The organism is Streptomyces sp. WMMC940 (assembly GCF_027460265.1).
Lineage (GTDB): Bacteria > Actinomycetota > Actinomycetes > Streptomycetales > Streptomycetaceae > Streptomyces.
Map to the genome: position 1 here is coordinate 342,841 of NZ_JAPZBC010000001.1, position 57,671 is coordinate 400,511.

A 57,671-nucleotide genomic window follows, 5' to 3' on the forward strand; every position below is an offset into this window, starting at 1 on the left:
AGCGAGACGGAGGCCTGGGTCGACGCCTACTCCGACCTCGGCCGGCTCTGCGAGAAGCGCGACCCGGAGTTGCTGAGGCACGTCTCCACCACCGACACGGCACGCGACCTGGACCGGCTCCGGCACGCCGTGGGCGACGAGAAGCTCAGCTTCCTCGGGGTGTCGTACGGCACGTTCCTCGGTGCCACGTACGCCAATCTCTTCCCCGACAGGGTCCGGGCGATGGTCCTGGACAGCAACATCGACCCGCGGGCCTGGGTGGACGGGGGTGCCGGTGCGGACCCGCGGCTGACGACGTTCCTTCGGGAGGACGTCGACCTGGGGTCGGCCGCGACCCTGCGTCAGTTCCTCGACCACTGCGGGCGCGCCGGTGCCGACCGGTGCGCCTTCTCCGCCGGGGGCCCCGAGGCGACCCGTGCGAAGTTCGAACGGCTCATGCTGCGCCTCCAGGAGCGCGCACAGGGGTCGTGGACGTACGCCAGGACCGTCACCACGGTGCTCAGCAGCCTCTACGCCATCGACCCCGGCTGGTACGACCTGGCCTGGACGCTGGAGGACCTGTGGGTGCGGCGGCCCCCGCAGGAACCCGTCGCGCCGGAGGGCACCCTGCCGTACCCGGCGTTCGAACAGATCGAGGCGATACGGTGTTCCGAGAGCCCCAATCCGCGCGATCCACGGCGCTTCCCCGAACTGGCGGAGTTCGCCTACGGGCGGGCCGGTGACCTCGGTCGGGCCGTCGCCTGGGCGAGCGAGCCGTGTGCCACCTGGCCGGCGACGGCCGCCTCCTCCTACGCGGGCCCGTGGAACCGTCCCACGGTGAACCCCGTGCTCGTGGTGAACACCCTCTACGACCCTGCGACCCCCTACCAGGGCGCGCTCGCGATGACCCGGCAGCTCGCGAACGCGCGCCTGCTGACCGTCGAGGGGTACGGGCACTCGTCCGTCGTCAACCCGAGTCTGTGCGTGGACGACTACGAGCGCCGCTACCTCGTCGACGGCGTCCTCCCCCCGCCGGGGGCCACCTGCCGGCAGGACGTGCGTCCGTTCGGCGAATCACGGCCCCGGGGCGGCGTCGGCACCGGCGGCGGCGGAACGGCCGGCGGAACGAACGCGGTCGCGCCCGGCGGGAACCGAGTTGACGGGCCGTGGACCGGACGGCTTCCATCGACGTGCTCCGGCCCTACGGCCGGAGCCGCCGCCCGCGGGGCCCGTGTCCCCGACTCGACCGGCGGTGAAGGCCCCTGCGAGGAGAGGAAGGCATGTCCGTCAGGACGACGCGGGACGGAGCGGCGCTGATCGACGAGGCTCTGGTGCGACGGCTCCTGCGCCGCCGGTTCCCGCGGTGGGCGGACCTGCCGGTCACCGCCGTCTCCTCCGCCGGTACGGCCAACGCCATGTTCCGCCTCGGCCGGGACATGGTCGTGCGGCTGCCCTGCACCCCCGGGTCCGCCGACGACGTGGACAAGGAGCACCAGTGGCTCCCGCGGCTCGCCCCGAGCCTCCCGGCGGCCGTACCGGCACCCCTCGGCAAGGGCGTGCCGGGGGGTGGATTCCCGTGGCCGTGGTCGGTCTACGGCTGGCTGGACGGTGAGAACCCGGTGCCCGGCCGGCTCGCCGAGCCCCTGGCGCTCGCCGGGGACCTGGCGGGCTTCGTCGGCGCGCTGCACGGGATCGACCCGGCGGACGGCCCCGCCTCGTACCGCGCCGAACCACTCCGCGCGCGGGACGCCGGCACCCGCGCCGCGATCGGGGCCCTGGAGGGGATCGTCGACGCGGGCGCGGCGGTCGCAGCGTGGGAGGCATCGCTGCGGGTCCCCGGCCGGGACGGGCCGCGCGTCTGGGTCCACGCGGATCTACAGCCGGGGAATCTGCTGCTCGTGGGGGGACGGCTCGGCGCCGTCATCGACTTCGGCTGTCTGGGGCTGGGCGATCCGGCGGTCGATCTGATCGTGGCGTGGTACGTCCTGACCGCCGAAGCGCGCCGCCCGTTCCGCGCTGCCCTGGGCGTCGACGAGGCGGCGTGGCTGAGGGGGCGGGGATGGGCGTTGTCGATCGCGCTGGCGGAGCTGCGGCACTACCGGGACACGAATCCGAGGATGGCTGCCGTCGCCCGGCACGTCGTCCATGAGGTCCTCAGGGACCACGGTGCGCACCGGCCCGCCGGGCGGGCGTGAACGGGACCCGCTCGGGTTGCGGTCCGGGCGGGAGCCGCCCCTCCCGGCAGTGGCTCGGGCGGGAGCCGGAGCCTCCCCTCCCTCCGTTCGGCTCCGGACTGAACGGAGGGGCGGGGTCATGGGAGACGGGGAGGACCGGGCCCCGGCCCGGCCCTCCCCTGGTGGACGACGCGGCGGCCGCGTCCGGGCGTCGCGGTGCGGCCGCTGTGGTGGGCCGGTGCCGCGGCCGGCGACGGCTGCCCGTCGAGGGTGCGTCCGGTGCCTACGGTCGCAAGGCGGCCGGATGCCCTTGTGGCGGAGCTGCCAGGGCTGCCGGCCCGCACTGCGAGGGCTGCGTGCCGGACGGCTCGACAGGGCGGGCCCTGCGGGAGGGGCGCTAGCGGCGGGGGAAGCCGCGCCCCCAGGACTCGAAGTCGACGACGCGGCCGCGGCTGTCGCGCAGCGTGGCCGTGTCCCGGCTGTCCCAGACGTGGTTCCGGCGGCCCTGGTAGACGTCGCGGCGGGTGTCGAAGCCGCGGCCCGTGTGGACACGGACGCTTGAACGGGCGGGCAGGCGCAGGTCGTCGAAGCGGTAGCGGTTGCCGTCGCCGTCCGACAGGGTCCATCCGTCGAGGTCGACGGCGCGGCGGCCGTTGTTCGTCACCTCGACCCATTCCGCGTTCAGGCTGCGGTTGGAGCGGAAGTCACGACGCGGGCCGTTGTGCTGGACCTGGCCGATGACGACCGAGGAACGCCGGTCCCGGCCGAACCGGTCACCGCCGAACCGGTCACCGTCGAATCTGTCGCGGTCGAAGCGGTTCCGGTCGTCGTGGTGGCGGCTGTGGCCGGCGTGACGGTCGCGCCCGTCGCGGCGGTCGTGCCCGTTGTCCGCGGAAGCCGGCACGGCCATCGCGCCGACGATCGCGCCGGATGCCAGGGCCGCCGCCACGAGACGACGGACGTTGCGGGAAGCAGACATGTGGATGCCCTTCACTTCAGTGCCCACCGGCCTGCGGGCCGGCGGGCGGACCATGCTCTCGGCCTGTGCCGAGGGCGCACACACTCGCCGGACATCAACGTGCATAAGATCCCAAACCACCCCGTGTTACGAAATGCGGATATTTCCGTAACTCTCAGCTGTATACGACATGGACAAAGGCAACATGACCTGACAAACCTCCTGCACCGTACAGCGACCCGTACAAACCTCAACAACAAGCGGTTGCCCTCCACGCCCACCACCCCGTACGCCACCCCGTGCGCCGGACGGCACGGCCCCGGCGGCGTGTAACAGCCGGGGCCGTGGCGCGGGCGCTCCGGACCGCCGCGGCCGGCGGCCCCGTCTCGCTGGTCGAGTCCGACGGGCGGTGGCACTCTGAGAGGGGGTCGGGCCCGAGGAGATACGGGAGGGCCGATGGGACGAGACGTCCCGGCGCTGGTGTTCACCCGTGACGACCGCCGTCGGTACCGGAACAAGATGCAGGACTGTCTCGACACCTTCGCGCTGATGCTGCGCGAGTCACGGTTCGAGTCCGAGCGGCCGCAGGTCGGCCTGGAGATCGAGCTGAACCTCGTGGACGGCGCGGCCGAACCGGCGATGCGGAGCACCGACGTGCTCGAGGCGATCGCCGATCCCGCCTGGTCCAGCGAGCTGGGCCGGTTCAACCTGGAGATCAACATTCCACCGCGCCGGCTGACCGCCGGCGGCCCCGACGCCTGGGAGCAGGAGATCAGGGACGCGCTCAACCACGCCGAGGACCGTGCCGCGCCGGTCGGTGCGCACCTCGCCATGGTGGGGATCCTGCCGACGCTGCAGCAGAAGGACGTGGGCGAGGCCGCGCTGTCGGAGAACCCTCGCTACCGGCTGCTGAACGAGCAGGTGTTCGCCGCCCGTGGCGAGGACCTGCGGATCGCCGTGGACGGTGTGGACCGGCTGCGGACGTACGCGGACACGATCACGCCCGAGGCCGCCTGCACGAGTACCCAGTTCCATCTGCAGGTCTCGCCCGACGAGTTCGCGGGGTACTGGAACGCGGCGCAGGCCGTCGCGGGCGTGCAGATCGCCCTGGCCGCGAACTCCCCCTTCCTGTTCGGCAAGGAGCTGTGGCGGGAGACCCGTATCCCGCTCTTCGAGCAGGCGACCGACACCCGCCCCGAGGAGATCAAGGTCCAGGGCGTGCGGCCGCGAGTGTGGTTCGGCGAGCGCTGGATCACGAGCGTCTTCGACCTCTTCGAGGAGAACCTGCGCTACTTCCCCGCGCTGCTGCCCCTGTGCGACGACCAGGACCCGGGGGAGACCCTGGAGGGAGGCGACATCCCGGAACTCGCCGAACTCACGCTGCACAACGGGACGATCTACCGCTGGAACCGCCCGGTGTACGCGGTGGCCAACGACCGACCCCATCTCCGGGTCGAGAACCGGGTACTGCCCGCCGGGCCGACGGTCGCCGACATCCTGGCCAACGGCGCGTTCTACTACGGACTCACCCGCGCGCTGGTCGAGGAGGAGCGCCCGGTGTGGTCACGCATGTCGTTCTCGGCAGCCGAGGACAATCTGCACACGGCCGCCCGGCACGGGATCGACGCCCGGCTGTACTGGCCGGGTATGGGCGAGGTGCCGGCTGCCGAACTGGTGCTGCGGCGGCTGCTGCCGCTGGCCCACCGGGGCCTGGAGCTGTCCGGCATGGACGCCCAGTGGCGGGAGCCGTTGCTGGGGATCATCGAGCAGCGTTGCGTCACGGGCCGCAACGGCGCGGTCTGGCAGGCGGAGATGTTCCATCGCATCGACAGCACCGCCCATGTGACCCGCCACGAGGCACTGCGGCGGATGACCCGGCAGTACATCGACTTCATGCACCTCAACGCGCCCGCGCACACCTGGCCCGTCGACTGAGCGCCGTCGCGCGCGCGGGGGCGGATCCGGCACGGCGGGGCGGCAGCGGCACCGACGGCGGCGCACGGGGGGACGGCACGGGAGCAGGCCATCGGTTACCGTCGTGGGGACGGCCATGGCCCGCAGTCCCGTGGCCCCCGCCTCCCCACCACGGATCCGAATGCCGCCCATGCACGCTTCCCGCGCCGTTCCCACCGCTCTCGCCGGAGCCCTCGTCGCCGTGCTGGCGGCCGGCTGCTCCCCCGCGGCCGGCGGTGCCCGGACGTCCGACAAGCCCGCGGCCGCCCCGAGGACCTCGTCCGCCGCCGCCGAGGCCCAAGAGTCGCGTCCGTCCGCCCCGACCCCGCCGCCGAAGCCCTTCGCCCCCGCGGCCGCCCCGACCCCGAGCGCGACCCCGGAGCCGCCGGGCAGCGCACGCACCCGGCCGGCCGCGCTGAGCATCCCGTCGATCGGCGTGGCGGACCTGCGCGTCGTCCCGTACGAGGGGACCACCGACGACTGGCCGGGGACGCGCATCCAGGACCGCGGGGTGGCTGCCAGCCCGTTCGGCGAGCGGGGCGGGGTCGGGCCGGGAGAGGTCGGCAACTACCTCGTCACCGCTCATCGGCTGTCCGCCGGAGGGCCCCTGCGGGACCTGCCGTCGCTGGGCGTGGGCGATCCGGTCCTGGTCGTCTCGGGAGGCAGGATCTACGAGTACCGGATCACGGAGCACCGGACGACGTCCTTCCGGTCGGCCCGGTCACTGGCCGAGCAGCGGGCCGCGGTGCCCGGCTTCCCCGGCAGGACCGCCACCCGGCCGATGATCACGATCTCCACCTGCGCAACCCCGGAGGACAACGCCGCGGGGAACTTCTGGCGCGACGACCGGAACAACCCGGAGCACCGGATCGACCGGGTGGGCGTGCTCACGGACGTGCGCGACGCCACGGGATGACCGGCCGGAGCGGCCCGCGGCCGCCGCCAAGCGGCACGGTCGCGGGGCGTGTTGCGCCGATCTAGAGTTGGCCATATCAGACCAAACCGGCTGGTATCCCCTGCCCGGTCCCCTGGGAGGGCCGATGAACCGAATCTCGGTGACCGTGGACGGCGTTGCCTACCAGGACGACGTGGAACCTCGGCTGCTGCTGGTCCACTATCTGCGGGACCGCCTGGGACTGACCGGCACCCCCGTCGGCTGCGACACCGGCAGCTGCGGCGCGTGCACCGTCGAACTCGACGGGCGCAGCGTCAAGAGCTGCTCGGTGCTCGCGGTGCAGGCCGACGGAGGGGAGGTCACCACCGTGCAGGGACTCGGCTCCCCCACCGGGGGTCTCGACTCCCTCCAGAGGGCCTTCCACGAGAAGCACGCCCTCCAGTGCGGCTACTGCACACCCGGGATGATCATGGCGGCCCGGGAGTTGCTGAGGCACGACCCGGACCCCACCCCCGACGAGGTCCGCCACGCCCTCGAGGGCAACCTCTGCCGGTGCACGGGCTACCAGAACATCGTCCACGCGGTGCTCGCGGCCGCCCGCCACGAGCAGGAGGCCAGGACATGACCGCGCAGCCCGCGGACCGGACGCACGAGCGGGAGGTCGGCCGCGCCCGGGCCCGCAAGGAGGACGCGCACCTGGTCACCGGTCAGACCACCTGGACCGACAACGTCAGCGTGCCCGGCATGCTCCACATGGCCGTGCTGCGCAGTCCCATGGCGCACGCCCGGATCGACCGGGTGGACGTGTCCCCCGCCCTGGAGCGGCCCGGTGTCGTCGCGGCGTTCAGCGGAGGCGACCTCGCAGACGGTCTCGCCTCGCTGCCGTGCGTGTGGCCGGTGACCGAGGACATCGTGATGCCCGACCACCCGCCGGTCGCCGTCGACGAGGTGCGCTACGCGGGTGACCCGGTCGCCGTGGTGGTCGCCCGTGACCGCTACGCGGCGGCCGACGCGCTCGAGGCGGTGGACGTCGACTACACCCCCCTGGAACCGGTGCTCGACCTGGAGGCGGCGCTCGAGGAGGGATCGCCGCTCGTGCACGCGGACAAGGGCACGAACCGGTGCTACGTCTGGCCGCTGACGGCCGGTGAGGACTGGGACTCCGCGCGGGCCCGGGCGGACGTGGTGGTCTCCCGGAGGTTCCTCCAGCAGCGACTCATCCCCAACGCGATGGAACCGCGCGCCGTGGTCGTGATGCCGATCGCCGCGTCCGGCGAGTACACCATGTACTCCGCCACCCAGATCCCCCACATCGTGCGGGTGCTGATGGCCATGGTCACCGGCATCCCCGAGCAGAAGCTGCGGGTGATCGCCCCGGACGTGGGCGGCGGCTTCGGCTCGAAGCTCCAGGTGTACGCGGAGGAGGCCGTCGCCCTCGCCGTGGCGCGCACGCTCGGCCGTCCGGTGAAGTGGACCGAGTCGCGCTCCGAGGGCTATCTCGCCACCCACCACGGCCGGGGCCAGATCCAGGACCTCCAGATCGCGGCGACCCGCGAGGGGAAGTTGCTCGGGCTGAAGGTCGACCTGCTCGCCGACATGGGCGCGTACCTGATGCTGATCACACCGGGCACCCCGCTGCTCGGCGCGTTCATGTACCCGGCGATCTACAAGATGGACGCCTACGCCTTCTCCTGCACCGGCGTCTTCACCACGCGGACGCCCACCGACGCCTACCGGGGCGCGGGGCGCCCGGAGGCGACGTTCGCGATCGAGCGCATGATGGACGAGCTCGCGGCCGAGCTGGGGATGGACCCCCTGGAGCTGCGCCGGCGCAACTGGATCGGCCACGACGAGTTCCCGTACACCTCGATCGCCGGGCTCACCTACGACAGCGGCGACTACGAGGCGGCGACGGAGAAGGCGCTGGCGCTGTTCGGCTACGAGGGGATGCGGGCCGAACAGCAGGAGCGGGTGCGGCGCGGCGACCCGGTGCGCCTCGGCATCGGCATCTCGACGTACACCGAGATGTGCGGGGTCGCGCCGAGCCGGGTGCTGAGGGACCTGCGGTACGCGGCGGGCGGCTGGGAGACGGCGAACGTCCGCATGCTGCCGACGGGCAAGGTCGAGGTCGTCACGGGCACGAGTCCGCACGGCCAGGGCCATGTGACGTGCTGGAGCCAGATCGCGTCCGACGTGCTGGGTGTGCCGTTCGAGGACGTCGAGGTCGTGCACGGCGACACCCGGGCGGCGCCGCAGGGCATGGACACCTATGGTTCCCGCTCCCTCGTGGTCGGTGGCACGGCGGTGCACGAGGCGGCGCAGAAGGTCGTGGAGAAGGCACGGAAGATCGCGGCGCATCTGCTGGAGGCCAGCGAGGACGACCTCGACTTCGCGCAGGGCGTGTTCTCGGTGAAAGGGTCCCCGGACGCGCGGCGGACGATCCAGGAGATCGCGTTCGAGGCGTTCTCGTCGCACGACCTGCCCGAGGGCATGGAGCCGACGATCCACGCCGACCACGTCGTGGACCCCGACAACTTCTCGTACCCGCACGGCACGCATCTGTGCGCCGTGGACGTCGACACGGAGACGGGCCACACCCGTATCCGCTCCTATGTGTGCGTCGACGACGTCGGCCGGGTCGTCAACCCGGTGATCGTCGAGGGCCAGGTGCACGGCGGCCTCGCCCAGGGCATCGGCCAGGCGCTCTACGAGGAGGCCGTGTACGACGCCGAGGGGAACCTGACGTCCGGGACGATGGCGGACTACCTGGTGCCCTCGGCGGCGGACCTGCCCGAGTTCACGACCGAGCGCACCGAGACACCGGCCACCACCAACCCGCTGGGCGTGAAGGGCGTCGGGGAGGCGGGGACGATCGCCTCCACACCGGCGGTCGTCAACGCCATCGTGGACGCGCTGCGCCCCCTCGGGGTGACGGACGTTCCCATGCCGTGCACCCCCGAGCGGGTGTGGCGGGCCATCCGGCAGGCCCGGGGTGAGGAAGGCGCCGCCCCCTCCGGCGGACGGCCGGAGGGCACGGTACCGACGACGGGCCAGGCGCCCGCCCCGGGCGAGGAGGGGTTGGCATGATCCCCGCGGCGTTCGACTACAGGCGGCCGGACTCGGTGGACGAGGCCGTGACCGCGCTGGCCGACGGCGGTGAGGACGCGAAGGTCCTCGCCGGCGGCCAGAGCCTGCTCCCGATGCTGCGGCTGCGGCTCGCCTTCCCCGAACTGCTGGTGGACGTGGGCAGGATCGACGAGCTGCGCGGTGTCCGCGAGGAGGCGGACACCCTCGTCATCGGGGCCATGACCACGCATCACGACGTGCTGGCCGACCCTCTGGTGAGGCGGCACGCGGGCCTGCTCGCCGCGGCGACGGAGACGGTCGCCGACCCCGCGGTGCGCAACCGGGGGACGCTGGGCGGCTCCCTCGCCCACGCGGACCCGGCCGCGGACCTGCCCGCGGTCGTCCTCGCGCTCGACGGCGAGCTGGTCGCCGCCGGCCCCCGGGGCCGGCGCACCATCGCGGCACGGGACTTCTTCACCGACTACCTGCAGTCCGCGCTGAGCCCCGACGAGCTGCTGGTGGAGGTACGGCTCCCGAAGTCCGGGGAGTGGGGATTCCGGTACGAGAAGTTCCACCGGGCCGCACAGGCGTGGGCGGCGGTCGGCGTCGCGGTCCTGGTCCGCTCGGAAGGCGGACGGATCGCCGAGGCGCGGATCGGGCTCACCAACATGGGACCGACCCCGCTGCGGGCGTCCGCCGCGGAGGCGGCGCTGGCGGGTGCGGAGGGCCCGGAGGAGGTGGCACGGGCCGCGCAGGCCGCCGCCGAGGGCACCAGCCCCTCGTCGGACCTGTGGGGTTCGTCCGAGTACCGGGAGCACATGGCCCGGGTGCTCACCCGGCGGGCGGTGCTCGCCGCCGCCGGGCCGTCGTGACGGGTGTGCCGCACCGATGAGCGGGACGGCGACCGGGTCCGCTGGGGAGGCCGGCGACGGCGGGGCACGACGGGCCACCGGAGCCACCGCCGTCCTTCCGGAGGGGCCGGAGGAGGTGCGGCGGCGACTGGAGGACGTCGGCTATCTCGTGGACGAGGGCCTCGCCACCGCCTGCTTCCTTGCGCTGCGGCTGCACCGCCCGGTGTTCTGCGAGGGGGACGCGGGCGTGGGAAAGACCTCGCTCGCCGGCGCGCTCGCCGGGATGCTGGCAGCGCCGCTGATCCGGTTGCAGTGCTACGAGGGGATCGACGCCTCGCAGGCCCTGTACGACTGGGACTTCCCCCGGCAGCTGCTGCACCTGCGCGCGGCGGAGGCGGCCGGGGTCACCGACGTGGACCGGCTGGAGGCGGAACTGTACGACCGGCGTTTCCTCGTCGAACGGCCGTTGCTGCAGGCGCTGCGGACCCAGCCCTCGGTGCTGCTCGTCGACGAGGTGGACCGGGCGGACGACGAGTTCGAGGCGTTCCTGCTGGAACTGCTGTCGGAGTACTCGGTCACCGTTCCCGAACTGGGCACGCTGCGCGCCGAGACCCCGCCCGTGGTGGTCCTGACGTCGAACCGGACGCGAGAGGTGCACGACGCGCTCAAACGGCGCTGTCTGTACCACTGGTTCGACCACCCCGCCTTCGCCCGGGAGCTGGCGATCGTCCGCAGCCGGCTGCCGGCGGTGTCGGCCAGGCTGGCCGAGCAGGTCACCGCCCTCGTCCAGGCCCTGCGGTCGGAGGAGCTGGTGAAGCCGCCGGGAGTGGCCGAGACGATCGACTGGGCCGAGGCGCTGGACGCGCTGGGAGCCACGGAGCTGGACGCGGAGCTGGCCGTGGCGACGCTCGGCTCGGTGCTGAAGTACCGGGAGGACACGGAGCGGGCCCGGTCCATGGACCTGTCCGCGATCCTCGCCCCGCGGGCGACTGGGGCGTGAGGCGGATGGCGGCGGTCGATGGCGGTACGGCGGTACTGGTGGGATTCGCGCGTGCGCTGCGCGCCGCGGGGCTGGACGCCGGGCCGGACCGGGTGCAGACGTTCCTGCGGGCACTCGACGTCCTGGGGCCGCGGCGGCGGACCGACGTCTACTGGGCGGGAAGGCTCACGCTGTGCGGCGGCCAGGACGACCTCGACCGCTACGACCGCGTGTTCGCCGCCTACTTCGGGCCGCGCGACCGTCCTCCGGCGCCGCGGGCCCGGCCGCTGCCGCCCGGGGCCCCGCCGCCGCGGCTCGCCGTACGGGAGACGGACCGCGTCCCCGGCGGAGGCGGCGGGCAGGAGGACCGGCGGCCCGGCGCGGCGGCGGCCCTCGCCAGTCCGGTGGACGTGCTGCGCCATCGCGATGTCGCCGCGCTGACGGCCGCCGAACGCGAGCAGGTGCGGCGGCTGTTGGCCGCCTTCGCGCTGCCGGGCGAGCCACGTCGCTCCGCGCGGCTGCGCCCGGCCCGTCGGGGCGCCGTCGACCCCCGGCGGACGGTGCGGGAGTGGCTTCGCCGCGGCGGGGAGCCGGCCCGGCTGCGCCGGCGGGCACGTGCCGAACGGCCCCGCCGGGTGGTCCTGCTGGTGGACGTGAGCGGGTCGATGGCCCCGTACGCGGACGCGTTGCTGCGGTTCGCGCACGCCGCGACGCACGGCGGGCCCGCGGCGTCGAGGGCGGCCACGGAGGTGTTCACGATCGGCACCCGGCTGACGCGGGTGACCGCCGCGCTGGGGCACCGCGACCCGGACACCGCACTGGCGGCGGTCGCCGCCGCCGTCCCCGACTGGCGCGGAGGCACCCGGCTCGGCGAGATGCTGCGGGCGTTCCTCGACCGGTGGGGCCAGCGCGGGATGGCGCGGGGCGCTGTCGTCGTGGTGCTGTCCGACGGCTGGGAGCGCGGCGATCCGGCCCTCCTCGCCGCCCAGATGCGGCGGCTGCACCGGCTGGCCCACCGGGTCGTGTGGGCCAATCCGCGCAAGGCCCGGCCCGGTTACGCGCCGCTGGCGGCCGGGATGGCGGCAGCCCTGCCCAGTGTGGACGCGTTCGTCGAGGGACACAGTCTGGCGGCGCTGGAGCACCTCGCCGCAGTGCTGAGAGGAGCCGAGGATGCGTGAGATTCTGCCCGCCCTGAGCCGCTGGTACGCCGAGGGCGAGCCGTTCGGACTGGCCACGGTCGTGTCGGTGAGCCGCAGCGCGCCGCGCGGGCCCGGCGCGGCGATGGCCGTCGGCCCGGACGACGAGGTCGTGGGCAGTGTGTCCGGCGGTTGTGTGGAGGGCGCGGTCTTCGAGATGGCGCAGGAGGTCCTGGCCGACGGTACGGCGCGGCTGCACACCTTCGGGTACAGCGACGAGGACGCGTTCGCGGTCGGGCTGACCTGCGGTGGTGAGATCACGCTGCTGGTGCGGGCCGTCTCGCCGGGCACCGACGCGGTGTTCGGGGCGGTGGCCGACTCGGTCGCCGCGCACCGCCCGGTGACGGTCGCGACCGTGACCGACGGCCCCGCGCCGCGCGGCGCCACCCTGGCGGTGTGGGCGGACGAGGTGGCGGGGTCGCTCGGCGCCGAGGGGCTGGACGCCGCCGTCGTGGCCGACGCGCGCGGCGGGCTGGCGCAGGGCTCGACCGGTGTGCGTCACTACGGGCCGCGGGGACAGCGCCGCGAGGACGACGTCTCGGTCTTCCTCCACTCGTTCGCTCCGCCGCCGAGGATGCTGGTGTTCGGTGCCATCGACTACGCGGCCGCCGTCGCCAGGATCGGCGACTTCCTCGGCTACCGGGTGACGGTGTGCGACGCGCGTCCGGTGTTCGCCACGCCCAAGCGTTTCCCGGAGGGCGTCGAGGTCGTCGTGGACTGGCCGCACCGCTATCTGGACCGCACCGAGACCGATGCGCGCACGGTCGTCTGCGTACTGACGCACGATCCGAAGTTCGACGTGCCACTGCTGGAGCAGGCCCTGCGCCGGCCGGCCGCCTACATCGGCGCCATGGGCAGCCGGCGCACCCACGACGACCGTGCCAAGCGGCTGCGCGAGGCCGGGCTGGGCGAGGAGCAACTGGCCCGGCTGCGGTCGCCGGTGGGCCTGGATTTGGGGGCCCGTACCCCCGAGGAGGTCGCCGTGTCCGTGGCGGCGGAGATCGTGGCACTGCGGTGGGGCGGGAGCGGCGCGCCGCTGACGGAGACGGCCGGCGCGATCCATCCGGCCGGGCCGGTTCCCGGCCGCGCCGGGACCCGGGAGGGATCCGCCGGTGTGTGACGAGGAACGGAGCTGAGCATGGAACTGCGGCACGAGTTCACCGTCCCCGTACCGGTCGAGGAGGCCTGGCGGGCGCTTCTCGACATCGAGCGGGTGGCGCCGTGTCTGCCGGGCACGACCGTCCAGGAGTTCGACGGCGAGAAGGTCACCGGCACCGTGAAGGTGAAGGTGGGGCCGGTCACGCTGACGTACCGGGGCACCGCCGTCTTCGAGGAGAGGGACGAGGCGGCGCACCGGATGGTGCTGAAGGCGAGCGGCAAGGAGGTGCGGGGGCAGGGCACCGCGCGGGCGACCGTCACGGCCGGGCTCACCGCGTCGAACGCGGCAACGGCCGTCTCCGTGCGTACCGACTTCGCCGTGACCGGACGGCCGGCCCAGATCGGGCGGGGCGTGATGGCCGAGGTGGGCGACAGGCTCGTGGGCCGGTTCGCTGACTGCCTCTCCCAGCGGCTCGCCGGGGCGCCCGGCGCGGAGACCGCGGATGCCGGGAGGGGCGCGGTGGCCGGAGCGGGGACGGATGCGACCGGGCCCGCCGAGCCGGGGGCCGGGGAGCCGTCCGCGCCCGCCGCGGCCGTGGCGGAGCCAGGAGTCCCGGCCGTGCCCGAGGCGCGTGCGGAGGCGGGGCCCGCCGAAGCCGCCGAGCCCATCGATCTCCTGCGGACCGCGGGCCTGCCGGTCACCAGGAGGATCGTCCCGGTGGCGCTGGCTGTGGGGGCGGCCGCCGCCGCGGTGGCGGTGGCCGTCCGGCGCCGGCGGCGCTGACCGTCAGTCCGGGTGCGTCGCGAGCAGGGCGAGGAGCAGCGGGATCCGGGGCGAGCCGTCGGGGGCCGCCACCCGCCGCCGGGCGTGCGGACCAGTCTCGGCTTGACGAATCCGTTTGCCATGGCGGCAAATGGATCCATGGCGGAGAAGGATGTCGACGAGGTGCTCACGGCCGTGGGACCTCGGTTGCGGGCCCTGCGGCAGGCGCGCGGCAGCACGCTGGCCCAGATCGCCGAGACGACCGGGATCTCGCTGAGCACGCTTTCGCGGCTGGAGTCCGGCGGGCGGAAGCCCACGCTCGAGCTGCTGCTGCCGCTGGCCCAGGCGTACGGCGTGCCGCTGGACGAGTTGGTCGGCGCCCCCGCCGTCGGTGACGCGCGCATCCGGCAGCGCCCGTTCACCCGGAACGGGCAGACGTACGTACCGCTGACGCGGTATCTCGGGGGTATGCACGCCTACAAGCACATCGTGCCGCCGCGGACGAAGGACAAGGGCGTGCGCCCCGAGCAGAAGGTGCACGAGGGCTACGAATGGCTCTATGTGCTCACCGGACGGCTGTGGGTGGCACTCGGCGAGCACGACCTCGTTCTCGGCGCGGGCGAGGCCGCGGAGTTCGACACCCGCACGCCGCACGGCTTCGCCAACGCCGGGGACCGGCCCGTGGAGTTCCTGTCGCTGTTCGGGCCGCAGGGGGAACGGATGCACGTACGGGCACGCCCCACCCCGGGCTGATCGGCCCGGTCAGGTCCGCCAGGACCGCCAGGACCGCCAGGACCGACGACGACCCGACCGCGGGGGCCTTCGAGGTCCACGGCCCCGGCCACCGGCGCATGGCCGCGCCGCCCTCCGCACGGGGCCCCGAGGGCGTGCCCGTCCCCGGGACCGGTCCACCCGGGCGGCCGTCAACGTGCGCGCCTCCCCGCGCCGGCGGCGCCGGGGCGGTGCCGCCGGTGCGGGGACCGTGGCGCGTAAGGTCAAGGGCCATGAGCAGTCAAGGAGTTGCCGAGCGCGGAGTCCACCTCGTCACCGGCGGGGGAACGGGCATCGGAGCCGCCACCGCGCGCAGACTGCGGGCGGACGGCCGTCACGTCGTCGTCTCCGGGCGGCGCCCCGGCCCGCTGGAGGAGATCGCGCGCGAGACCGGGGCGCTGGCACACGCCGCCGACACGGCCGACCGCGACGCGGTGGAGGCGCTGGTCGAGGTGGTCGTCACGGCCTACGGCCGACTGGACGGCCTCGTGCTCAACGCGGGCATCGCCCGCGGCGGTGCCGTCGGCGATCTGCGGGACGAGGACTGGGAATCGGTCATGAGGACCAATGTGACCGGCCCGTTCCTGCTTCTCCGCGCGGCCCTCCCCCATCTGCTCCGGTCACGCGGCGCCGTCGTGGCCGTCGCCTCGGTCTCCGCGCTGCGCAACGGCCAGGCCAATGCCGCCTACGCGACGTCCAAGGCAGCGCTGCTGCAGCTGTGCCGTTCCGTCGCCGTCGACTACGGCCCGCGGGGTGTGCGGGCCAACACCGTCTGCCCGAGCTGGGTACGGACGGACATGGCCGACCGGCGCATGGCGCGCTTCGCCGACGAGGCCGGACTGCCGGACGCGGGTTCCGCCGCCGGCACGGAGAAGGCGTACGAGGAAGCCACCCGGCTCATCCCCGCACGCCGGCCCGGCGATCCGGCCGAGGTCGCCGAGGCGGTCGCCTGGCTCCTGTCACCCGCCGCCTCGTTCGTCAACGGCGCCACGCTGACCGTCGACGGAGGAGTGACGGCCGTCGACCCCGGCGCCGTCGCGTTCCACCACCGCATCGCGCCCCGCGCCGGTCTCGACGGCTGAGGTCCCGCCGGCGGCGGACGGGGCCGGACTCCCGCGGTCTCCGCCGGTGGTGCGGTCGCCGGGGAGGCCGGCGTCGGCAGGCCCGGCGGCCGAAGGGCGGCCGGCGGAGGGCTTGCCGAAGGTCAGGCCGGTCCCCGTCAGGTCGGCGCGGATACCCTCGCGCTCCACGACGACGTCCTCGAGCCGGATGTCCCCGGTCGTCGTCCTCGGCAGTTCGAACGACAGTGACAGCCGGTCGGAGAGCTGCGGTGGCCGGAGTTCCAGCAGGGCGCCGATCAGCCGGGGATCGATGCCGACCTTCTCCAGCAACCAGGGATGGTCGACGACGACGTCGACGAGGTTGACCCTCATCAACTGCTGGAGGAAGCGCGGCGTTCCGGTGAGCCGGTTGAGTTCCTTCTCGCTGCGCAGCGCGCGCTCGATCCGGGACTCGGGAAGCCCCAGCCGCTCCACCACGGCCGGCAGGGCCAGCAGGGCCCTGACGCGGGCGGCCTCACGGCTGATGCGCGCTGCCGCCTCGCGGTGGAGGCGCAGGCCGGAGTGCCCGGGATCCTTGCCGGGCCGGTAGCTGAACAACCCGGGGACGTCGAGCCGCATGCCCTCGACGGTGGTCGACACGGCCCGCTGCCCGTCCCTCTCGATGCGGGCCTCGGCCCGGACCGTGATCTCCCTGCCGGCCACGGGCAGGGACCCGGCCATGTGGACCCCGCTCGGACCGGCACTGGTGAACTTCACCCGGGAGGCGCCGAGTTCACGGTTCAGGTCGTCGAAGGAAAGCAGGACGTCGCCGTCCAGGCGGTCGACGACGGCGCCCTGAAGGGAACTGGGCAGATCGCCGACGATCCGGACGTCGCGCGCGGTGGCGTGCACCTCGGCGAGCGAGACCTTGCCGGCCGCCACGTCGGGCAGGGTGACGTCGGCGCGGTCGATCCGCTGTCCGAGCACCTGGGTGAGGAAGGGGAAGCCGGCGATGTCGACGTCCGGGCGCGCGCCGGGGCCGAGCGAGTCGCGGATCTTCTCCTCGACCTTGTCCTCGGCGTAGGCGAGGGCCAGTCGATCGCCGCCGCAGAGGAGTGCGGCGCACACGACGGCGCCGGCGGTGAGCTTCAGCGCCACCGGCAGCGCTCCGAACCGGCTCCTGCCGCGGTGGTCGGGCGGCGACCACTCGTCGGGGGTCTCGTCCGACGGGACGCCGCGTGCGGGCGCGCCACCGTACGCACGGGCCGTGGAATCACCCTGTTCGGTGAAGTCCGGCTCCGGGTCGGCCAGTTGGGCAAGCTCCTCATACGGATTGCGGGAATGCGCGGTCATGCGTGTGGGGGGTCGCATCGACTCATCCCATCACGATCACCACCCTCGAACGCAAGTCCGGTCGCCGTGGACCGCGCCACAGTCGCCGCGGCGCGCCCCCCGGAAGCGGAGTCGACCATCTGAGGGTCCCTCCGGGGCGCACCCGGCGCTCGTACCGCCGGCCGTGCGGCGGTGCGGGACCCGGCGCGGGGCGTGTTCGAGGGACGCTCTAAGATGGTTTACCGTTCATATAGGTGTGGGTCGCAGACCGCACCATCGGTGGCGGTGCGCCCACCCCGTGAACGGCCCCGGCCGGCATCCCCCGACCGGCCGGGGCCATCTCCCGCTCGACGCGCCCCTCCCCGCTGCTCCCGGCAGCACGCCTCACCGCGTCAGTGACCCGACGGAAGCACCACGGGCGTCGCCGCCAGGACGTCCTCGATCGCGTCGGCCTCCGCCGCCGGCTTGTCGGGGCGGTGGCGCAGGACGCGGGCGAACCGCAGCGCGACACCGGCGGGGTAGCGCGAGGACCGCTGCAGACCGTCGTACGCGATCTCGACGACGAGTTCGGGCCGGACCCGCACCTCGAAGCCGTTGTCCTCCACCGCCAGCTCCCGCAGCCGTTCCGTCTGCCAGCGGAGCATCTCGTCGGTGAGCCCCTTGAACGTCTTGCCGAGCATCACCAGACCCCCGTCGGCGCCCCGTGCCGCCAGATGAAGGTTCGACAGCAGTCCCGTGCGGCGGCCGTGACCCCACTCGGCGGCCAGGACGACCAGGTCGAGCGTGTGCACGGGCTTCACCTTGAGCCAGGAGCGGCCGCGGCGCCCCGCGACATAGGGCGCGTCGAGCCCTTTGACCATGACGCCCTCGTGGCCGCGGTCGAGCGTGGCGGCGAGGAAGCCCTCGGCGCCTTCGAGCTGGGCGGGGGACGCGGGGTCCTCGACCACGTACCGCCGGACCCGCATGGGCTCGGGAACCAGCGCGGCCAGCACCGCATGGCGCTCGTACCCGGGCAGATCGAGCACGTCCCTGCCCTCGGCCGCGAGGATGTCGAAGAAGACGGGTGACAGGGGAACCGCCGCGGTGGCGGCGGCCACGTCCGTCCGGGAACCCACGCGGGAGGCGGTGTCCTGGAACGGCAGCGGCCTGCCGGCCGGGTCGAGTGCGATCACCTCGCCGTCGAGGATGAAACGGTCCCCCGGCAGCTCCCGCACCGTCCTCACCACGTCGGGCAGCCGGGCGGTGATGTCGTCGAGCGACCGCGTGTGAATACGCACCTCCCCGGCCGAGCGATGGACCTGGATACGGACCCCGTCGAGCTTCTCCTCCACGGAGCAGGCGCCCAGAGCCCGGACCGCGTCGGCCACCGACGCCGAGGTGTGGGCGAGCATGGGCTGTACGGGACGCCCCACACGGAGCCGGAAGGACGAGAGCACCGTCGGCCCCTCCGCCAGTACCGCCTCGGCCACCCGGGGAAGCGAACCGTCGAGCATCACCGCCCGCCGGACCTCCCCGGCCGGTGCGCCGGCCGCCTTGGCCACGCCCTCGAGCGCCACCGCGTCGAGGGCGCCCTGGCGCACCTCACCCGTCAGCAGCTTCAGCAGGAACTCCTGCTCGGGCGGGGTCGCGGCGGCCATGAGACCACCGACGAGCCGCCTGCGCTCCGCCTGGGCGCCCGGCCCGCCGACGCCGGCGAGCGCCGTGAACGCGGCGTCGGTCTCCTCGACGGTCAGGACGGGCCCTCCGGCCGGCTCGGGCCGGTTCCTGAGGATGCTCCAGCCGACACCGAGCCGGCCCTGAGGAAGCCGTCCGGCCAGGTAGGAGATGACGAGCGCGGCCTCCTGCGGCCGGGCGTCGCGGAACAAGGACGCCAGGGCCTCGATCTTCCGGGTACGTGACGGCTCGGCAGCGATCTGCCTGGACACATCGGCGAGGCGGGCCAGCAGCATGCGGCCATCGTGCCCGCCGCGGCCCCCATCCGCACGCCGTGCTCCCGGTCGGGTCCACCGCGACCGGGCGGCGGGCGACCTCGGCCTCGATCGGGCGATCGGGCCGGGGCGGCGCGGTGCGCCACCGGGCAAGCACACGAGCGCATGCGCTCGTGCGGACCCGACGAGGCGGCTCAGTTGGTCGAGGCCGCCGCGTCCGTGGGGGTCCTGGGTCGGGTCCGGCGTCCTGGCGTCCGGATCGCTCGGGCGGGTCTCGGCAGGACCGGCGCAGGGACGCACCGGGGACGATGGCCCCGGGGCGGACGCGGCCGCTGACGGCACGAGCCTCCTCCCTCGTCGACGGACACCCGATCGCCGAGCGCGGTGGACGGGACGGCCGCCGCCATGCGCTCCCAGCCGCCGCACCGCCGCCACTCGCTCGCCCCGGAACCACGGGGAATTTCCGGAAGGTTCCCTTCTCGCCGTTCGCATGCCTCCCATCCTTCGCTCAACTCCCCTAATCTGCCGTGGATTTGCTCCACTTCCGACACAGGTAGGGGACCATGAGGAAGCTCTCGCGCACGACAGCGGCATCAGTCGCCGCCGCCGCACTGGGTGTGGCGCTCGTACCGGCACAGGCGCCCGCGGCGGCCGCGCCGGGCACCGAGGCGACGGCACCGGCGTACTCGTCGACGACCTCGGTCGGCGTCCACAACGCGTATGAGAAGGCGAAGTACCCCTACTTCGCCGACGCCTTGGACTCGGGTGCGGGAATGCTCGAAATCGACGTGTGGACCAATGTGTTCGGCAGATCCTTCCGGGTGGCCCACGACAATCCGGTGGGCAACGACAACAACTGCGTGAACGCCTCGACCGCCGCCGAGCTGCGCAGCAAGTCCCGCAACAGGGATCTCAGCGGCTGTCTCTCCGACATCCGCGCCTGGCACGAGGCGAACCCCGGACACCGGCCCATCCTGCTCAAGGTCGAGATGAAGGACGGTTTCCAGGGCAAGCACGGCCGGGGCCCCGCCGCGCTGGACGCCCTGCTCACCGCCGGGCTCGGTGACGCGCTGTACCGGCCCGCCGATCTGGCGGCGGGCCACCCGGACCTGGACTCCGCCGTACGCGCGCGTGGCTGGCCCTCCCGCACCGACCTCGCGGGGAAGTTCATCGTCGAACTCATACCCGGTACGGTCGAGCAGGGGAACCCTTTCGACACGCTGTGGACGGACCGGGAGTACGCCACCCATCTGCGCAACCTCGCCTCCGCCGGCCGGCTGCCCGAGGCCTCGGCCTTCCCCGCCGTACTCGGCGCGCAGGCCGGCGACCCGCGCGGCCGCTACTCGGACGCCTCCATTCGCCCGTGGTTCGTCGTCTTCGACGGGGGCGCCTCCCTCTACGCGGGCGGCTCGATCGACACCGCCTGGTACGACAGGAACCACTACCTCGTCCTCATGACCAGCGCCCACAGCGTGCCGCCCGCGATCGACAGCACCAGCCCCACGGAGGCACAGGCCCGCGACCGCGTCGCTCTGCTGGCCGGCAGGCACGCGAGCGTGGTCTCGTCGGACTGGCACACGCTGCCCTCGGTACTGTCGAGCGTCGTGCCGCGTGGCACCGCCGACGGTACCCCCCGGTCACAGCGGTAGGCGGGGACGCCGACGGTCCTCCCCCGGCGCGAACCGTTCGTGGCGGCCTTTCCAGCCGGTGTGCGACGGGGAGGCCCTGGGTCGGCGCCACCGGGCCGGCAGCCCTTGGGCACCCGCCCGGACGACGCGCGACACCGGGCCTCCCCGTCCCGCCCGTTGGGAGAGGGAGATTCCGGTCGGCCCGGGACCGGGGCCGCCCGGACGACGATCCCCGCAGAGGTGCCAGGCGCGGCGCAGGGCCTTCAGGCGCAAGCCTCAGAAGTCGGAGACCGTGATCCGCCCCGGCTGCCGCGCGGCCACCGCCAGGTGTTCCCCGACCCGGTTCACCAGCAGCGTCATCTCGTAGGCGACCTGGCCGACGTCGGCCTCCGCGGCGCTGAGCACGCAGAGGCAACTGCCGTCGCCCGCGGCGGTGACGAAGAGCATCGCGTCGTCGAACTCCACCATGGTCTGCCTCGCCCGGCCCGCACGGAAGTGCCTGCCCGACCCGCGCGCGAGACTCTGCAGTCCGGAGGAGACGGCGGCGAGGTGCTCCGCGTCCTCCCGGGCGAGTCCCGTACTCGCCCCGGTCACCAGGCCGTCGTTGGACAGCACCAGCGCGTGCCGTATGCACGAGACCCTCTTGGTCAGGTCGTCCAGGAGCCAGTCGAGCCCCTTGTCCGCTGCCATGGCGTTCCTCCCCGTTCGTGTGTTCGCGTTCCCCCGTGTCGCGGTAAGCCTCGCGCACAGTCCCCGTCCCGGCAAGGAGTCATCACCGGCGCACGGCAGCGGAGAGTTGACTTTCCCTCACCACGGGTCGCGTCCGAGGATGGTCCCCATGGCGAGAAAGATGTCTCAGGACGAATGGCGGGCGTTCGTGTCCCAGGGCACGCGCACCGCGAAACTGTCGACCGTCCGGGCGGACGGCAGCCCGCACATCGCACCGGTCTGGTTCCTCCTCGACGGTGACGACGTGGTCTTCAACACCGGGAAGGAGACGGTCAAGGGCCGGAACCTGACCCGCGACGGCAGGGTCGCCCTCTGCGTGGACGACGACCGTCCGCCGTTCTCGTTCGTGGTCGTCCAGGGCCGCGCGGAAGTGAGCGAGGACCCGGGGCGGTTGCGGCACTGGGCCACGCGGATCGCCGCACGCTACATGGGCGAGGAGCGCGCCGAGGAGTACGGCGCGCGCAACGGGGTGCCCGGTGAGCTGGTGGTCCGGGTGCGCGTCGAGAAGGTCCAGGCCGTGGCGGACGTGGCCGACTGACGAAGTCTCCCCGACCGCGCCCGGCCAGGACCCGCCCACCCGCCGCCCGATCCGGCGCCGCCCTCCTCACCCCACCGAGTCGAGCAGCCGGGCGGTGTGCATCCGCCCGGCGTACTCGACCAGCCGGACCAGCACCTCCTTTCCCGAATCACGGTCACGCGCGTCGCACAGCACGACCGGCGTCCCCCGGTCGAGGTCCAGCGCACGGGAGACCTCGTGAGCCCCGTAGGTCCGCGCGCCCGGGAAGCAGTTGACGGCGACGACGAACGGGATGCGCCGGTGCTCGAAGTAGTCGACGGCCGGAAAGCTGTCCTCGAGGCGCCGGGTGTCCGCGAGGACCACCGCGCCGAGCGCGCCCTGGGAGAGTTCGTCCCACAGGAACCAGAAGCGGTCCTGACCGGGTGTGCCGAAGAGATAGAGGGACAGTCCCGAGCGGATCGTGATGCGCCCGAAGTCCATGGCGACGGTGGTGGTCGTCTTCTGGTCGACCCCTCCGGTGTCGTCGACGCTCTCGCCCGCCTCGCTGAGCTGTTCCTCGGTGCGCAGTGGCCGGATTTCGCTGACCGCTCCGACGAGGGTCGTCTTGCCGACGCCGAACCCGCCGGCGACCAGTATTTTCAGCGCGAGAGCGGCGGCGTCTCCGCCGATGCCGCCAGAGAGCTCGGGGGCCATCGATCACTTCTCCCAGTGGGTGTGCGCCGACAAGTGGCAGGAGGAGCCCCAGGTCACGGTCGTTCCGGCCGCCTCGGGGAAGGCCGGCCGGGAGGGCCGGCGCCAGCACATCTGTTCTGCGAACGTGAGCAGTATGGCAATCGGAGCCACAGGTGGGGCGCGTGGATCGCTTTTTGCGCGATGTGATTGTTCCGGACTGAAACAGTGTCCGAATCCATGCGAATTTCGTGTGGCCGCGACAGTTCGACAGGTGGAGGCTGGTTGTACGGACGCTATTGCGACAACGTTCTCCGACTGCGGCGACGGCGGCGTTTACCACCGCGCCGGCAGGGCACTCGGAACGTCCCGTCCGTCGCATGCCCCTATCCCCCACGGGAGGCGATTCGCCGTGCAGGCCGACGACATCCGGACCCCTCACGCGCAGGCCCCGCACACCACGACACAGGGCCGGTCACGGCCGGAACGGGGCGTGACCAGGATCGTCATCGTCGGAGCCGGGTTCGCCGGCCACCGTGCGGCCCGTGCCCTGTCCCGTTCCCTGGCCAGGGAACGGGTCGAGATCGTTCTGCTCAATCCCACCGACTACTTTCTGTATCTCCCCCTGCTGCCCCAGGTGGCCGCCGGGATCCTGGAGCCGCGGAGGGTCACCGTCTCCCTCGTGCACACCCTCCCGCGGGTGCGGCTCGTGCTGGGCGAGGCGACACGCGTCGACCTCGCCGGGCGCCGCCTGCACTACACGGACCCGGAGGGCTCGCCCGGGGAGCTCGCGTACGACCGGCTCGTGCTCGCCGTCGGAAGCGTCAACAAGCTGCTCCCCATCCCCGGAGTGAGCGAGTACGCGCACGGCTTCCGCGGACTGCCCGAAGCGCTCTACCTCCGCGACCACATCGTCCGGCAGGTCGAGATGGCGGGCGCGGCGGCGCACGCCGACGAGTGCGGGGCACGCTGCACCTTCGTCGTGGTCGGCGCCGGATACACGGGAACCGAGGTGGCGGCGCAGGGCAAGATCTTCACGGACGAACTGCACGCCCAGATGTCGCGGCCGAAGGAACCGTTCGGCCCGGCCTGGCGCTCCCCGGACACCCGGCCGCGCTGGCTGCTCCTCGACATCGCGCCCCGGGTGCTGCCCGAACTCGACCGGCGGCTGTCCGAGACCGCGGACCGGGTGCTGCGCGCCCGGGGCGTGGAGGTGCGCACCGGTACCTCCATCAAGGAGGCGACGCCGGACGGGGTGCTGCTGGACGACGGCGAGTTCGTCCCGACCCGGACCCTGGTGTGGTGCGTCGGAGTACGGCCCGACCCGCTCGTGGCCGACGTCGGGCTGCCCGTCGACCGCGGCAGGCTGCGGGTGACGGCCGAGCTCAACGTGCCGGGTCATCCCGATGTGTTCGCCTGCGGGGACGCCGCCGCCGTACCGGATCTGACCCGGCCGCTACCGGGCGGCGAAGACGGCGCGGACGACGGCAACGGAACCGGCTACGAACTGACGCCGATGACCGCGCAGCACGCCACGCGGCAGGGCGATGTGGCGGCCAACAACGTCGCGGCGTCGCTCGGGCACGGCACCGCACGCGCCTACCGGCACCACGACCTGGGCTTCGCCGTCGACCTGGGCGGTGTCCAGGCGGCGGCCAACCCCCTCGGCGTACCGCTGTCCGGACCACTCGCGGGCGCGGTGACCCGCGGCTACCACCTGGCGGCGATGCCGGGCAACCGGGTACGGGTGGCCGCCGACTGGCTGCTGGACGCAGCGCTGCCGCGCCAGGCGGTGCAGCTCGGCCTCGTCAGCTCCTGGTCGGTGCCGCTCGACACCTCGTCGCCCGAGCTGGCCCGACTGCCCGGCCGGAACCGGAAGTGACGGCCGAACGACGACACGCGAACCGGTCATCGGACCGCCTGCGAACGGAGTGACATGCGTAACGAAGAACTGACGGAACTGGCCCAGCAGTTGCGGGTGGATTCCGTGCGGGCGGCCGACGCCGCGGGCTCGGGCCACCCGACGTCCTCGATGTCGGCGGCTGACCTCGCCGCCGTGCTCCTCGCCCACCATCTGCGGTACGACTTCTCCGACCCGGAGAACCCGGCCAACGACCGGCTGATCTTCTCCAAGGGCCACGCCTCGCCGCTGCTGTACTCCCTCTACAAGGCAGCGGGCGCGATCGACGACGAGGAACTGCTGACGTTCCGCAAGCGGGGCAGCCGTCTCGAAGGCCATCCGACGCCACGGCTGCCCTGGGTGGACGTCGCCACGGGCTCGCTCGGCCAAGGGCTGCCGGTCGGGGTGGGGATGGCCCTCGGGGGCAAGTACCTCGACCGCCTCCCGTACCGGGTCTGGGTGCTCTCGGGGGACAGCGAGATGGCGGAGGGCTCCGTCTGGGAGGCCGTCGAGCACGCCTCCTTCGAGAAGCTGGCCAATCTGAAGCTGATCATCGACGTCAACCGGCTCGGGCAGCGCGGGCCGACCCGCCATCAGCACGACCTCGACGCCTACGCACGGCGGCTCAGGGCGTTCGGCTGGCACACCGTCGAGGTCGACGGCCATGACGTCGAGGCCGTCGACAAGGCCCTCACCGAGGCGGTCGAGGTCGACGAACGGCCGACGGCCGTCATCGCGGCCACCCGCAAGGGCCGCGGCGTCGCCGTCGTCGAGGACCAGGAGGGCAAGCACGGCAAGCCGCTCCCCGACGCGGAGACGGCGATCGAGGAACTCGGCGGCCCGCGGTTCGTCACGGTCGAGGTCGAGCCGCCGCCCGCGGCGAGCGGCCGGCGCGACCGGGACAGGGGACCCCTGGAACTGCCCCGCTTCGAGACCGGCACGGAGGAGGCCACCCGTACCGCCTACGGGCGCGCCCTGGCGGCACTGGGTTCCGCGCGCGGCGACGTCGTCGCGCTCGACGCCGAGGTCGGGGACTCCACGCGCACGGAGTACTTCGGGAAGGAGCACCCCGACCGGTACCTCGAGTTCTACATCGCCGAGCAGCAGCTCGTGGCCGGGGCGGTCGGCCTGCAGGCGTGCGGGTGGGTGCCGTACGCGTCGACGTTCGCCGCGTTTCTGACCCGCGCCCACGACTTCGTCCGCATGGCCGCGGTGAGCCGTGCCGGTATCAATCTCGTCGGCTCGCACGCCGGCGTGTCGATCGGCGAGGACGGGCCCTCGCAGATGGGCCTCGAGGATCTGGCGATGCTCCGGTCCGTCCACGGGTCGACGGTGCTGTACCCGTGCGACGCCAACCAGACGGCGCGGCTCGTGGCGGCCATGGCGGATCTCGACGGGATCCGCTACCTGCGCACCAGCCGGGGCGAGACGCCCGTCATCTACGGTCCCGACGAGGAGTTCCCGATCGGCGGCAGCAAGGTGCTGCGCGGCGGCGAGGGCGACAAGGCGACGATCGTCGCCGCGGGAGTGACGGTGCACGAGGCCCTGCGCGCGGCGGACGCGCTCGCGGCGGACGGCATCCCGGTCCGGGTCGTCGACCTGTACTCGGTGAAGCCCGTCGACGTGGACACGCTCAACGACGCCGCGGGGGCCACGGGATGCGTCCTCACGGTGGAGGACCACCGGCCCGAGGGCGGGATCGGCGACGCGGTCGCGGAGGCGTTCTCGGACGGGCGTCCCGCGCCCAGGCTCGCCCGCCTCGCCGTACGCGACATGCCCCTCTCCGCGAAACCGGAGGAACAGCTGCACGCCGCCGGGATCGACGCGGAATCCATCGCGGCGGCCGTGAAGCTGCTCGTGGAGAGGGTCATCGCCCACTGAGGCGGCCGGCTCCGCTCTGGACCCGTGAGTGCCCCGTCCGGCCGTGCCGGTGTCTGCCGGGCGGCGGTACGGGGTACCCGCGAGCCATGAGCACCACAACCGTCCGTGCCGGTCGCCGGACCGTGGAGGTCCACCGGCCGGGCAAGGTCCTGTTTCCCGCCGACGGGTTCACCAAGGCGGATCTCGTCGACTACCACCGGGCGATCGCCCCGCACATGGTGCCGCATCTGCGGGGCCGGCCCCTGATGCTGGAACGGCTCCCCGACGGTCTCGACGGGCCCCGTTTCATGCAGAAGGACACGCCGGAGCACTATCCGGACTGGGTGCGCCGAGCCGAGCTCCCCAAGGAGGGCGGCACGGTCACGCACACGGTCTGCGACAACACCGCGACCCTCGTCCACCTCTCCGACCAGGCCTGCGTCACCCTCCACCGCTGGCAGGCGAAGGCCGACCGCCCGGGTCACCCCGACCGCATGGTCTTCGACCTGGACCCCGCGGAGGACGACTTCGAGCCCGTCCGGCGGACCGCGCGGCTCCTCGGCGAACTGCTCGGCGAGCTCCGTCTGCCGTCGGTACTGATGACGACGGGGTCACGGGGGCTGCACGTCGTCGTACCGCTCAGCAGGCGCCACGCGTTCGACGAGGTCAGGGAGTTCGCGAAGGACACGGCGGACCTTCTCGCGGCCTCCCATCCGGACCGGCTGACCACGGAGGCGCGCAAGGCCGCACGCGGCGACCGCCTGTACCTGGACGTCCAGCGCAACGGGTACGCGCAGACGGCGGTGGCGCCGTACTCGGTACGCGCGCGCGAAGGCGCGCCGGTCGCCACGCCGATCAGCTGGGACCAACTGGACGACCCCGAGGTCACGGCACGCCGGTGGAACATCACGGACGCCGCGGAACAGGCGGCGGCGGATCCGTGGGCCGGAGCACTGCGGCACGGCAGGTCGCTGGGCCCGGCGCGGCGCCGGCTGGACGCGCTGCGCCGCGACGGGTCAGTCGGTTGAGCGCCCGCGTGTCCACGGCCCCGGGCAGCCGACGGGCAGCGCCGCCGCGGCGAGGGCGGTGCGCCGGCGGTCGGTGCGGCCGCTCCTGCGGCGAGTCCTCGTCCGGCAACGGCCCCCGGCACTCGTCAGGCGGACCCATGGGTGAACGGTCGTGAACCGGGAGCACGGCGAGCGCGGGGCCCGCTCGGATCGCAGGACCCGGCTGACCGTTGTCGTCGCGCTCGCCGCCAACCTCGCCATCGCCGCGGCCAAGACCGTCGGCGGTCTCCTGGCGGCGTCGCCCGCGCTGCTGTCGGAAGCGGCGCACTCGGTGGCCGACAGCCTCAACGAGATCTTCCTCCTCGCCGCCCTGCGCCGCAGCCGCCGGCCGGCGGACCGCCGGCACCCGTTCGGCTACGGCAAGGAACGCTGGTTCTGGTCCCTGCTCGCGGCCGTCGGCATCTTCGTCATGGGCGGCTGCTTCTCGTTCTTCCAAGGGATCGAGGCACTGCGCGAGGGCGACCGGCCGGTGTCCACCGGACACTACGCGGCCGGGCTCGCCGTGCTGGGCGTCGCGCTGCTCGCCGAGGGGACATCGCTCGTCCGCGCGCTCTACCAGTACCGCAGGGAGGGAGACGAGGCCCGGGACCCCGCGCACCGCACCGTGATCGCGGAGGACAGCGCCGCCGTGGTCGGGGTGCTGATCGCCATGGCCGGCATGGGACTGCACCTGTTCACCGGCAGCGTCGCCTGGGAGGCGGCGGCGTCCCTCGCGATCGGCCTGCTGCTGGTGTACGTCGCGTACCGGCTGGGACGCGAGGCGCGGGACTTCCTGATCGGTGTCGCCGTCGATCCCGGCATGCACCGGGCCGTCCGCGACATGCTGGACGAGCAGCCGGAGATCGACAATGTGGCGGACCTGCTGACGATGCGTCTGGGGGTCGACTCCGTGCTCCTCGCCGCCAGGATCGACCTGGCGCCGGGTCTGGACAGCGAGGAGGTCGAACTCGTGAGCGAGAGGATCAAGGCTGCGGTGCTGGACCGCTGGCCGGAGGCGGACCAGGTCTTCCTCGACATCACGGAGGCGCCTCCGCACCCCGGCCGCTGAACCGGCGGGCGGCCCTCTCCGCGCGCGGTGGAAACACGGCCCGGAGGCCGGTGGTCCGGCCGCGGAGGCCCGGCGGCGGCGAAGCCGGGCAGGTGGACCGGCCGGGCGAACGGGTGGCCGGGCGAACGGGTGGCCGGGCGAACGGGTGGCCGGGACCGGGGCGAACAGGTGGACCGGTCGGCCCGGACGCAGGCCGGACGCAGGCCGGACGCGATTGTCGTACCCCTTCACTACGGTGCGGGCATGGTGAACTTCGTATTGGTGGCGGGCGCTTGGCTCGGTGCGTGGGCATGGGACGACGTCGTGCCGGAACTGCGCGAGGGCGGTCACGGCGTACGTCCGGTGACCTTGTCCGGCCTCGCGGAGATGAGCGGCGTGCCGGCGGGCCAGCAGACGCACGTCCAGGACGTCGTCGACGCGATCGAGCGGTACGACCTGCGGGATGTCGTGCTCGTCGGGCACAGCTACTCGGGGATCCCGGTCGGTCAGGCCGCCGAGCGGATCGGAGACCGGCTGCGGCGCGTGGTCTTCGTCGACTCGAACGTCCCGGCGGACGGCGAGTCGTTCGTGTCCGCATGGCCCGACGGCCGGGCGACGGTCGAGGCCTCGATAGCCGCGACCGGTGGCTTCTGGGCACCGCTGAGCGAGGCCGACTGCACCGGGCAGGGGCTCGGTGACGAGCAGACGGGCCGGATCGTCGCGGGCGCGACTCCGCATCCCGGCGCGACGCTGACCGAACCGGCGGTGCTCGCACGGGCGCTCGGCGAGCTGCCGGCGACGTACGTCAAGTGCCTGCTCGACGGGGAGGAGCCGAGCCCCGATGTGGCCGAACTGCTGCGTGGCGAGCACTGGCGGCTGGTCGAACTGGACACCGGGCACTGGCCGATGTTCTCCCAACCGCACGAGCTGGCCCGGGTGCTCCTCGACGCGGCGGACACATAGGACCCGCAGGCCCGGGCGTCCACGGGCCCGCGAACCGCACCCGCCTCGACTCGACGCGGGGTGGCCCGCGCGAGCACGGCCCTGGGGCCCGGGACGGAGCCGGGCGGCCGGCCCCTGCGCACCCTTCGGCGCGGGCCGTCAGCCCCCGGCTCCGGCGCCGGCGGTCTGCCGGGCGAATTCCTTGAGGAAGGCCGCGCAGAAGGCGGTGAGGTCGTCCGGTTTCCGGCTGGTGATCAGTGTGTTCGGGCCGCTACGGCAGATCTGCACCTGCTCGTCCACCCAGGTGCCGCCGGCGTTGCGGATGTCGGTGCGCAGGCTGGGCCAGGAGGTCAGCGTCCTGCCGCGTACGACGTCGGCCTCGACGAGCGTCCACGGGGCGTGGCAGATGGCCGCCACCGGCTTGCCCGCCTCGAAGAACCCCCGGACGAAGGCGACGGCCTCGGAGTCCATGCGCAGGAAGTCGGGGTTGGCGACTCCTCCGGGGAGTACGAGGCCCGCGTAGTCCGTCACCGAGGCGTCGGGGACGACCTGGTCGACGGCGAAGGTGTCCGCCTTGTCGAGGTGGTCGAAGGCCTGCACGCGGCCGGGTTCGACGGAGACCAGCCGAGGGGTGTGCCCGGCGTCGACCACGGCCTGCCAGGGTCCGGTCAGTTCGATCTGCTCGACGCCTTCGTGCGCCGTGAGGAAGGCGATGTTCATGGGCTCGGCTCTTCTCTCCCCCGCTTCTGCGTCACCGGCCCGGCTCGCTGCCGGGGTCCGGCCCTGTCCGGCGGTGCGCGTACCCGTCCGTGTGCCCGGTATGCGGGGACTACCGCAACAGCGCCGCGCGGCATCCCCGGGCCCGGCCCGGTTGCACCGTGTCCGCCGGCCCCCCGTAGCGCTGCGTCCGGCCGGGCGATCCATCGCGTCATCGGCGGACGCCGGGCGGGCCCGTTCAGGCCCGGACGTCCCGGCCGGCGCTTCAGGCTCTCCAGTGTGCGGGACGGCGGAGTCCCGACGGCAGCCGCGTCGCCGCGTCGCCCCTCGCCTGCTGGAGCTGCGGCTGGGTGAGGAAGATGCTGCCGGTGAGGTCGGCACCCGAGAGGTCGGTGTCCCTGAGGTCGGCGCCGAGGAGATCTGCCAGACGCAGATCGGCTCCGCCGAGGTCGGCGGCGATCAGGCAGGCACCGCGCAGATCCGCGCCGTGGAGGTCGGCGCGCGCGAGCCTGGCCCCGAGGAGGTCGGCGCCCCTGCGGTTCTTCCCCCGGCCCGGCTCGGCCCCGGCCCTCGCCAGCGCGCTCGCACTGAGCAGCAGTTCGCCCGTACGGCCGCGAAGCGCGGCGACGTCGGTCCCGAGCAGCTCATCGGGCTCCCGCAGTGTCACCGCCTCGATCTCGTCGCGGAGAGCACGTGCAGCCGGGTGCACCGGACGGGCCGCCGGCAGCGACAGAGCAGCGGTCAAGTACCACAGCAGTTCGTGCAGTCGGCGCATCACGGGAAAGACGTCGAACATCTGCCGGGCGCTGCCCGGGGCCGATCGCCAGCTCCGTCCCGCGAACGTCACCTGGGAGACCTTCTGACCCGCGCCGAAGCAGTCGTACACGGTGCAGCCGGAGAATCCGCCGTCCCGGAGCCGGGTGTGGATGCCGCAGCGGAAGTCGTCGCGAAGGTTGCCGCAGGGCCGGCCCGCGGGTTTGTCGACGGCGAAGTCGGCCGAGGCCGAGAAGGGCAGGGCCACGCAGCAGAGGGCGAAGCAGTCACCGCAGTCGGCCCGCAGCGCCGAGGTGCCGGGAGGGGGTGCCGCGTCCTGGTGCGCTTCGGTCACTGAGCCCTGCCTCTTCCGTTTCCGTGCAGCGAACGGGATGTCAGGGCCAGTGTTCCCCATCCGGAACGGCCCTTCGCCCCCGACCCACCCCCTTCTGCGTGCGTTTGCCCGGAGGGCCCCCGGGCAGGCGCTCACATGTGCTTCGGAGCCCTGCGTGCCCTGCGCGCCCCGGGCCGCCTTCGGCTCCTGGCGATCGACACCGTCAGCACCCCACGAGGAGCTGAGAGTGAGCAAGCAGACGCATGAGCGCGGCAGGCACCCCCACGCCGACGCCCCGGACACGGCGGCCGCCTTCGCCCGGCTGGCCCGGCTCACCGACGGGCCGGAGAGAACCGCGCTGCGGGAGGAACTGGTGCGCGCCTGGCTGCCCATGGCCGACCGGCTGGCGGGGCGCTACCGCAACCGGGGCGAGGCGCTGGAGGATCTGCGCCAGGTCGCCGCACTGGGGCTGGTGAAGGCCGTGGAACGGTACGACCCGGACCGCGGCGGGGCGTTCGAGTCGTTCGCCGTCCCGACGATCAACGGGGAGATCAAGCGGCACTTTCGCGACCATACGTGGACCGTGCACGTGCCACGCCGGGTGCAGGACCTGCGCAACCGGGTCCGCACCGCCCGCCAGGAGCTCGACCAGACCGTCGGCGGCCGTGAGCCGAGTGCCGCCGAGATCGCGCGGCAGGCGGGCATGACGGAGGAGGAGGCCGGGGCGGGTCTGGAGGCCCTCGGCAGCTACCGCGCCCTCTCCCTCGACGCGGAGGTGCAGGGCAGCGAGGACGGTTACACGCTGGCCGACGCGATGGGCGGCCCCGATCCGGCGCTCGACGTCGTCATCGACCGCGAGGCGGTCAGGCCCCGTCTGGACGGGCTGCCGGACCGCGAGCGGCGGATACTCTATCTGCGCTTCTTCCGGGACATGACGCAGAGGGGCATAGCGGAGGACCTCGGTATCTCGCAGATGCACGTCTCCCGTCTGATCGACCGTTGCTGCAGCCGGCTGCGGGACGAGATCCTGCGCGACGCGGTGGCGGCCGGCTGCGAGACGCGGCCGCCGCAACGGCGCCCCGCGCGACGCCGGGCACTGCGCAGGCCCTGCTCCTCCGTGCGGCGGTGATCGCTGCGACGGGGCGCCGCGCGGGGCCGGGTGCCACCTCGGGCTCTCGCCCGGTGGTCGTCCGTGTCCCCGCGAGGGGTTGAGGCGGGGCCGACCGGCACCCCGGCCCCCACCCCGGCGGACCTCCGCACCTCCGGCGGGCGACGGCGGGCACCCCGCGGGTCATCCCGGGCCGTCCTCCGTGCGCGGGCCGTCCGGTCCCGCGCCCGCCGGGCCGGCCGCCCGCCGGCCGAGCCTGTCGACGGCGCCGACGACCCGGTCCCAGAACCTCTCCTGGTCGAGGCCCACCGCGACGCGGGCGTTGACCGGCCGGTCGAGGTACCGGTGCAGATCCACGACGGTCGCCCCGCGTGTGAACTCCCCGCGGAGTTCGACGGCGACGCTCGCGTCGACACAGCGCACGATCCCCGGGTCGATGACCCGGGCCACCGCCACCGGGTCGTGCAGGGGTGGCGCCGGAAACCCCCAGAGCCGGCGGTAGGTGGCGGCGAAGAACGTCATCAACTCCGCGCAGATGCGCCCGAGGTCCGTGCCGAGCCCCTCCAGCCGGGCGAGCACATCGGGGGTGACGAGTGCCTGGTGGGAGACGTTGAGCCCGCACATGGTCACGGGCAGCCCGCTGCGGAAGACGATGTCGGCGGCCTCCGGGTCGACGTACATGTTGAACTCGGCTGCGGGAGTGCGGTTTCCGCGTTCCGTCGAGCCGCCCATGAGCACGATCTCGCGGATGTGCTCCGCCGCGTCGGGATGCCGGGTGAGCAGCAGGGCGACATTGGTCAGCGGGGCGGTCGGGACGAGGGTCACGGGCTCCGGGTGCCGGGTCAGGAGCCGATGCATGAGGTCGACGGCGTGCTCGGGCACGGTGCCGACGGTCGGTTCGCCGAAGCTCGGCCCGTCCATGCCCGACTCGCCGTGGACGTCGTCCGCGACGTGGAGTTCCCGGACGAGGGGTCGGGCACAGCCTGCGGCTACGGGCACGTCGGTGATGCCCGCGGCGGTGCAGATGCGACGGGCGTTGAGCGTCGTCTTCTCCAGCACCTGGTTGCCCGCGACCGTGGTGATCGCGAGCAGGTCGATCGCGGGGTCCCCGGCGGCGAGCAGGATGGCGACGGCGTCGTCGTGCCCGGGGTCGCAGTCGAGGATGATCGGTACGGACACGTTGCTCCTCGGCGTCGGCGGCGGCGCGGGGGCGCCGGTGGTAAGGGGGCACCGGTACCGCGCCGGCCGCTACCGGCGCGGGCACGGACGTGCGGGCCGTGCGGGGAACGGCGGGTCCTGCGGGGGGACGACCCCACCAGTGTGCCCCGGTGGACGCCGCCAGGTGTGCTCCACCCGGACCGGCGGTCGGCCCGGCGTGGCGTCCGCGGACTCCGGATTCCCGGTCCGCATGTCCGGGACACCTGGGCCCGACCCTTCCGACCATCCGGCTCCCGCCCCCGATCCCCGGTCACCACCCGCCCGGTCCCCGGTCCGCCGGAGGACGGCTCAGAGGGCTCTGAGGCCGTCGATCACCTCCCGCAGAATCCTTTCGTCCGGAAGTCGCGCGGGCGGTACGGGCATGGAGACGGTGACGTGCCCGCCCTCCAGCAGATCGCCGACGAGCACCCGTACGACCCCGACGGGCAGATCGGCGTCCGCCGCGAGCTCCGCGACCGACTGGGTCTCGGTGCGGCAGAGGTCCAGAAGTGCCCGGTGCTCGGGCCCGAGCAGGGACTCCGCGGCCCGGTCCGCCGCGTCGGCGGCGGCGTCGACGAGCGCGATGAGGTCGAGGCGCGCGGCGCACGGTCCCGGCTCCGTACGGCCTCCGGTCATGGCGTACGGGCGGACGAGCGGGCCCGCCTCCGCGTCGTACCAGCGGCTGCCCCGGAGGTCCGGGCCGCCGCCGTCGGCGTCGTTCATGTCGGTGGAGCCTCCCTGCGGGTCAGCCGGCGGCGGGCGGGGTCGCGGACATGCGCGGCGGGGTGCCGAGGTGCTCGCCGACGCGCTTCACGAGCCGCGCCATCTCGTAGGCGATCAGGCCCACATCGGCGGTGACGGAGCTGAGGACGGCGAGGCAGGAACCGTCCCCGGCGGCGGCGACGAAGAGGAACCCGTCGTCCATCTCGACCATCGTCTGCCGGACCCCGCCGGTGCGGAAGTGGCGTCCCGCGCCTTTGGCGAGGCTGTGGAACCCGGAGGAGACGGCCGCGAGGTGCTCGGCGTCCTCCCGGGTGAGGCCGCCGGACGCGCCCACTGCGAGACCGTCGTTGGAGAGCACGACCGCGTGGCGGACCTCGCCCACCCGCAGCACCAGGTCGTCGAGCAGCCAGTCGAGTTCACCGGAGCGGGGGTGGAGGGTCCTCTCGTGGTCGATCATGCGTGGTCTCCTTCACTGCTGTGAGCGCTGCTGTGGGTGGGTCTGCCCGGGGCGGGCCCACCGCCGCGGGCCCAGCCGGCGCGGTAGGCGGTCATCCGGTCCCTGACCTGCTCCGGGGTGCGTTCCGGACCCTCGTGCGGGGCGTGCCCTGACGGGTCCGGCTGTTCGATCCGCGCCGGCTCGCGCAACTGGGGGACGAGGCTGGCCTGCCTCACGCGGCGCGGCAGGCCGCCCGCGTCCTCCGGAGTGGAGTGGTCTCCGCGGGCGGCGGCGCCCTGAGCCGACGGCCGGACACCGGCATGTCCGGCGCGGGGGCCGTCGGGGGGTGGTGACGGGGTACGGTCGCGCAGCCTCAGGGCGATGACCCCGGGCGGCGGCGGGGCCGCTCCCCGCGACCGGGCTTCGTTGCCCTGCCCGCCGGGCCGGGCCGTCAGGGACCGGTCGTCGTGGGGTGCCGGACACGGTGCGGCGTCCGGCACGGCGTAGGGGGCGGAGTGCGTCACGGGCCGTGGCACCGGCTCGGGTTCGGGCTCGCGGCGCCCGGGTGCCGGTGGGGCGGCGCCCGCCGGCAGGGCGCTCTGCAGCAGCGCGGTGGGGAGCAGGACGACCGCGGTGGTCCCTCCGTACGGCGAGGTCCGCAGTCTCACCTTGATGTCGTGGCGCGCCGACAACCGGCTGACGACGAACAGGCCCAGCCGGTCGCTGTCGAAGAGGTCGAGCGCCTCGGACTGCTCGATACGGCGGTTGGCGTCCGAGAGGGCCTCCCTGCCCATGCCGAGTCCCCGGTCCTCGATCTCCAGTGCGTAGCCGTTCCCGACGGGTTCGCCGCTGACCCTGACCTTGGTGTGCGGAGGCGAGAACTGTGCCGCGTTCTCGACGAGCTCGGCGAGCAGATGGGTGAGGTCGGCGACCGCGGCCCCGACCACCGCGGCCTCGGGCAGTTGCCGTACCTCGACCCGCGCGTAGTCCTCCACCTCGGACACGGCGGCGCGGACGACGTCGGTGAGCGGCACGGGCACCCGCCAGGCCCGTCCCGGTGCCGCGCCGGACAGGATGATCAGGCTCTCCGCGTGGCGGCGCATACGGGTCGTCAGATGGTCGAGGCGGAAGAGGTCTCCGAGCTCGCCGGGGTCCTCGGCACGGCGTTCCATGCTGTCGAGCAGGGTGAGCTGCCGATGGACCAGGACCTGGCTGCGGCGCGCCAGGTTGACGAACACACCGGAGATGCCACGGCTGAGTTCGGCGCGTTCGACGGCGGCGCTGAGGGCGGCGCGGTGGACGGTCGACAGTGCCTCGCCGACCTCGGCGATCTCGTCCTGCGGCGGCGGCCCCGGCGGCGCCTCGGCCCGGACGTCGATGTCCTCGCCGGACCGGAGGCGGCGCATGGCGTGGGGCAGTTTGTGACGGGCCATCTCCAGGGCCGTGTTGCGGAGACTGACGAGTTCGACCACGAGGGCCCGGCCGATGCGTACGGAGATGACGAGGGAGGCGGTCACCGCGGCCAGACCGAGGAGGACCGCGGCGCCGGCGGCGGTGAACATGCCCTGTCCGACCGGGTCGGCCCGGTCCGCCGCGCCGCGCCGGGCGCTCTTCTCGATGTCCAGCATCCCGGCGTGGACCGCGCCGTGGGCGGTGTCCCAGGTGGTGACGGGCACGGCCGAGGCCGCGCGGCGTCCCGCAGGCGCGGCGGCGGTGGCGTCCTCGGCGGACCGGAGGTCCCGGTACGCGCTCTGCGCCTCGAGTTCGCGCCAGGCGGCCCGCTCGCGCGGCCGCAGGTCGGCGACGGCGGACTCGGTGAGCGCACGACGGGTCTCCACGGCGCCGGTGAACCGCCGCAGCCTGTCGGCGGTGAACGAACGGCCGGCCCGGGCGGCGGTGAGCAGTGCGTCCTCGCGGGCGAGCATCTCGCCGGCCCGGGCGAATTCGAGCTGCACCCGGGCGTCCGGGCCCGTGCCGGGGTCCTGGACGCCGGCGAGTGCGCCGACGACGCCGAAGCCGGTGCCGATGGCCGTCGTGTACTGCTCGTAGGCGCTGTCCCAGTCGGTACCGCCGTCGAGCACCGATACGCGGAGGGCGGCGAGTGCGCGGCCCTGGGCGACGAACGCGGTCAGCCGCCCGAAGACGTCACGGGGCAGATCGCCCCCGTCCGCGACGGTGTGGGACGGGTCGAGGGACAGGTCGGCGAACGCGGCGTCGGTGGCCTTGGCCTGCTGCTGGAGTTCGGCGGCGCGCGGGCCGTCGGGGGCGGCGATCTGCCGGAGGGCCGCGCGCCGTTCGGCCTGGAGAGCGGTCACGGTCTCCGCTACGGGTCCGCGGACGCGGTCCTCGACGTCCTGGAGCTGCCGGAGCCGCGCGATGTCCTGCGCGGTGGTGACGGTGGCGAACCCCCAGAGGGCGAGCAGGGAGACGACCGGGACCATCAGCAGGGAGATGATCTTGGCGCGTACGGTCCGGGGACGCAGCTGCAGGCGCTCCCCCGGGCGTCGCGGTGCCTGCCCGCGGCGTGCGTCGGCCGGTCGGTGGGCGGGGCCGGGCCCGGCCCGTTCGTCCGCGGGCGGTCCTGCGTGGGCACGGCGGCCGCGGACGGCCGGAGAGCCGGCGGCCTTCGCTGGTCGCGGGGGCGGCGTCTCGGCGCCGGGCTTGCTGCGAGGTGTGCGCATGGCCTCCTCGTTCCGGGTACGGGGTGTCGGGTACGGCGGGACGGCCGTGCGGGGGCGGTGGGCCCGGGACGCCGGACGGTCCGGGGCGTACCGGATGACGGTCCGGGCGTGCCGGATGACAGGGGCGCCCTACGACGTGGTCGGTGCCGGGGCGGACACCTCGGGCTCGGGCTCGGTGGTCCGCTCGGCCGACGCGTAGGCGGCCCGTTCGTGTGCCGTCGGAGTGAGGGCGACGAAGGCCGAGGTGAGGAAGAGGTACGAGCCGAGGCCGACGGCCAGGGGGAAGATGAACTGCATCGTCGTGGCCCCGGGCAGCACCGCGTCCGAGGGCGCGACCCTCACGCTCACGGCGAGCATGCCGGTGTAGTGCATGCTGCTGACGGCCGCGCCCATGACGAGGGAGGCGACGGCGACCGCGCGCGGCGACCTGATGTTGAGCGCGGCCCACAGGGCGGCGGTCGCGGCGACCACGGCGATGACGACGGAGAGGGCGACGAGCAACGGGTCGTAGGTGACGTCGCCGTGCAGCCGGAGGGCCGCCATGCCGAGGTAGTGCATGCTGGCGACACCCAGTCCGGTGGTCAGCCCGCCCAGGAGCAGGGCGCGGACCCGATCGCGGCCGTGACCGACGGCGAAGACCCCCACGCCGACGACGGCCATGGCGACGACCAGGCTGAGGATGGTGAGCGGGACGTTGTAGCGGATGTCGGTGCCTGTGACACCGAATCCGAGCATCGCGACGAAGTGCATCGTCCAGATGCCGGTGCCGATGGCGGAGGCCGCCGTGAGCAGCCAGTTGCGGCGCGAGCGGCCGGTCGCGTCGATCGCGCGCACGGTGCAGCGCAGCCCGAGGGCGGCGCCGATGCAGGCCATCGCGTACGACAGCGCGGGGGTCAGCCAGCCGAATGTGGCGTGGTCCAGGTGTCCCATGGCTCAGGGACGGTAGTCCCGATGGGGGCGCGGGGCGGGGGCGCATTTCGAAAGCTATTGGAATATGACAGCTGATGTTTCAGAACGATCGCGCCGAGGTCGAACGTGTGCACCGCACGGCTGTTCCGGTGGCGATCGGCGAGTCGGGCCGGGACTGCGGGATCATGGGGCGCATGACCGACGACCACACGCGTGTGCAGGAGTTCTTCGGCACCCGGGCCGCCGACTGGGACGCCCGGTTTCCCGATGACGGGCTCGCGTTCGTGGTGGGGGTCGCGGCACTGGACCTGACCCCCGGCGACGCGGTCCTCGACGCCGGCTGCGGCACCGGACGCGCGCTGCCCGTCCTGCGCGAGGCGGTGGGTCCGGCCGGCACGGTCTTCGGCGCCGATCTGACGTTCGAGATGCTGCAGGCGGCGGTCGGCGCCGGACGCGACCGCGACGCCGTGCTGCTGCAGGCGGACGTGGCACGGCTGCCGCTGCGCACGGCGTCGATCGACGCCGTGTTCGCCTCCGGGCTGGTCGCGCACCTGCCGAATCCTGCCGACGACCTGAGTGAACTGGCCAGGGTGGTGCGTCCGGGCGGACGTCTCGCGCTCTTCCACCCCATCGGCCGGGCCGCACTGGCGGTCCGCCAGAAGCGTCGGCTCACTCCCGAAGACCTGCGCGCCGAGCCCAACCTCGGTCCACTGCTGGCCGCTTCGGGTTGGCGGCTGGTCTCGTACCTCGACGAGGAGGAGCGTTTCCTCGCGCTGGCGGTCAGGAAGGACTGACCCGGTGCGGGAGTGTCCGTCCACGCACCCGCGTACGCGGCACGTTCGGACGCGGCAGCCGGCGACCGGCACAGCCGCCCTTCCCGCAGGCGGCCGTCGGTCGGCGACGGCGACGGCGACGGCCGAGCGCAGCGGCCCGGTCCGCCCGGGGAAGCCGCCCGTCCGACGGACCGAGCGCGGAAGGGCACCCGGTGATGACGTCCACGAAAGGACGCGCAGGAAGACTTGTCATACCGGCGGGGTACACCGGAAGAGTGACGGTGCGGTGGAAGGGGGCCCTGGGTGTTCCACAAGGTGATGAGCGGAATCCGTAGGCTCGCTGCGCGGTGGGCGGGCGAGGGGGCGGACGGTGCGGGCACGCCGCGGGCGAAGGTCGTCCGGCAGCGTCAGCCGAATCTCTTCGAGGCCGCGGCGGCGTATGTCTCCGCGTGCGCCGAGGACGACCAGCAGGGAATCGAGGAGGCGTCGGGCTGGGTGTCGCCCGAGGCGCTGTCGTTCGGGGTGAACGAGCTGGCCTGCCGGGCCGTCATCGCCCTGGCGCGCGAGCGCGACGAGTCGCCCCGGACGGTCGCACGCAGTCTGCTCGGCCTGCCCGTCGCCTGACGGCACGGGCCCGGAGGGGCGGGGCGCGCGAATGTGCACGGTCCGCCCCTCTTCGCCAGGGTCCGACCGGATTCGTCGGGGTCCGCCCCTCCGGGGGCCGGGCGCGGAAGCTGTCGCCTCGGTTTCCTGCCGCGGACCCTCGACGCCGGGGTTACCCACTGGTTAAGGTGCGCCGACGAACGATCCGATGGGGAGGATGCCGTGGCCGGGACGGACGAAGCGGCCGACGACGACGCGCTCTTTGTGCTGACTGCGCAGCTGCTCACACCCGCGCAGTTCCCCAGCGTGCTCGGCGACGACTACCCCGCGGCGTGCGCCGCCCTGGGGCTCCGGCCCTGGAACGGCGGCTACGGGCTGGTCCTCGGGCAGGACGGAGAGGGCGCCCGCTGGACGGTCGTGATCGACGACGTGTCCCTGGTCGCCGTGGCGATCGCGTCGTGGGACTGCGGGATGGAGTACGACCTGTCGCCCAGCGACCGTTCGGTGGTCGCCGCGCTGCCCGGCTGGCCGCTGACCGTCGCCACGGTCGCGCCGGGTGTGCCCGCGCCCCATGACCCGGACGAGAAGGAGGCGGGCGGCCCCCCGCTGACCCCGCCCGACACGAGTCAGTGGGGTCCCGCACAGCGGCGGCTCGGCGCGGACGAGGTCGCACTGCAGTGGGCCGTGTGGCGCGAACAGGTGGCCGAGCAGATCACGTTCGCTCAGCCCGACGCGCCGGAGGAGGAGCGCGCGACACCGCATGAGGGGGTGCGGCGGGTGCTCAAGGAGCTCCACGCCTATGTGGACGACGCGCCGCCGCTCGGGCGGGTGCGGTCGAGCTTCGCGCCGGACGGAGCCCGGATGCTGAGGGCGGACGGGCCCGGCTGGTCGCTGGTGGCCAGGACCGACGACATCGCCTTCGTGCTGCTGGACGAGGAGCCCGGACAGGTACTGCCGGTGGGCCGCGGTCCCGAACTGCCCGGGCTGCTGGATGCCCTGGACAGGATGGCGGTACGGCCGACCTGAGGCGGGGCGTACGCACGGGTCGCGAGCGGGCCCACCAGAGGATCTCCCGAGGAGCCGTCCCACACGGCCGAGATGCCCGAGGTGTGGGCCACGCCTATGGCCGAGCTCCGATGTGTAGGCGCGGATGATCGACGACCGGGGGCGCTCGAAGCTGCACCGCTACTACTCGGTCGAGGCGGGCGCCCACACGGACGCCCTGTACGACAGCCATCCCGACCGGTTGCGTCCGATCCTGCCGTGCCACCGGTCGGCGTTCGCGGCGCTGACCGCCTGGGTGGAGAAGGGCGTGGCACCGCCCGCGGACCGGAGGATCCCGAGGCCCGCGGGCGGCGACGTGGTGAACTCCTGCGCGCTGGGCCGACGGCTCGGGCTCTCTCACCCCGCCCCTCACCGCAGCGCGGCACCGGGGCCCGCTCGGCAGCGGGCACCGGTGCTTGGTCACCCGCACCGGGAGGCGGCGAACCCGCCCCTTCAGCGCCCGATCTGCTTGCGGTTGTTGATCCGGCGGAGCCGGCGGCGCTGCGAGGGGTCGAGCGCGAAGTAGGCCACGGCGGGCACTCCGACGATCACCAGCAGCGACATCCAGAATCCGATCAGCGGGATCAGGAGAAGGCCGACGGCCACTCCCCCGACGGCGATCTTCGCACCTGTCGACATTGTTTCGCAGCCTCCTTCGCGGCCCACGGCCGCCGCTCCCTGCTGTGACAACGCTTCCGCGGGCCCGCCGGTTCCCTCGGGCGGCCGCCGCTTCCCCCGGCCCGACGGGCGACGACCGGGGCGGCGGGTTGGTGCGTGCTCCGGCGCCCGCCGGGGTGCGCCTGAGGTATCCTCGGCCGCTCCGGCTCCCACTAGTCAAATTTGAGGACCCTGCCATCGCTGTCCACATGCCTTCCGCGGCAACACCGTCCGAGGACTCCGGGCTCGTCCGCTGCTCCGCAGTGCTCCTGCCGGCCGACCCGCCCCGAGCGGGCAGGTTCGCGTTCTGGCACGCCGACGGCGCCCGGCCCCCCGCAGGCGCCGGCACGCCCACGGAGCTGACCGTCGCCGGCCCGGGCGGCCGGACGTACGCCGTGCCCGCCCGTACGCTGCCGGTACGGGACGCACTGCCGGTCCTCCTGCACGCCCGGGTGGCGGACGGCGCCTCTCCCGCCGCGGTGTTCTGGGGCGCGGCCACCGTGCTGGCGCTCCAGCTGGCGGCCCGCGGACTGCTTCTGCCCGGCCTCGGCCCGAGCGACCACGACGCCTGGCGCGTCGGGCCGTTGGCCGCCGAGGACATGGACCGGGTACGCGGCCTCGCGGCATCGATGCCGCCGACCGCGCACGCCGTCCCCGTCGACGCCGGCGCCTCACCTGTGCTGCTCCCCGGACCCGAGCGTCACCTGCGGGCCTTCCTCGACGCGGTGGCGGACGTGCTGCCGCGGACTCCCGCGGCCGCGCTCGCCGCGGGCTCCGAGGCGTTCGCCGCGGAGGAGCCGCAGCATCTGCCCGGGGCGCGTGCCTGGGCGCATGAGGTGGCGGCCGGTCATGACGCGGGCGTACGGCTGTCGTTGCGCGTCGAGGTGCTGGGGCCCACCGAGGGGGAGGCACCGAGTGGCACGACGTCCGGGCACCGGGCGGGACCCTCCTTCCGGGCCGTGCCGCAGCTGCACAGCGTCAGCGGTCCCGCGCTGGTCGCGGATGCCGCGAGTGTGTGGGCGGGAGATCAGGACGCCGCGTTCGGTCCGCGTGCCCGTACGGACGCCCTGCTCGCCCTGCGCCGGGCCGCACGGGCGTGGGCACCCCTCGCACCGTTGCTGTCCGCGGCCGTGCCCGTCGCCGTGGACCTCGCCGACGAGGAGGTCGCCGAACTCCTCGGCGACGCCCGGCACGCGCTGGCCGCGACCGGGGTGCAGGTCCACTGGCCCCGGGAACTCGTCCGCACCCTCACCGCCAGGGCCGTGATCGGGCCGCCCGAGGGCGCGGAGGGGACCACCGGCGCGGATCCCGCCGGATCCGCGATGCCGTCGTTCCTCTCCTCGGACGCCCTGCTCGCCTTCAACTGGCGTTTCACGCTCGGCGACCGGGAGCTGAGCCGTACGGAACTGGACCGGATCGCCGAGGCGAGCAGGCCCGTGGTGCGGCTGCGCGACCAGTGGGTGCTCGTCGATCCCGAGGAGGCCCGGCTGGCCCGCGCACGACGCGACCACGGCGTGACGCCCGTCGAGGCGCTGGCCGCGGTGCTCACCGGGTCCGTGGAGAGCGGTGGCCGCAGGGTCGGTGTCGAGGCGTCCGGATGGCTGGAACGGCTGCGGGAGCGACTGGCCGATCCCGAGGGCGGCGTACCGGAGATCGCCCAGCCCGCCGCGCTCGCCGCCGTGCTTCGCGACTACCAGCTCCGCGGGCTGAACTGGCTGCACCGGATGACCTCGCTCGGCCTCGGCGGCTGCCTCGCCGACGACATGGGGCTGGGGAAGACCGTCACGCTCATCGCCCTGCATCTGCACCGGCAGACCGACCCGTCCGCCGCCGGTCCGACCCTCGTCGTCTGTCCGGCCTCCCTGATGGGCAACTGGCAGCGGGAGATCGAGAGGTTCGCCCCCGGCACGCCCGTGCGGCGCTTCCACGGTCCGTCCCGGAGCCTGGACGGACTCGCGGACGGGGAGTTCGTCGTCACCACGTACGGAACCATGCGGCTCGACGCCGCGGAGCTCGCGGGGGCGGTCTGGGGCATGGTCGTCGCCGACGAGGCCCAGCACGTCAAGAACCCCTACGCGGCCACGGCCAGGCAACTGCGCACCATCGGCGCGAAGGCGCGTGTCGCGCTCAGCGGCACCCCCGTCGAGAACAACCTCTCGGAACTATGGGCGATCCTCGACTGGACGACGCCGGGCCTGCTCGGCCGGCTCGGCACCTTCCGGTCCAGGTACGCGCAGGCCGTCGAGGGCGGCGACACCGCGGCCGCCGAGCGGCTGTCCGCCCTGATCCGGCCGTTCCTGCTGCGCCGCCGCAAGTCCGATCCGGGCATCGCGCCCGAACTGCCTCCGAAGACGGAGACCGACCGCGCGGTCTCCCTCACCGCGGAGCAGACGGGCCTGTACGAGGCGGTCGTCCGGGAGACCCTGGAGGCGATCTCGGCCGCCGGCGGAATGGAACGACGCGGCCTCGTCGTGAAGCTGCTGACCTCACTGAAGCAGATCTGCAACCACCCCGCCCAGTACCTCCGGGAGGAGCGGCCGCGGATCGCGGGCCGCTCCGGGAAACTCGAACTGCTCGACGAACTCCTCGACACCGTCCTCGCCGAGGGCGCGGGCGTCCTCGTCTTCACCCAGTACGTGCGGATGGCCCGGCTGCTCGAACGGCATCTCGCGGCGCGAGGCGTACGGACGCAGCTGCTGCACGGCGGGACGCCGGTACCGGATCGCGAGGCCATGGTCCGGCGCTTCCAGGACGGTGCCGTGCCGGTGTTCCTGCTGTCGCTGAAGGCCGCCGGCACGGGGCTGAACCTCACCGGTGCCGGTCATGTCGTGCACTACGACCGCTGGTGGAACCCGGCCGTCGAGGCGCAGGCCACCGACCGGGCCCACCGCATCGGCCAGACCCAGCCGGTGCAGGTCCACCGGCTGATCGCCGAGGGCACCGTCGAGGACCGCATCGCCGCGATGATCGAACGGAAGAAGGAACTCGCCGACGCGGTGCTCGGCTCCGGCGAGGCCGCACTGACCGAACTGACCGATGCCGAACTGGCGGATCTGGTCGAACTGCGAGGGGGCGCACGATGACGGGCGACGCGTACGAGGACGAGGACGGGCGGACGTTCGTCGCGCTGCCGCCCGCGCGGGGCCGGGGCTTCGCCGTGACCTGGTGGGGCCGGGCGTGGGTGAAGGCCCTGGAGGACGGTGCCCTGGACACGGAGCAGCTGAGGAAGGGGCGCAGGCAGGCACGGGACGGGGCCGTGGGGGCCGTTTCCGTCCGGCCCGGCAGGATCACGGCGGTGGTCAGGGACCGGGACGGCACGGGACAGCGCGGCGATGTGCTGCTGCCGGAGCTGACCGCGGACGCGTGGGAACGGTTCCTGGACACGGCCGTGGACCGGGCGGGACACATCGCGGCCCTCCTTGAGCGGGACATGCCACCGCACCTCGTGGAGGACGCGGCGGAGGCGGGCGTCGCACTGCTGCCGGGCATCGGTGAACTGGAACCGGAGTGCGGCTGCGGGGCCTGGGACCTGTGCCCGCACACCGCGGCCCTCTGCTACCAGGTGGCACGGCTGCTGGACCAGGACCCGTTCGTGCTGCTGCTGTTGCGAGGGCGGGGGGAGCGCCGGCTTCTCGACGAGCTGCAGGTGCGGAGCGCCGCACGGGCGGAGCGGCCCGGGCCGGAGTCCGGGAGCGTGCCCGATGTGGCGGGGGTGCCCGCTGGGGAGGCCTTCGCCGCCGTCGCCACTGCGGCGAGCGCGCCGGGGGCGGCCGTCTCGGGGAGCACCGCCTCGGCACCGCTCGCCGCGCCTCCCCTGCCCGAGGCTCCGGGGTTGCCGCCGTCACTGGACACCGGAACGGACGCACCCGAGGGAATCGACCCGGCCGCACTGCGGTTCCTGGCGACGGACGCGGCGGTGCGGGCGCGGCGGATGCTGGCGGAGGCGCTGTCCGCGGGCGGTGGGCGGCGGGACCTCGGGACGGGCGCCCCAGCCGGTTCCGCGGCCGGCGCCGCGGACGCGGGCGCGGCGGGAACGGCGACGGTGCCGGTCGGGCTCGCCGCCGGGCTGACGGTGGATCAGGACGCGGTACGCCTGGCCGCGACGGCGTGCGACGGTATTCCAACGGCGGTCGCCGAGCGGCTCGCGGCCGGTTCCGGCCGGGGTCGGGCGGGCTTCGAAGCCGCCGTACGTGCCTGGCGGTACGGCGGCGCGGCGGGACTGGCCGTACTGGACGGCGGGCCCGTCGCGGAAGACGTCCTCGCGCGTGCGGCGGCGCACCTGCGCCTCACCGAGGACCGGGACGAGGCGGCACGCCCGCCGCTGCGCGCGGCGGGGGCGGGGCGGTGGACCGTGCGGCCGGGGACGCAACTGCGCGTGGGGGCGGACGGACGCTGGTGGGTGTTCACCCGTGCCGGCCGCGCACCGTGGTCCCCGGCGGGCCCGCCGTCCCCCGACCCGGCCTCGGCACTGGCGTCGCTGACGGTGCAGGGCCCGGGTCCCGGCGGGCCGCCGCCGGGGGCCGCTCATGCGGTGGTCCGCCCGGTGCCCGACGACCCCGTCTCGTACGCGGGGGGCGCCGGCAGGCCGTGACGGTGCGTCGTCCGTGCGTGACCCTTGTCGAGGGCGCCGGGTCGCACGACGATGGGCACGACGTGGACCGGGGACCGGGAGGCCGAGTTGACGGACCCATGGGTGGCGCTGGAGGCCGGGGGCGACGCCGGGCGGCGCGTCGGTGTGCTGCGCCGGGCGTACGAGCAGTTCACGACGGCCGGCCGGGTGGAGGCGGGCGTACGGCCCGTGGTGGCCGAGTCGTGGCGGCGCTCCGCACGGGCCAGGGTCGCCCCGGAGGGCCGGGCGAGCGTGGAACTGGGCGACGACGAACTGGCGGTCTACCGCGAGGGGCATCCGCTGTCCCGCGTGATGCCGGTGATCCGGGAGCTGATGGGTGCGTACGCCGTCGACGGCGAGCACCTGGTGGCGGTGTGCGACGCACAGGCCAGGCTGCTGTGGGTCGAGGGGCACCGCGGGGCGCGGGAGCGGGCCGGGCGGATGAACTTCGTGGAAGGGGCGCGCTGGGCCGAGGCGGTGGCGGGGACGAACGCGCCGGGCACGGCGCTCACGGTCGACCGACCGGTGCAGGTGTTCTCGGCGGAGCACTTCCAGCGCCCGGTGCAGGAGTGGACGTGCGCGGCGGCCCCGGTCCACGACCCGCACAGCGGCCGGCTACTGGGCGCGGTGGACATCACGGGCGGCAACCGGCTGGCGCATCCCCACAGTCTGGCGTTCGTCGGAGCGGTGGCCCGGGCGGCCGAGTCGCAGCTGGCGCTCCTGTCGCCGCGGCCCTCCGGCGACACGGCGCGGTTGACGGCACTGGGCCGGGACGAGGCGCTGCTGGTCGCGGAGGGCCGCAAGCTGCGGCTGAGCCGGCGGCACAGCGAGATCGTCGTGGTGCTCGCCCACCGCCCGGAGGGGCTGAGCGGCGACGAGCTGCTGCTGGAGCTCTACGAGGACGAGCACATCACCCCCGTCACACTGCGGGCCGAGATGTCCCGGCTGCGTGCGCTGCTGGGCCCTCGGCTGTTGGGGTCCCGGCCGTACCGGCTGGCCGTGCCGGTCGACGCCGACTTCGGCACGGTGGGGCGCCGGCTCGCGTCGGGCGCGGTCGCGGCGGCGCTCGGCGAATACACCGGGCCGCTGCTGCCCGCTTCGCGGGCGCCGGGTGTCGCCCGGCTGCGCGAGCGACTGCGGGACCAGCTGCGCACCGCCCTGATCGCCCGCGGCGACCCGGGGCTGCTGGCGGACTGGGCCTACAGCCCGTGGGGCGAGGGCGACCTCGCCGCGTGGCGGGCCCTGGCCGCCGCACTCCCCGAGGACCGACGCGCCGCGGCGCAGGCACGGGCCCGCGCGCTGGACAGGGAGTACGGCGACGGGGCGCGCGCCCCCTTCGGGGAGCCGTGGTGACGGCGTCGGGCACGGCCGCGTGGGGAGGGCTCCGCTGACCGGCCGCGGCAGGGGGCGTGCGCCCGCCCCTCCCGCACGGCGACGGCCTTCCGGGGGCGCTGCGGCGACCTCGGCCATCACCCTCTGCGCAGGCCGCACCGACCGGCTGCAGCAGGGGGCGTGCGCCCGCACCCGCGCGCGGCGACGGGGACCGGCGGCGGGTCCGCCCGCAGCGCGGCGAGCAGCCCGTTTACCCGCCCGCACCCGCGCGCGCGGCGGCGGGTCCGCCCAGCGGCTGGGGCCCTCAGCCGGGTGGCCGCGCGCCCTGTCCCACCGGATCGCCGAGGGCCGCGTCGACGAGCACCGGAGCACCGCCCTCGAGGTGCACCTGGCCGAGGACCAGTACGACCGCCTCATCGAGGTGAGCGCCGTTCCGCTCGAGGGCCCGCACGAGGCGAGCGCCGGGGTCCGGTACGTGGTCCAGGGCGGGGACGCCTCCCTCGTCACCGCTCCCGTGGTACCCGTGGCCTGACCTGCGACTTCCGGCCCTCGGGCGAGGGCCGGAGCACCCGAGGAGCAATTCGTGAAAGCAGTCACATTTGGGTCACTTTTAGCCCGTTTCAGTGGATGGTGGTAAGTCCGACCACGTTCACCGGGCTGTACCGGCGGCCCGCCGGGGCGCCGTTGCGACCGGCCGATGCCGAGGGAGTCTCATGGCACGCGGAACCCGCGCAACGGACAGCCGGCGGTTCGCTCTGCCCATCGCGGGCGGGGCGGTCGTCCTCGCCGCAGGCGGTCTGTACGCGGCGGGACTGGCGGCCGGCGACGTCCCCGACGGCACCCGGGTGCGCGGCGTCGACATCGGCGGGATGAGCCGGTCGGAGGCCCAGCGGACCCTGGACCGCGAGCTCGCGGGCACCTACGCCGCGCCTCTCACGCTGAGGATCGGGGACCGGGAGGAGAAGGCCGATCCCGCGGCGCTCGGCCTGTCCGTCGACACGGCGGCGACCGCCGGGAGCGCCGTGAACGAGTCGCTCGACCCCGTCAGCGTCATCGGGAGGCTCTTCAGCGCGGAGAACCGCGACCTCGAGCCCGTGGTGCGCGTCGACGAGGAGAAGAACCGGGACGCCGTCGCGCGCATGGGCGCGGCCGCCGAGCGGAAGGTGCGCGACGGCGCCATATCCTTCGAGAACGGCCAGGCGACGGCCGTCTCGCCGGTCACCGGCACGTCCCTGGTGAAGGACCGCGCCCCGGACGCCCTCCGGGACGGCTACCTGCGTGCGGACCGCTCGCCCGTCGTGATGCCCGTGAAGCGGACGCCGCCGCGCACGGACCGCGCCGAGACCGAGCGGGCCATGAACGACTTCGCCCAGCCCGCGATGTCCGGCCCCGTCACGCTCACCCTCGACGGCAGGGCCGTCACCGTAGGCCCCTCGGCCCTCGGCCGTCATCTGACCATGAAGCCCGGAGCCGACGGCCGGCTCACCCCGGCCCTCGACGCCAAGGGGCTGCTCGGCGACCCCGAGGTCTCCGGCCAGGTGCGCCAGGCCGCGCAGGGCCCGCGGAACGCGGTGCTCGGGCTCGACGGCGACCGGGTCGTCGTGACCGAGGAGGCCCGGGTGGGCCACGAGGTCCAGGAACAGGCGCTCGGCAAGGCCGTGCTCCCCCTGCTGACCCGCGAGGGCGCCGCCCGCACCGGCGAGATCCCGGCGAAGGCCGTCCAGCCGGAGTTCACCGCCGAGTCGGCCCGCCGCCTCGGCATCAAGGAGAAGGTCTCCTCGTTCACCGTCGAGTTCCCCGCGGCGCCCTACCGGGTCACCAACATCGCCCGCGCCGTGGAGCGCATCGACGGCTCCGTCGTCCTGCCGGGCAAGGAGTGGAGCTTCAACCGCACGGTCGGGGAGCGCACCAAGGAGAACGGCTTCGTCGACGGCATCATGATCAACGACGGTCAGTACGTGAAGTCCCCCGGCGGGGGCGTCTCCGCCGTCGCGACGACGATGTTCAACGCCGTCTTCTTCGCGGGCGTCAAGCCGGTGGAGTACGGGGCCCACTCGTTCTACATCGAGCGCTACCCGGAGGGCCGCGAGGCCACGGTGGCGTGGGGCACGCTCGACATGCGCTGGCTCAACGACTCGGGCAACGCCGTCTATGTGAAGGCCGAGTCGACGGACACGTCGGTCACCATCTCGTTCCTCGGCACGAAGAAGTACGACGAGGTACGCGCGACCAAGGGGCCGCGCACCCACGTCAAGGAGCCGGGAACCCGCAAGGGCAGCGGCCCGGAGTGCGAGGTCCAGACACCGCTCGAGGGCTTCGACGTCGCCGTCGGGCGCCACTTCGTCAAGGACGGCCGCGAGGTCGGCCGGGAGAACTTCACGACCCACTACACGCCGCGCGACGAGGTCGTCTGCACCCCGGAAAAGACCGCACCGGACGCGGGCGGCCCGGCAGCGAAGACCGCCGCCGAGGCGGCCGACGCCACCGAACCCCACTGACCCGGGGGCGGCACCCCAGCGGGGCCCGCCACCGGGCCGGAGGCCGCCGCCCGTCGTCCGGACCCGTGCCGGGTGCCGGTGCCGGGCAGGCCGGACGCGGGCGCAACGGGGCTGCAACGTCCGTCCCCCTAGGTTCGGCGTCGAAACGCCGTCCGACGGCGGACGGCGGCGAACCGGGAGGCCTCCGAGATGACCCGCTACGCCGCACCCGGCACCGAGGGTGCGATCGTCACGTACGCGTCCCGCTACGACCACTGGATCGGCGGCGAGGCCGTACCGCCCGCCCGCGGCCAGTACTTCGAGAACCCGAGCCCCGTCAACGGCAAGGCGTTCACCGAGATCGCCCGCGGCACCGCCGAGGACGTCGAGCGCGCCCTGGACGCGGCGCACGCGGCGGCGCCCGCCTGGGGGCGCACGGCGCCGGACGCCCGGGCCAACATCCTGCTGAGGATCGCCGACCGGATGGAAAGCCGTCTGGAGGAGCTCGCGGTCGCGGAGACCTGGGAGAACGGCAAACCGGTCCGGGAGACCCTGGCGGCCGACATCCCGCTGGCCATCGACCACTTCCGGTACTTCGCCGGTGTGCTGCGCGCCCAGGAGGGCTCGCTCAGCGAACTCGACGACGACACGGTCGCCTACCACTTCCACGAGCCGCTCGGCGTCGTCGCGCAGATCATCCCGTGGAACTTCCCCATCCTGATGGCCGTCTGGAAGCTCGCCCCGGCCCTGGCCGCCGGCAACGCGGTGGTGCTGAAGCCCGCCGAGCAGACGCCCGCGTCCATCCACTACTGGATGGGCCTCGTCGCCGACCTGCTGCCGCCGGGAGTCGTGAACATCGTCAACGGCTTCGGTGTGGAGGCGGGCAAGCCCCTCGCGTCGAGCCCCCGGGTGGCGAAGGTCGCGTTCACCGGCGAGACCACCACGGGGCGGCTGATCATGCAGTACGCCGCGGAGAACATCAGGCCCGTCACGCTGGAACTGGGCGGCAAGTCCCCGAACATCTTCTTCGACGACATCTGGTCGGCCGACGACGAACTCCGGGACAAGGCCCTGGAGGGCTTCACGATGTTCGCCCTCAACCAGGGCGAGGTGTGCACGTGCCCGTCACGGGCGCTGATCCAGCGCGGCCACTACAGCGAGTTCCTGGACGCCGGCATCGCCCGCACCGAGGCGATCGTCCCGGGCCACCCCCTCGACACGGACACGATGATCGGCGCGCAGGCCTCCAACGACCAGTTGCAGAAGATCCTTTCGTACCTGGACATAGGCCAGCAGGAAGGCGCGAAGATCCTCACGGGCGGTCGGCGCATCGAGTACGACGGCGAGTTGGCGGGCGGCTACTACGTGCAGCCGACGATCTTCGAGGGCGACAACCGGATGCGGGTCTTCCAGGAGGAGATCTTCGGTCCGGTCGTCGCGGTGACCTCGTTCGCCGACTTCGACGACGCGATCAAGACGGCCAACGACACGCTGTACGGCCTCGGTGCCGGTGTCTGGACGCGCGACGTCAACCAGGCCTACCGCGCCGGCCGGGCGATCCAGGCGGGGCGCGTCTGGACGAACTGCTACCACGCCTACCCGGCGCACGCGGCCTTCGGCGGCTACAAGCAGTCCGGCATCGGCCGTGAGACGCACAGGATGATGCTGGACCACTACCAGCAGACGAAGAACCTCCTGGTGTCGTACTCGCCGAAGAGGCTGGGCTTCTTCTGAGCGATCTCGGCGCGAAAAGGCGCCGTGAGGTGTTGGGGCGGCTGCTTGGTCGTAGGGCGCGACCGCACGAAGGGTAGGTGTTCCCAGAAGCTGTCAGGTCCACCGATGACACCGACCGCCTGCTCCGGGCCTCGGCCGCCCGGCCGGGCGGACCTTGGAGGTCTCGCCGCCCGTGACCGGCCAGGGGAGCCTCGCAGGTCAGAGTCCTCCTCAGGTGCTGCTGAGCCTGACCACATCCCCGCCGGTCCGCCTGCGCGGACCGCGATCCGGACGCCGGTGTCCGGGTCGGTGAAGGTCTGGCCCGGCTGGAACGCCGCGAGGTCGAGCTGCGTGCAGCCGGCGGGAGGCGTCGTGGACGGATTGGCGCTCATGACGCGCACCGGGCCCTCGCCGGTCGGGGTCGCGGAGTCGATCCGGTAGATGAGGACACCGGTGGAACAGGCGGAGCGGTCGTTGCGTACAGGACGGCGGGACTCGGCGACGTACGCCGTGGTCTCACCGGTGCGCAGTACGGCGATCTTGGTGCCGCCGGGGCGCTCCACGGGAGTCAGGCGTACGGTGCGGTGTCCGCGGCCCGCGAGGCCGGCGACCTGTCGGTCACGAGTCCAGCCCAGCTTCCACGAGTGCCAGCCCAGGAACTGCGGGGCGGCCCCCGCGATGTCCCCCATGATGTCCCAGCCGCCCGCGTACTGGTGGGTGGGGCCGGTGAAGGAGTAGAGGTCGGGCAGCCCGAAGGTGTGGCCGGTCTCGTGAGCGACGACTTTGTGACCCCAGCGCCACATGTCCTGGCCGAAGGTCACGGCCCACTTGAGGCGGGTGCCGTCGGCGGCCACACCGGAGGTGGCGGGGTCGTAGAGGTAGGTCGGGGAGAACGGAATCGCGGCCGCCGTCCGGGTGGGAACGATGTAGACCATGTCGTAGCGGGAGAAGTCCGTGTACGGGTCGGCGGCGGCGATCGCGTCGCGCACGTACTTCTCGTGGGCCTCGAAGGTGAGCCCGCGCGCGAAACCGTACGAGGTCGAGTCCGCCGGCATGCGGATCCACCGGTGCAAGGAGGTGACGGAGAGACGGAGGCGGCCGTAGCCGGCCGTGCGCATCCAGGCGGCGGAGGGGGCGAGATGGGCGGCGTACGGCTCGGTGGTGTCGGTGGCCGGTGCGTCGGGGAAGTCGACGTACACGGTGAGGACACGGCGGGTTCCGGTGGCCGGCTGGAACTGGACGCGGTCCGTTCCGGGGAGTGCCGGGCGGCACAGCGGGCGGTGACGGGGGTGGAGCGGGCGGTGACGGGGGTGGAGCGGCCGGTGCCACGCTGGTCGAGCAGCAGGACGCGGTGGGTCTTGAGCGCCTGGTCCAGCCAGCCGGGCGAACCGGTGGACGGACGCGGCGACTTGCCGCCCGGGCCGCCCTGGAGGTACAGCAGCCAGGGCAGTTCCTCGTTCACACGGGCGGGGCCGACGACTTCGCGGGCGAAGACCTCGATCGTGGAGCCGCCGGGAGTCCTGTGGTCCAGGGGGACGGTGAACGTGTGGTCGACGGTGGCGTAGGCGGGGTTCATGGATCCCTTTCACGGCCGGGAGACGGTCGAGCCAGTGGGATGTGACATTGCATTGCAGTGTGACGCCACGCCGCACGGCAGGAGGAGCCTCAGCCGCCCATAAGCCCGTGCTATGCCCCGGCCGCCCCTTTGCCCTTGACCCCCCGACAGTCACCGCGGCCACAAATAGGTAACGGCTACTTTGACGCCTTGTCAGTGCAATTTCACATTACTATGTTACCGGTCACATTTCAGCTGCTCGAAGGCTGTCCGACTACTCTCGGAGTGACCCACTGATGGACAAGCGCACGTACACCGCCCTCGCCACCGCCCTGGTCGCCACCCTCGCCCTCGGCGTCTCCGCCTGCTCCCGGGACGGCAAGACCGGCGGCGCCCGGCCCGGCAAGAACCCCGCGACCGCCAACAACGGCACGGTGGTCGGCGGGACCCCGCAGAAGGGCGGCACCCTGACCGTCCTGTCCAACCAGGACTTCACCCACCTCGACCCCGCCCGCAACTGGGTGATGGGCGACATGGACTTCGGCACCCGGCTGCTCTACCGCACCCTCGTCACGTACAAGGCCGAACCGGGTCCCGAGGGCGGCGAGCTGATACCCGATCTGGCCCAGGACCTCGGCACCTCCTCCAACGGGGCGAAGACGTGGACCTTCCGCCTGAAGAAGGGCCTGAAGTACGAGGACGGCTCGCCCGTCACCGCCCAGGACGTCAAGTACAACGTCGAGCGGTCCTTCTCGCCCGACCTGCCCGGCGGCCCCGACTACGCCGCCCGCTACCTCGCCGGCGCCGAGGGCTACCAGGGCCCGGCCCAGGGCAAGCACCTCGACTCGATCAAGACCCCCGACGACCACACGATCGTCTTCGAACTGCGCAAGCCCTTCGCCGAGTTCCCCTACGCCACGGTCCTGCCCACCTTCGCCCCCGTTCCCAAGGACCGGGACAAGGGGCCGCAGTACGACAACCGCCCGTTCTCCTCCGGGCCGTACAAGATCGAGTCATACGCCCGCGACAAGCAGCTCGTCCTGGTGCGCAACACCCACTGGGATCCGGCGAAGGACCACGTCCGCAAGGCGTACCCGGAGCGGATCGTGGTGACCATGGGGCTGAAGGCCAACCAGATCGACGACCGGCTCATCGCGAGTTCAGGGGCGGACGCGTCGACGGTGTCCTGGGGCAAGTTGCGTCCCGAGTCCACCCCGAAGGTGCTCACCAGGCCCGACGTCAAGGCGCGCCTGCTCGCCGAGTCCACCAACTGCACCGAGATGGTGCAGATGCACACCGGCCGCGCGCCCTTCGACGACGTCAAGGTCCGCCAGGCCGTGCAGTACGCGCTCGACCGGGAGGCCGTCCTCACCGCCTCCGGCGGCCCGGCCCTCAACGACCCGGCCTCCGCTCTGATGCCCGGCTCCCTCTTCGACGGCGGCAAGCAACCCGACACGCTCGAGATCCCGCTGACCGGTGACGTCGCCAAGGCCAAGCAGCTCCTGAAGGAAGCGGGCAAGCCCGACGGCTTCTCCACCAGCATCACCGTCTCCAACGGCGACAAGGGGGTGGCCGAGGCGGTCCAGCAGTCCCTCGGCCGCGCCGGCATCAAGGTCACGATCGAGACCGTCGACCCGTCTGCGTTCTACGACACCATCGGCGACACCAAGAACCGCACCGACCTCGTCTACACCGGCTGGTGCCCCGACTACCCCTCCGGCTCCACCTTCCTGCCGTTCGTCTTCGACGGCCGCTACATCAAGGAGAAGGGCAACTCCGGCAATCACTCACTCTTCCGCGACGAACCCACCATGAAGCGGATGGACGAGATCGCCGCCCTGGCCGACGCGAAACAGGCCGACGCGGCGTGGCAGGAACTCGACGGTCAGATCCTCGCCAAGGCCCCGACGGCTCCCGCCGTGGTCGAGCGCATGCCGCTGCTCCTCGGCACCAACGTCGCCGGGGCCTTCGGCCACACCTCCTTCGGCGGGCAGATCGACTACGCGACGATCGGTCTGAAGAACCCGGCCTCGTCGAGCGGGAACTGAGGGTCAGCCGGTCATGCCCACCCTTTCCCCGCCCCGGCGCGCGGGCAGCGGTCCCTGGCAGCTCGCCCGCGCCGAGCTGCGCCGCCGCCCCTCCGTGAAGATCTCCCTCGCCGTGATCACGCTCTTCATCGTCATGGCCGTGGCCGCCCCGCTGCTCAGCGCCCTGGGCGGCTGGGGCCCCGACGAGTTCGACAAGACGGCCGTCGACCCCTACCTCGGCGGCCTCCCGATCGGCCCGCTCGGCGGGATCAGCGCCGACCACTGGCTCGGCGTCGAACCCGTCACCGGCCGCGACCTGTTCGCCCGGATCGTGCACGGAGCCCAGGTGTCCCTGCTCATCGCCTTCACCGCCACCGCGATCGTCGTGGTCGCCGGTGTGGCGGCCGGGATCGCGGCCGGCTACTTCGGCGGCCGCACCGACACGATGCTCTCCCGCCTGATGGACCTGACCATGTCCTTCCCCTCCCTCATCTTCATGATCGCCATGATGTCGGTGGCCCGGGACGTGAACCGGATCGTGCTCATGACCCTGGTCATCGGCCTCTTCGGCTGGCCCGGCATCGCCCGCGTCGTCCGCGGCCAGACACTCTCGCTCAAGCACCGCGAGTACGTCGACGCCGCCCGCGTCGGCGGCTCGGGGCCCTGGCGCATCCTCACCCGGGACATCCTCCCGGGCGTCGCCGGGCCTGTCATCGCCTACACGACCCTGATCATCCCCGGGATGATCGCCACCGAAGCGGCCCTCAGCTACCTGGGCGTCGGCGTCCGTCCCCCCACGCCGTCATGGGGGCAGATGATCGCCGAGAGCGTCGCCTACTACGACACGGACCCCCCGTACTTCGTCCTGCCGAGTCTCTGTCTCTTCCTCACGGTGCTCGCGTTCACGCTGCTCGGCGACGCGCTACGCGACATCCTCGACCCGAGAGGTAGCCGGACGTGATCCTCTACCTCACCCGCCGGCTGCTCGGCGTCGTCGGCGTCCTCGTCGCCATCGCCGCGGTCACCTTCACCATCTTCTACGTCCTGCCCTCCGACCCGGCCGCCGCGGCCTGCGGAAAGTCGTGCAGCACGGAGCGCTTGGAGGCGATCCGTGCCCACATGGGCCTGGACGCGCCGTTGTGGCGCCAGTTCGCCGACTTCGTCACCGGTGTCTTCACCGGCCGCACCATGGGCAGCGGTCAGTACGCCCTGCACTGCGAGTTCCCCTGCCTCGGCTACTCGTACGAGAACAGCCAGGCCGTCTGGGACCTCCTCGTCGACCGGCTCCCGGTCTCCGCCTCGCTCGCCGTGGGCGCCGCCGTGATCTGGCTGCTCATCGGACTCTCCGCGGGCGTCGCGGCGGCGCTGCGCAAGGACACCCTGACCGACCGGGTCCTCATGGTCGGGGCGGTCGCCGCCGCCTCCCTGCCGGTCTACTTCACCTCGGTCATGCTGATCTACGGGCTGATCCGGGTGGCCGGGCTGCTGCCCTATCCCGCGTACACGCCCTTCGGCTCCGATCCGCTCGGCTGGGCCTCGAACCTGCTGTTGCCCTGGCTCGCGCTCGCCATCCTGTATGCCGCGATGTACGCACGGCAGAGCCGGAGTTCGATGATCGAGACCATGGCGGAGCCGTACATCCGCACCGCTCGCGCCAAGGGCCTGCCGCGGCGCACCGTCGTCGTCAAGCACGGTCTGAGGGCCGGGATGACGCCGATCCTGACCATCTTCGGCATGGATCTCGGCGGCCTGCTCGCGGGCGCCGTCATCACCGAGTCCATCTTCGGGCTCCCGGGCATCGGGCGGCTCTTCTACGGCGCGCTGTCCACCGGCGACCAGCCCGTCATCCTCGGCGTCACCCTGCTCGCCGCCACGTTCATCGTCGTCGCCAACCTGGCCGTCGACCTGCTGTACGCCGTCGTCGACCCGCGAGTGAGGTACTGATGACCGCCCTGTTGTCCGTGCGGGACCTCACCGTCACCTTCCCGACCCCGCACGGCCCCGTCCGGGCCGTGGACGCCCTCTCCTTCGACGTCGCGCGTGGCCGCACCCTCGGCATCGTCGGCGAGTCCGGCTCCGGCAAGTCCGTCACCTCGCTCGCCGTCCTCGGACTGCACACCGGCGCCGAGGTCACCGGCTCCGTCACCCTGGCGGGCCAGGAACTCGTCGGGCTGCCCGAGCGCGAGCTGAACCGGCTGCGCGGCCGGAAGATGGCCATGATCTTCCAGGACCCGCTCTCCAGCCTGCACCCGTACTACACCGTCGGCGAACAGATCGCCGAACACCACCGGGTGCATTTCGGAAGCGGCCGCAAGGCCGCGCGGGAACGGGCCGTCGAGGCGCTCGCCGAGGTCGGTATCCCGGAACCGCGCCGCCGGGCCGGCGAATACCCTCACCAGTTCTCCGGCGGCATGCGCCAGCGCGTGATGATCGCCATGGCGCTCGCCTGCGAACCGGAGCTCCTCATCGCCGACGAGCCGACCACCGCGCTCGACGTCACCGTGCAGGCCCAGATCCTGGAACTGATCGCCCGGATCCAACAGGAACGCGGGCTCGCCGTCGTCATGATCACCCACGACCTCGGGGTCGTGGCCCGGGTGGCCCACGACGTCCTGGTGATGTACGGGGGGAGAGCCGCCGAACAGGCCCCGGTGGACGAGCTGTTCGCCGCACCGGCCCATCCGTACACCCGAGGACTGCT

Annotated in this window: 47 protein-coding genes and 3 pseudogenes (2 of these 50 only partly in view); 35 read left to right on the plus strand and 15 right to left on the minus strand. The window is 73.4% G+C overall.

The annotated features are described in order from the left end of the window. Positions 1-1,296, plus strand: partial view of an alpha/beta hydrolase gene (locus O7595_RS01585; protein ID WP_269726907.1) — the 3' portion only. It extends 540 nt beyond the left edge of the window; 1,296 of the gene's 1,836 nt are visible here — the last part of the coding sequence; its start codon lies beyond the left edge, outside the window; the stop codon is at positions 1,294-1,296. After that, positions 1,260-2,174, plus strand: coding sequence for an aminoglycoside phosphotransferase family protein (locus O7595_RS01590; protein ID WP_269726908.1), 915 nt, complete (start codon positions 1,260-1,262; stop codon positions 2,172-2,174). The genes O7595_RS01585 and O7595_RS01590 overlap by 37 nt, the downstream gene beginning before the upstream one ends. Before the next feature lie 376 nt (positions 2,175-2,550). Here O7595_RS01590 and O7595_RS01595 read toward each other — a convergent pair whose 3' ends face one another. Continuing rightward, positions 2,551-3,132: a lamin tail domain-containing protein gene (locus O7595_RS01595; protein ID WP_269726909.1), complete on the minus strand. Its 582-nt coding sequence runs from the start codon at positions 3,130-3,132 to the stop codon at positions 2,551-2,553. 435 nt (positions 3,133-3,567) lie between these two features. On the opposite strand from O7595_RS01595, the gene O7595_RS01600 reads away from it, so the two are divergent. The 11 genes from O7595_RS01600 to O7595_RS01650 all read left to right on the plus strand — a co-directional run bounded on the left by O7595_RS01600 (position 3,568) and on the right by O7595_RS01650 (position 15,765). Then, on the plus strand, positions 3,568-5,046 hold the full coding sequence (locus tag O7595_RS01600; protein WP_269726910.1) for a glutamate-cysteine ligase family protein: 1,479 nt from the start codon (positions 3,568-3,570) through the stop codon (positions 5,044-5,046). Positions 5,047-5,215: 169 nt separating this feature from the next. Further along, positions 5,216-5,980, plus strand: a complete 765-nt coding sequence (locus tag O7595_RS01605) for a class E sortase (RefSeq protein ID WP_269726911.1) — start codon at positions 5,216-5,218, stop codon at positions 5,978-5,980. A gap of 124 nt (positions 5,981-6,104) precedes the next feature. Then, entirely contained in the window at positions 6,105-6,584 is a 480-nt protein-coding gene (locus tag O7595_RS01610) for a (2Fe-2S)-binding protein (protein WP_269726912.1), read from the plus strand. After that, positions 6,581-9,046 carry a xanthine dehydrogenase family protein molybdopterin-binding subunit gene (locus O7595_RS01615; RefSeq protein WP_269726913.1) on the plus strand — a complete coding sequence of 822 codons (2,466 nt, stop codon included), beginning with the start codon at positions 6,581-6,583 and terminating at the stop codon, positions 9,044-9,046. Before O7595_RS01610 ends, O7595_RS01615 begins: the two co-directional genes overlap by 4 nt. Continuing rightward, positions 9,043-9,897: an FAD binding domain-containing protein gene (locus O7595_RS01620; RefSeq protein WP_269726914.1), complete on the plus strand. Its 855-nt coding sequence runs from the start codon at positions 9,043-9,045 to the stop codon at positions 9,895-9,897. The genes O7595_RS01615 and O7595_RS01620 overlap by 4 nt, the downstream gene beginning before the upstream one ends. Positions 9,898-9,913: 16 nt before the next feature. Beyond that, on the plus strand, positions 9,914-10,876 hold the full coding sequence (locus O7595_RS01625) for an AAA family ATPase (protein WP_269726915.1): 963 nt from the start codon (positions 9,914-9,916) through the stop codon (positions 10,874-10,876). A 5-nt stretch (positions 10,877-10,881) separates the two neighbouring features. Next, on the plus strand, positions 10,882-12,033 hold the full coding sequence (locus tag O7595_RS01630; protein ID WP_269726916.1) for a vWA domain-containing protein: 1,152 nt from the start codon (positions 10,882-10,884) through the stop codon (positions 12,031-12,033). Continuing rightward, entirely contained in the window at positions 12,026-13,171 is a 1,146-nt protein-coding gene (locus tag O7595_RS01635) for an XdhC family protein (protein ID WP_269726917.1), read from the plus strand. The genes O7595_RS01630 and O7595_RS01635 overlap by 8 nt, the downstream gene beginning before the upstream one ends. Before the next feature lie 18 nt (positions 13,172-13,189). Beyond that, positions 13,190-13,933: an SRPBCC family protein gene (locus O7595_RS01640; RefSeq protein ID WP_269726918.1), complete on the plus strand. Its 744-nt coding sequence runs from the start codon at positions 13,190-13,192 to the stop codon at positions 13,931-13,933. Between the two features lie 138 nt (positions 13,934-14,071). Further along, positions 14,072-14,665, plus strand: coding sequence for a helix-turn-helix domain-containing protein (locus O7595_RS01645; RefSeq protein ID WP_269726919.1), 594 nt, complete (start codon positions 14,072-14,074; stop codon positions 14,663-14,665). Positions 14,666-14,916: 251 nt separating this feature from the next. After that, positions 14,917-15,765: an SDR family NAD(P)-dependent oxidoreductase gene (locus tag O7595_RS01650; protein WP_269726920.1), complete on the plus strand. Its 849-nt coding sequence runs from the start codon at positions 14,917-14,919 to the stop codon at positions 15,763-15,765. 675 nt (positions 15,766-16,440) lie between these two features. Here O7595_RS01650 and O7595_RS01655 read toward each other — a convergent pair. Beyond that, a pseudogene (locus O7595_RS01655) lies at positions 16,441-17,094 on the minus strand (LmeA family phospholipid-binding protein); the annotation flags it as partial. Positions 17,095-17,447: 353 nt separating this feature from the next. Next, the gene (locus O7595_RS01660) at positions 17,448-19,004 is read right to left on the minus strand and encodes an ATP-dependent DNA ligase (RefSeq protein ID WP_269726921.1); all 1,557 of its coding nucleotides are present in this window, start codon (positions 19,002-19,004) and stop codon (positions 17,448-17,450) included. 542 nt (positions 19,005-19,546) lie between these two features. Here O7595_RS01660 and O7595_RS01665 point away from each other — a divergent pair. After that, positions 19,547-20,632, plus strand: coding sequence for a phosphatidylinositol-specific phospholipase C domain-containing protein (locus O7595_RS01665; RefSeq protein ID WP_269726922.1), 1,086 nt, complete (start codon positions 19,547-19,549; stop codon positions 20,630-20,632). Positions 20,633-20,887: 255 nt separating this feature from the next. Here O7595_RS01665 and O7595_RS01670 read toward each other — a convergent pair whose 3' ends face one another. Continuing rightward, a complete protein-coding gene (locus tag O7595_RS01670; protein WP_269726923.1) occupies positions 20,888-21,301 on the minus strand; it encodes a roadblock/LC7 domain-containing protein in 414 nt (137 codons plus the stop codon). Between the two features lie 148 nt (positions 21,302-21,449). On the opposite strand from O7595_RS01670, the gene O7595_RS01675 reads away from it, so the two are divergent. After that, positions 21,450-21,878 carry a PPOX class F420-dependent oxidoreductase gene (locus O7595_RS01675; protein WP_269726924.1) on the plus strand — a complete coding sequence of 143 codons (429 nt, stop codon included), beginning with the start codon at positions 21,450-21,452 and terminating at the stop codon, positions 21,876-21,878. 66 nt (positions 21,879-21,944) lie between these two features. On the opposite strand, the gene O7595_RS01680 is transcribed toward O7595_RS01675, so the two are convergent. Next, positions 21,945-22,550 carry a GTP-binding protein gene (locus O7595_RS01680; protein WP_269726925.1) on the minus strand — a complete coding sequence of 202 codons (606 nt, stop codon included), beginning with the start codon at positions 22,548-22,550 and terminating at the stop codon, positions 21,945-21,947. Positions 22,551-23,019: 469 nt separating this feature from the next. On the opposite strand from O7595_RS01680, the gene O7595_RS01685 reads away from it, so the two are divergent. The 5 genes from O7595_RS01685 (at position 23,020) to O7595_RS01705 (ending at position 29,343) form a co-directional block, all read left to right on the plus strand. After that, positions 23,020-24,408: an NAD(P)/FAD-dependent oxidoreductase gene (locus O7595_RS01685; protein WP_269726926.1), complete on the plus strand. Its 1,389-nt coding sequence runs from the start codon at positions 23,020-23,022 to the stop codon at positions 24,406-24,408. Between the two features lie 54 nt (positions 24,409-24,462). Next, a complete protein-coding gene (locus tag O7595_RS01690; RefSeq protein ID WP_269726927.1) occupies positions 24,463-26,307 on the plus strand; it encodes a transketolase in 1,845 nt (614 codons plus the stop codon). 86 nt (positions 26,308-26,393) lie between these two features. Beyond that, positions 26,394-27,314, plus strand: a complete 921-nt coding sequence (gene ligD / locus O7595_RS01695) for a non-homologous end-joining DNA ligase (RefSeq protein WP_269726928.1) — start codon at positions 26,394-26,396, stop codon at positions 27,312-27,314. Positions 27,315-27,465: 151 nt separating this feature from the next. Continuing rightward, a complete protein-coding gene (locus O7595_RS01700) occupies positions 27,466-28,401 on the plus strand; it encodes a cation diffusion facilitator family transporter (protein ID WP_269726929.1) in 936 nt (311 codons plus the stop codon). Between the two features lie 243 nt (positions 28,402-28,644). Next, positions 28,645-29,343 carry an alpha/beta fold hydrolase gene (locus O7595_RS01705; protein WP_269726930.1) on the plus strand — a complete coding sequence of 233 codons (699 nt, stop codon included), beginning with the start codon at positions 28,645-28,647 and terminating at the stop codon, positions 29,341-29,343. Between the two features lie 138 nt (positions 29,344-29,481). On the opposite strand, the gene O7595_RS01710 is transcribed toward O7595_RS01705, so the two are convergent. Together O7595_RS01710 and O7595_RS01715 are read right to left on the minus strand one after the other, a co-directional pair. Beyond that, positions 29,482-30,042: a type 1 glutamine amidotransferase domain-containing protein gene (locus O7595_RS01710; RefSeq protein ID WP_269726931.1), complete on the minus strand. Its 561-nt coding sequence runs from the start codon at positions 30,040-30,042 to the stop codon at positions 29,482-29,484. A 262-nt stretch (positions 30,043-30,304) separates the two neighbouring features. After that, positions 30,305-31,147 (minus strand): pentapeptide repeat-containing protein, encoded by an 843-nt coding sequence (locus O7595_RS01715; protein WP_269726932.1) that lies wholly within the window; start codon positions 31,145-31,147, stop codon positions 30,305-30,307. A gap of 220 nt (positions 31,148-31,367) precedes the next feature. Here O7595_RS01715 and O7595_RS01720 point away from each other — a divergent pair, with 220 nt between their 5' ends. Beyond that, complete coding sequence (locus O7595_RS01720; protein ID WP_443071804.1) at positions 31,368-32,255, plus strand: SigB/SigF/SigG family RNA polymerase sigma factor; 888 nt, start codon at positions 31,368-31,370, stop codon at positions 32,253-32,255. Between the two features lie 162 nt (positions 32,256-32,417). Here O7595_RS01720 and O7595_RS01725 read toward each other — a convergent pair whose 3' ends face one another. The 5 genes from O7595_RS01725 to O7595_RS01745 form a co-directional block, all read right to left on the minus strand. Next, on the minus strand, positions 32,418-33,413 hold the full coding sequence (locus O7595_RS01725; RefSeq protein WP_269726934.1) for a nucleoside hydrolase: 996 nt from the start codon (positions 33,411-33,413) through the stop codon (positions 32,418-32,420). Between the two features lie 327 nt (positions 33,414-33,740). Continuing rightward, entirely contained in the window at positions 33,741-34,154 is a 414-nt protein-coding gene (locus O7595_RS01730; protein WP_269726935.1) for a DUF742 domain-containing protein, read from the minus strand. Between the two features lie 22 nt (positions 34,155-34,176). Beyond that, positions 34,177-34,611, minus strand: a complete 435-nt coding sequence (locus O7595_RS01735; RefSeq protein WP_269726936.1) for a roadblock/LC7 domain-containing protein — start codon at positions 34,609-34,611, stop codon at positions 34,177-34,179. Further along, on the minus strand, positions 34,608-37,271 hold the full coding sequence (locus tag O7595_RS01740) for a sensor histidine kinase (protein ID WP_269726937.1): 2,664 nt from the start codon (positions 37,269-37,271) through the stop codon (positions 34,608-34,610). The genes O7595_RS01735 and O7595_RS01740 overlap by 4 nt, the downstream gene beginning before the upstream one ends. A 129-nt stretch (positions 37,272-37,400) precedes the next feature. Continuing rightward, positions 37,401-38,201, minus strand: a complete 801-nt coding sequence (locus tag O7595_RS01745; protein WP_269726938.1) for an MHYT domain-containing protein — start codon at positions 38,199-38,201, stop codon at positions 37,401-37,403. Positions 38,202-38,374: 173 nt separating this feature from the next. Here O7595_RS01745 and O7595_RS01750 point away from each other — a divergent pair, with 173 nt between their 5' ends. The 4 genes and pseudogenes from O7595_RS01750 to O7595_RS01765 form a co-directional block, all read left to right on the plus strand. Continuing rightward, positions 38,375-38,974 (plus strand): class I SAM-dependent methyltransferase, encoded by a 600-nt coding sequence (locus O7595_RS01750; protein ID WP_269732331.1) that lies wholly within the window; start codon positions 38,375-38,377, stop codon positions 38,972-38,974. A gap of 297 nt (positions 38,975-39,271) precedes the next feature. After that, positions 39,272-39,577, plus strand: a complete 306-nt coding sequence (locus O7595_RS01755) for a hypothetical protein (protein WP_269726939.1) — start codon at positions 39,272-39,274, stop codon at positions 39,575-39,577. A gap of 201 nt (positions 39,578-39,778) precedes the next feature. Next, positions 39,779-40,582, plus strand: coding sequence for a hypothetical protein (locus O7595_RS01760; RefSeq protein WP_269726940.1), 804 nt, complete (start codon positions 39,779-39,781; stop codon positions 40,580-40,582). Between the two features lie 118 nt (positions 40,583-40,700). Further along, positions 40,701-40,937, plus strand: a pseudogene (locus O7595_RS01765) (tannase/feruloyl esterase family alpha/beta hydrolase); the annotation flags it as partial. Between the two features lie 116 nt (positions 40,938-41,053). Here the strand turns inward: O7595_RS01765 and O7595_RS01770 are convergent. Then, the gene (locus tag O7595_RS01770) at positions 41,054-41,239 is read right to left on the minus strand and encodes a hypothetical protein (protein ID WP_269726941.1); all 186 of its coding nucleotides are present in this window, start codon (positions 41,237-41,239) and stop codon (positions 41,054-41,056) included. Between the two features lie 227 nt (positions 41,240-41,466). Here O7595_RS01770 and O7595_RS01775 point away from each other — a divergent pair, with 227 nt between their 5' ends. The 6 genes from O7595_RS01775 (at position 41,467) to exaC (ending at position 51,409) form a co-directional block, all read left to right on the plus strand. Continuing rightward, entirely contained in the window at positions 41,467-44,340 is a 2,874-nt protein-coding gene (locus tag O7595_RS01775; protein WP_269726942.1) for a DEAD/DEAH box helicase, read from the plus strand. Beyond that, positions 44,337-45,848 carry an SWIM zinc finger family protein gene (locus tag O7595_RS01780; RefSeq protein WP_269726943.1) on the plus strand — a complete coding sequence of 504 codons (1,512 nt, stop codon included), beginning with the start codon at positions 44,337-44,339 and terminating at the stop codon, positions 45,846-45,848. Before O7595_RS01775 ends, O7595_RS01780 begins: the two co-directional genes overlap by 4 nt. 51 nt (positions 45,849-45,899) lie before the next feature. Further along, positions 45,900-47,219, plus strand: coding sequence for a GAF domain-containing protein (locus O7595_RS01785; protein ID WP_269726944.1), 1,320 nt, complete (start codon positions 45,900-45,902; stop codon positions 47,217-47,219). A gap of 361 nt (positions 47,220-47,580) precedes the next feature. Further along, a complete protein-coding gene (locus O7595_RS01790; RefSeq protein ID WP_269726945.1) occupies positions 47,581-47,730 on the plus strand; it encodes a hypothetical protein in 150 nt (49 codons plus the stop codon). A gap of 181 nt (positions 47,731-47,911) precedes the next feature. Continuing rightward, positions 47,912-49,696, plus strand: coding sequence for a VanW family protein (locus O7595_RS01795; protein WP_269726946.1), 1,785 nt, complete (start codon positions 47,912-47,914; stop codon positions 49,694-49,696). A gap of 189 nt (positions 49,697-49,885) precedes the next feature. Next, entirely contained in the window at positions 49,886-51,409 is a 1,524-nt protein-coding gene (gene exaC, locus O7595_RS01800; protein ID WP_269726947.1) for an acetaldehyde dehydrogenase ExaC, read from the plus strand. Here the strand turns inward: exaC and O7595_RS01805 are convergent. Then, positions 51,349-52,587: a M6 family metalloprotease domain-containing protein gene (locus tag O7595_RS01805; protein ID WP_269726948.1), complete on the minus strand. Its 1,239-nt coding sequence runs from the start codon at positions 52,585-52,587 to the stop codon at positions 51,349-51,351. The two genes, exaC and O7595_RS01805, sit on opposite strands and share 61 nt — an antisense overlap. 92 nt (positions 52,588-52,679) lie before the next feature. Further along, positions 52,680-52,964 (minus strand): annotated as a pseudogene (locus tag O7595_RS01810) (alpha/beta fold hydrolase); the annotation flags it as partial. Positions 52,965-53,239: 275 nt separating this feature from the next. On the opposite strand from O7595_RS01810, the gene O7595_RS01815 reads away from it, so the two are divergent. The 4 genes in view from O7595_RS01815 to O7595_RS01830 are tightly spaced (at most 13 nt apart) and all read left to right on the plus strand, a layout consistent with a single transcriptional unit that may run on beyond the window. Continuing rightward, entirely contained in the window at positions 53,240-54,991 is a 1,752-nt protein-coding gene (locus O7595_RS01815) for an ABC transporter substrate-binding protein (protein WP_269726949.1), read from the plus strand. Between the two features lie 13 nt (positions 54,992-55,004). Then, on the plus strand, positions 55,005-55,931 hold the full coding sequence (locus O7595_RS01820) for an ABC transporter permease (protein WP_269726950.1): 927 nt from the start codon (positions 55,005-55,007) through the stop codon (positions 55,929-55,931). Continuing rightward, positions 55,928-56,914 (plus strand): ABC transporter permease, encoded by a 987-nt coding sequence (locus O7595_RS01825; protein ID WP_269726951.1) that lies wholly within the window; start codon positions 55,928-55,930, stop codon positions 56,912-56,914. The genes O7595_RS01820 and O7595_RS01825 overlap by 4 nt, the downstream gene beginning before the upstream one ends. After that, positions 56,914-57,671: the 5' portion of an ABC transporter ATP-binding protein gene (locus O7595_RS01830; RefSeq protein ID WP_269726952.1), read on the plus strand. It continues 238 nt past the right edge of the window; only the first 758 of its 996 coding nucleotides appear in the window; it begins with the start codon at positions 56,914-56,916; the stop codon falls past the right edge of the window. Before O7595_RS01825 ends, O7595_RS01830 begins: the two co-directional genes overlap by 1 nt.

Excerpts from the sequence above, each read along its gene's own strand:
- O7595_RS01590 (WP_269726908.1), top strand. The coding sequence starts at position 1,260 with ATGTCCGTCAGGACGACGCGGGACGGAGCGGCGCTGATCGACGAGGCT.
- O7595_RS01595 (WP_269726909.1), bottom strand. The coding sequence starts at position 3,132 with ATGTCTGCTTCCCGCAACGTCCGTCGTCTCGTGGCGGCGGCCCTGGCA.
- O7595_RS01600 (WP_269726910.1), top strand. The coding sequence starts at position 3,568 with ATGGGACGAGACGTCCCGGCGCTGGTGTTCACCCGTGACGACCGCCGT.
- O7595_RS01605 (WP_269726911.1), top strand. The coding sequence starts at position 5,216 with ATGCACGCTTCCCGCGCCGTTCCCACCGCTCTCGCCGGAGCCCTCGTC.
- O7595_RS01610 (WP_269726912.1), top strand. The coding sequence starts at position 6,105 with ATGAACCGAATCTCGGTGACCGTGGACGGCGTTGCCTACCAGGACGAC.
- O7595_RS01615 (WP_269726913.1), top strand. The coding sequence starts at position 6,581 with ATGACCGCGCAGCCCGCGGACCGGACGCACGAGCGGGAGGTCGGCCGC.
- O7595_RS01620 (WP_269726914.1), top strand. The coding sequence starts at position 9,043 with ATGATCCCCGCGGCGTTCGACTACAGGCGGCCGGACTCGGTGGACGAG.
- O7595_RS01625 (WP_269726915.1), top strand. The coding sequence starts at position 9,914 with ATGAGCGGGACGGCGACCGGGTCCGCTGGGGAGGCCGGCGACGGCGGG.
- O7595_RS01630 (WP_269726916.1), top strand. The coding sequence starts at position 10,882 with ATGGCGGCGGTCGATGGCGGTACGGCGGTACTGGTGGGATTCGCGCGT.
- O7595_RS01635 (WP_269726917.1), top strand. The coding sequence starts at position 12,026 with ATGCGTGAGATTCTGCCCGCCCTGAGCCGCTGGTACGCCGAGGGCGAG.
- O7595_RS01640 (WP_269726918.1), top strand. The coding sequence starts at position 13,190 with ATGGAACTGCGGCACGAGTTCACCGTCCCCGTACCGGTCGAGGAGGCC.
- O7595_RS01645 (WP_269726919.1), top strand. The coding sequence starts at position 14,072 with ATGGCGGAGAAGGATGTCGACGAGGTGCTCACGGCCGTGGGACCTCGG.
- O7595_RS01650 (WP_269726920.1), top strand. The coding sequence starts at position 14,917 with ATGAGCAGTCAAGGAGTTGCCGAGCGCGGAGTCCACCTCGTCACCGGC.
- O7595_RS01660 (WP_269726921.1), bottom strand. The coding sequence starts at position 19,004 with ATGCTGCTGGCCCGCCTCGCCGATGTGTCCAGGCAGATCGCTGCCGAG.
- O7595_RS01665 (WP_269726922.1), top strand. The coding sequence starts at position 19,547 with ATGAGGAAGCTCTCGCGCACGACAGCGGCATCAGTCGCCGCCGCCGCA.
- O7595_RS01670 (WP_269726923.1), bottom strand. The coding sequence starts at position 21,301 with ATGGCAGCGGACAAGGGGCTCGACTGGCTCCTGGACGACCTGACCAAG.
- O7595_RS01675 (WP_269726924.1), top strand. The coding sequence starts at position 21,450 with ATGGCGAGAAAGATGTCTCAGGACGAATGGCGGGCGTTCGTGTCCCAG.
- O7595_RS01680 (WP_269726925.1), bottom strand. The coding sequence starts at position 22,550 with ATGGCCCCCGAGCTCTCTGGCGGCATCGGCGGAGACGCCGCCGCTCTC.
- O7595_RS01690 (WP_269726927.1), top strand. The coding sequence starts at position 24,463 with ATGCGTAACGAAGAACTGACGGAACTGGCCCAGCAGTTGCGGGTGGAT.
- ligD (WP_269726928.1), top strand. The coding sequence starts at position 26,394 with ATGAGCACCACAACCGTCCGTGCCGGTCGCCGGACCGTGGAGGTCCAC.
- O7595_RS01705 (WP_269726930.1), top strand. The coding sequence starts at position 28,645 with ATGGTGAACTTCGTATTGGTGGCGGGCGCTTGGCTCGGTGCGTGGGCA.
- O7595_RS01710 (WP_269726931.1), bottom strand. The coding sequence starts at position 30,042 with ATGAACATCGCCTTCCTCACGGCGCACGAAGGCGTCGAGCAGATCGAA.
- O7595_RS01730 (WP_269726935.1), bottom strand. The coding sequence starts at position 34,154 with ATGAACGACGCCGACGGCGGCGGCCCGGACCTCCGGGGCAGCCGCTGG.
- O7595_RS01735 (WP_269726936.1), bottom strand. The coding sequence starts at position 34,611 with ATGATCGACCACGAGAGGACCCTCCACCCCCGCTCCGGTGAACTCGAC.
- O7595_RS01740 (WP_269726937.1), bottom strand. The coding sequence starts at position 37,271 with ATGCGCACACCTCGCAGCAAGCCCGGCGCCGAGACGCCGCCCCCGCGA.
- O7595_RS01745 (WP_269726938.1), bottom strand. The coding sequence starts at position 38,201 with ATGGGACACCTGGACCACGCCACATTCGGCTGGCTGACCCCCGCGCTG.
- O7595_RS01750 (WP_269732331.1), top strand. The coding sequence starts at position 38,375 with ATGACCGACGACCACACGCGTGTGCAGGAGTTCTTCGGCACCCGGGCC.
- O7595_RS01755 (WP_269726939.1), top strand. The coding sequence starts at position 39,272 with ATGAGCGGAATCCGTAGGCTCGCTGCGCGGTGGGCGGGCGAGGGGGCG.
- O7595_RS01770 (WP_269726941.1), bottom strand. The coding sequence starts at position 41,239 with ATGTCGACAGGTGCGAAGATCGCCGTCGGGGGAGTGGCCGTCGGCCTT.
- O7595_RS01775 (WP_269726942.1), top strand. The coding sequence starts at position 41,467 with ATGCCTTCCGCGGCAACACCGTCCGAGGACTCCGGGCTCGTCCGCTGC.
- O7595_RS01780 (WP_269726943.1), top strand. The coding sequence starts at position 44,337 with ATGACGGGCGACGCGTACGAGGACGAGGACGGGCGGACGTTCGTCGCG.
- O7595_RS01785 (WP_269726944.1), top strand. The coding sequence starts at position 45,900 with ATGGGCACGACGTGGACCGGGGACCGGGAGGCCGAGTTGACGGACCCA.
- O7595_RS01795 (WP_269726946.1), top strand. The coding sequence starts at position 47,912 with ATGGCACGCGGAACCCGCGCAACGGACAGCCGGCGGTTCGCTCTGCCC.
- exaC (WP_269726947.1), top strand. The coding sequence starts at position 49,886 with ATGACCCGCTACGCCGCACCCGGCACCGAGGGTGCGATCGTCACGTAC.
- O7595_RS01815 (WP_269726949.1), top strand. The coding sequence starts at position 53,240 with ATGGACAAGCGCACGTACACCGCCCTCGCCACCGCCCTGGTCGCCACC.
- O7595_RS01820 (WP_269726950.1), top strand. The coding sequence starts at position 55,005 with ATGCCCACCCTTTCCCCGCCCCGGCGCGCGGGCAGCGGTCCCTGGCAG.